Genomic DNA, 57,671 nt, shown 5'->3' with positions numbered 1-57,671 from the left:
TTTTCGGATACTACTGGAAATCCTGCTTCAATTTGTTTAATTCCCAATTCATCTAATTTCCTAGCAATTTCTAGTTTTTCTTCTTTGGAAAAACACACACCTGGTGTTTGTTCTCCATCTCTTAATGTTGTATCATACAGATAAATGTCTTTTAATTTTAATTTTGGGTTATAAGGTGATACTGCTTTCCAATCCATAATAATACCTCTATTGATGATTTAACAATATATATTGGATTTATTAGTTGGTATCAACTATTAGTCGTTAACGATTTAATAAATATCATCTGAAACTAGGATGGATAAATATGGTGTAATTTCGTTGACGACTGCGACCACACGTGATCTAAATAAGTACAATTATCATAATTTATTACCATAATTTAATATGATTTGAGATTAATCCTTAACTTCCAGTATGTATAGGGTATCCCCACTTTTGATCTTTTTGAGAACATCTGAATTTTTTACTATTTTAGCAACAACATTGGTTCCTTCAAAGGATTCACCAGTAGGACCGTATTTGTCACTTTTACTTAGTCTAACTCCTATGTATCCCTTATATTTCTTCACCATGTTTGTTACCGCTATGTAACCTCCGTCCAATGTATCTTGAGGGGTGTTTTCGGGTAACAATCCCTTTGCATATTCCAGATTTCTTTCAAACATTGCCATATCCTTGTGACTTAGATATACCTTTAGTTTTCCTATTCTCTTTGTGGTTAATCCTGTAGTTTTTCTAAAGTACCATGCTGTTACAGGGGCGTCTTCATCGAATATTTTAATGTAAAGAATATCATCTGGAGATATTCCTTTTGTGGTTACCTCTCCACTTTTTATAATATCCATTGTATATTCGGGGCTTTGATCTACAACAATCGCATCTTCATCAGCTATTCCGTCTAAATTATGTTTAATATTATGCTTTTTAAACAGTTCTTTAGCTTCTTTTTGGGTTTTACCAATAGCGTTTAATCTCTCGGGTTTAGTCAATACCGTTATTATACCACTATCTGAAAAATCAACTAAATCCATTCCTTTGGTTATTTTACCTACTATCGTATGGGATAACGTGGAAACCCTATTTTCCTTGTAAATATATACCTTCCCTACACCAGTTCCTGTGTTTCTAACAGATATAACTCCTCTATCCCTATCCTCAAAGTTTTCTTCATCAATTAATAAAGTCTGCAATCTACAGTCAGCGACATAAGTATTTGTATGCTCTGTAACTTCGAAATAACCATCTTCCATAATTGCAAGGCTGTGTTCAACGCTTTTTGGTGGTCCATCAAATTCAGCTTCAGAGTAGGTATATATTTTCCAGCCGTCCTGTAGCTTAGTGTTTAAATCATTAGTTACAACGTAATCTATTTCCTCTTTAGACTCCCTTAATGGCTCAATTGATATTATTTTATCTTCAGGTTTTAAATTGGATAAAACCCTTTTTCCACCGATTAATATACCTATTTTTGGATTTTCAAGACCATATACTTCTTCCAGGTCTTTTCTAATAAAAACAAGGTGTCCCTCATTTTTATCAAGTCCAGAAATACTTAAAACAACGTCCCATTTTTTTAATTTTTTCTTGTCGGCACTTACGTTCAAGTCTATTGTTATCGCACCAAATGCTAAATCCGATACTCCTTTCCATCGTAAAGTTTTATTTTCAAAGGATTTGTAGTTTTTATTCCAGAACTCTACAGTTTCGTTATGTTCCGTTATTACAAGAATCATGGGCCCTTTGGTAGTTAATATTCTATATTTTTTTGATTCTTCTTCTACCTTTGTTTTTACCCCTTTGATAATTACAATATTGGCCCCTTCAACATAAGGTTCCCCACTTATGACATCTTTAAGAAGTTTCCCTGACTTTGGTTTATCATTTACAAGTACTTCCATAAATCATCAGCTCCATATCCTAATCAGATCATAATATATAGTAAGATAATGTTAATAATATCATTGTTTTTTAAATTATATTAATTTATCAAAACTATTTTATACTTAAATGAGATATCATATAAGCTAATCGTACCATATCTATATATATTGCATTTTAAATATTTTATAAATTGAACAAACTTTGATTTTTGTCAATTTTATGGTTCTGAGTATGGTGGTGTGTATTATAAAACATACAATAATTAAATGAAATTTCCAATGATTACATTATATTATATGAAATTATGAAATTTATCAAGTATTCAGAAAATATATGGATTTAAGATATTATTTAGTTATTGGACAAAGTTGTCCGATCGAGCTCTGTAACTTTTTCGGTTACAGCGGGTAATAGGAAATCGCACACTGCTATATATTATCTATTTTAGGACAATTAACAATTATGAGTGATATTATGAGTGAAATTACGAAAGATAAAAGAGTAACATCAAAAGCCAAGAAGATACTTAGGGCCAAGTCACACGATATAGGGCCTGTAGTATGGGTTGGGAAAGAAGGAGTCGATAAAGTAATTGCTGAAGTTAAAAGGCAACTAAAGGATAAAAGTCTTATAAAAATAAAAATAAGAAAAAGTGCACTGGAAAGTGAAGATAAAAAAGAAATTGCAGAAAAAATTGCCCGTGAAACCAACTCAGAAATAATAAGTTTGGTGGGTAATGTAATAACATTATTTAGGCCAAAAGAAGGCTGGAAAAGTTATTCTACTAGAAAAATTAAGAAAAATAAATACATTCAAGAATTTGAAATGTTTAGATCCAATAGAAATTTAAGAAAATAATGTATTGATAACGTATGATAGAAAATAATATATATGGGGTTACCGAATTATAATAAAGATTGCCCGGTCACGGATATTTTGAGTTACACACATATTTAGTTTTAAATTTCTCTAATTGTCGGAGCTCTACTTCCGAACACGTTCGCAACTTCGTTGTGATATGAAGTGAAGAGCTCTCTCTTTGAAATCTTTTGATTTCATTAATTCCATGGTGTTTTTTTCTTAACTATTAGGATACACTATATAATGGAAAAATAGATAACTAATTCATTAACAGAAATGTAAATAGAGGTGTTGAAATGGTAACTGTTTATGACGTCCCTCCAACAAAATTAATTGAAAAATTAGCAGAAAAGTTAAAAGAAATGGGCATTGAAGAACCAGCTTGGACAAAATTTGTTAAAACAGGAGCTCACAAGGAAAGAAGACCAGAAGATGATGGCTGGTGGTACATAAGATGTGCTTCAGTTCTAAGAAAAATATATACCAATGGTCCTGTTGGTGTTGAAAGATTAAGAACCGCATACGGTGGAAGAAAGAACAGAGGACACGCTCCTGAGAGATTTGTAAAAGGTAGTGGGAACATTATTAGAACTGCATTACAGGCTTTGGAAAGCAAAGAATTAGTTGCAAGAACAGAAAAAGGAAGAATTATCACTGGAAAAGGACAATCATTAGTTGATAATACTGCAAAAGAAATTGCGGAATAGAATAATTTAATTATGATTATTATTAAATAATCTTCTAATTTTCACACGTGTCTTTTTAGACGTATTAATCTTCAGTTGAGGGGGTTATATGGACCCAGAAGAAATAAAAAAACAGAAAATGTTGGAACTACAAAAGAGATATGAAGAAGAACAAAATCTCCAACAGATCCAACAGCAACAACAAATGCAATACGAACTTCAAAAACAAAAAATACTTAGGCAAATTTTGTCCGAAGAAGCCAGATCAAGATTGGCAAGGATAAAACTCGCAAAACCTGAATTTGCCGAACAAGTTGAAGTGCAACTTATTCAGCTCGCCCAGATGGGAAGACTTCCTATTCCAGTTTCAGATGCTCAATTAAAAATGCTGTTAGATAAGATATACGAGGCCAATAAACCTAAAAAAGAAATCAAGATAATGAGAAAATAAAAAATGTTGGTTATCTATGAAAGCCTATGTTTTATTCAGCGGTGGAAAGGATAGCTCTTTATCCGCCATGATTCTGGAAAAGTTGGGCTATGAAATTCAGCTTATAACTGTAAACTTTGGAGTGTTGGATTCCTACAGGCATGCCCAAGAAACTGCAAAAATACTTGGTTATCCACATGAAGTTGAATTCTTAGATAGGGAGTTACTTGAAAAATCGGTAGATATTATTTTAAGTGATGGGTACCCTGCAAATGGGATTCAATACCTTCATAAGTCAGTACTTGAAATTCTCGCCAGCAAATACAAGATTATTGTGGACGGGACAAGAAGGGATGATAGGGTCCCTAAACTGACTCATTCAGAGGTTCAAAGCCTTGAGATGAAATATAAAATTGAGTATATAACTCCACTTATGGGCTTTGGTCACAAAACCTTAAGAAATCTTGTTAACAATTATTTTATAGTATCAGAAAAAGAAAGTGAAGAAATTTTAAAATCTGACTATGAAACTGAAATAAGGGAGGTCATAAGGCAGAGAGGTGAAGACCCTCTGAAGTACTTCCCAAAGCATATTCAGTCAAGAGTGGTAGGACTTATAAATAAACCTTAAGTTCTACAGCTCTCTTAGAAAGAGTATTATTGAGGTGAAATAATGGCAAGCAACAAACCTTTGGGTAAAAAATTAAGACTGGCTAAGGCTTTAAAACAAAATAGAAGAGTACCATTATTTGTAGTTGGAAAAACAAAAGGTAAAGTAAGATCACACCCAAAAATGAGACATTGGAGAAGAAAAAACCTTAAATTATAAGTGGTTTATATTTGATATTGGAAAATCTTATTTTTCATGGATTCTTATTTTATTCAAGGATTAATTAAATCCTAACTATTTTACCATCTTTATACATTCCAACAGTTTTTTGGATATTTTCAGAGGTACAGAATATTAAATCTTCATAGTATCCTAAGTTTTTTAAGTTATTTGCAGAATTTGAATTCATTATCAAACTTTTCCAGTCCATTTTTGTTAAACACCTGGCACTGGTTAGTTCTTCATTATGGTGGCTATTTTCTTCTTTTATAAGTTTTAGAAGATGATCCGTTATTAATCCCGCACCTACAAAGTCTTCAATTGCAAATTTTCCTTTCCTATGACAGGGTATCAATAAAATATCCTTATTATGTTCCTTTGATATTTGGTATGCCTTCTCTGCCACATACTTTGCGTTTGTTATTGAGCCCAATAATATGTGATCACAGGTTATACTCTTTAAAATTCTTGTTCCGTTTGTTGTCGTTAGAACGATATCCTTTCCATTTTTTACTTGGGATAGTATTTTATCCTTATTCCGTCTTATTTCAATAGGGGAGTTTCCGAAATCAAAATTTTCTAGTTTTTTTCCATTTCTCTCTCCAATTTTAATGGCGTTATTATATGTACTGGCTTCCTCTACACTGTCAGTTATATATATGTTATCGCATAATTCCAATAATGTGCATATTGTTGTAGAGGCTCTAAGAACATCTATAACTATGGTGCAGAAGTCTTTAAGGTCGAAAGGTTCTGAATTTTCACACGTTCTTCTCTGAATAAAATCGAATGATATTGACACATTCATTATTTAATCACCGTGATAATTATGGGATTTATGGAATTTACAGGTTATGGAATATTTGAATATCTAGGTATAATTTTTGCCGCCATCCTATTAATAGTATTGCTAATAACAACGGTAGCTCTTACTTTGGGGTATTTCCTTGTTAAAAGGGATAAACTTCTATTTCCCAAGATATTACTTTACATTGCAAATAACTTCTATTCTGCACTTCTAAGGGTATTTCTTCTTGTAGGGACTGAAGATACTTTTTATAAGGCAGGGATAGATTTTTACAACAGATATTACTCAAATAAATTCAAAAAAGCCAGAAATAAAGTTTTGGTACTCCCACACTGTCTTAGGGATTTAAAATGTCCTGGGAAATTGGGCTTAAATGGTGTCGAATGTGTTCACTGCGGTCGGTGTTCTATTGGGGATATAATAAAGGTTGCAGAAAAAAATAACTACAAGGTTTTTATTGTCCCAGGTTCCACATTTCTAAAGAGGGTGCTGAAAGAACATAGGCCAGGCGGGGTTTTCGGTGTAGCCTGCTACAGTGATTTATTTCATGCAATGAACTATCTTTCAAGGAAAGGGGTACCAACTCAAGGACAGCCCCTTATAAAAGATGGATGTGTAAATACGCTAGTGGATGTTGAGGAGCTCATAAGCAGGTTAAGTGAAAATTCTAATTGATAATCAAAGTATATGACCAAATCTTTTAAAAAAGATTTGGGTTGAACAAAAATCACTTTGTGATTTTTGTAGCTCACCTTCGTTTCACTCAGGTGACTTCAAAACCTGATACCTACTCAACTTTGTTGAGTAGGTATATTTTAGTATAATGGATTTAAGTTTTGCTGTGTCAAACACTATAAATCGATATTAAAAACATATAAAAATATGAAGGTACTACTAATGATATTAAACTACCTATCAAAATAAGGATATGGGTACATAGTTTAATACATTTTAACACGTATATTGATTATGGTGATATTATGTTATCAAAAATAAAGAACTCATTGAAGGGACTTACAAAACAGAAATTGGAAAAGGAAAACGGTACAAAGTACATAATGTTCGGTGGAAAAGGTGGTGTTGGTAAAACTACAATGAGTGCGGTTACTGGGATTTTCTGTGCAGAACAAGGTTTAAAAACAGTTATTGTTTCTACAGACCCTGCCCACTCTTTGAGAGATAGCTTTGAACAAGAATTCGGCCACGAACCTACAAAAGTTAATGGTATGGACAACCTCTATGTTGTTGAAATTGACCCTCAAAAAGCCATGGAAGAGTATAAGGATAAATTGAAAAGTCAGGTGGATGAAAATCCTATGCTCGGTGGAATGTTAGAAGAACAGTTAGAAATGGCTTCATTATCCCCAGGTACTGACGAAAGTGCGGCATTTGATGTATTCCTAAGGTACATGGATAGCAATGAGTTTGATGTAGTTGTATTTGATACAGCTCCTACAGGACACACCTTAAGATTTTTAGGACTTCCTGAAATTATGGATAAGTACATGACAAAAATGATCAAGTTGAAGAAACAGATGAGCGGCTTCATGAAGATGATGAAAAAAATGATGCCATTTGGTGGTAAAGGGGAAGATATAGATTACGACAAGGCATTGGAAGAAATGGAAGCTATGAAGGAAAAAATAACAAGGGCAAGAAACATTTTAGCCGACCCTGAAAGAACCTCATTTAGATTAGTTGTTATCCCTGAAGAAATGAGTATTTTAGAAAGCGAAAGGGCAATGAGAGCTCTAGAAAAATACAAGATTCCAATAGATGCTGTAATAGTTAACCAGGTAATCCCTGAAGATGTCGAATGTGACTTCTGTAGGGCAAGAAGAGGACTCCAGCAAAAAAGATTGGAGACCATAAAAGAGAAATTTGGAGAAAAAGTCATAGCTCATGTTCCTCTGTTGAGAACTGAAGCTAAGGGATTGGATGCATTAAAAGAAATCTCAAAAGTACTCTATGGAAACAAAGAGTAATTAATTAAATTATAAAAAAGCTTTTTTACTTTTCTTTTATTTTTAATGGCTTTATGCATTAGTAAAAATTATAAAAAAATAAAATTTTTAGATTCTTTATTGTTATTTATTTTAACAGTTTAACTCTTTTCCCTGAGCTCTGTCCAGTACTACTTCTACTATTCTATCATCTGCGCCCATGGGCTCCCTGTATATTATTTCCACATCTTCTGGAACTTCCAGTTTTTCATGGTCATGGTGGTGATGATGGTGACCATGATGATGGTGGTCGTGGTCATCATCATCTTCTCCATCATAAACCCCTAAAATTTTTGGAATGTCTCTTTTAGTATGGTTTCCATGGGCTAAGAAAACAGGAACAACAATAACTTTTTTAGCACCTTTTTCAATAACTTTCTTTACAGCTTGAGGTATTGTAGGCTCATTAAACTCCATCATACCTACTTCTACAATTGGATAGGTCCCTTTTTCCTTTATTTTTTCTGCAATTGCATAAACGGTCTCTTTTGAGTATGGTAGCCTACTACCATGGCCAACTAAAACTAATGCTTCCATAATGTGCCTCCGTTGTGTAATATTTTTACAATGGTTTTTCATACAATAATATATATAGCTTTCTATATGCTACTTCTAAATTAAAAACTTCGGAGCTCCGAAGGAATCTTATATATGTTTATTCAGCGAAGTTTTTAGCCCTGGATTTTACTTAATATAAAAACCAATTTATAGTTATTGATGAAATATTAGCACTATACGTTATTACATTAATTTAAAATAACCAATACTAAATAAATAGTTAATATTACGTAATGTACTGGCAATATGTACTTTAATATATTAGGTGAAACGCATGGCCGTATCTTCAACGACCGTATTACTTCTATTTATTGTAATATGGACTATATTGTATTTAATTAATTTAAAAAAAGATAAATTAAATGTCAATTTAAATTTACAGACATATATTGGAATATTTGGAATTTTAAGGACGCAAGTTGGGATGAAAATAATAAAAAAAGTAGGAAAATATCCAATATGGCAAAAACTTGCTATCGCATGTATTCCAATATGTATTCTTATAAGTATATTCACATTTTATTCGTTTATGGATTCTACCTTAAATTTGTTTAACGGAAATATTCCAAAAGAATCTTCAAAGCCGGTTATCTTCCTCTTTGGTAGTTTGATTCCATGGATTCCCGGGGTTATAGCGCTTATAATTGGTATAACGTTCCATGAACTGGCTCACGGTATTGTGGCATATTCGTTTAAACAAAAAATAAAAAGCACAGGACTTCTATTGTTGCTGGGCATCCCATTGGGGGCCTTTGTGGAAATAGGCGACGACTTTAAAAATGCAAGTAAAAAAACAAGGGGAGCAATAGCCTCAGCTGGTCCTATGGCAAATATAATAATATTTTTGATGGTACTTTTAATAACGCCGTACTTTTATGGGATTTCGACACCCTTAACAATAGCCACCATTCTAGATGATTCCCCAGCATATGGAAATCTAATTGAAGGGGATGTAATTTATTCTATTAATGGAAAACAAATAAACTCGTTGCAGGATTTCTATGATGTTGTAAAGGGCATAAAACCTAATGAAAAAGTGAAAATAAGTATTTTGAGAAACGATGAGGTTAATACTCTAGAGTTGGTTACGTCTAATGAAGGTAAAATTGGAATTATTGTAGAACCATCTAAAAGTCTTACGTTTGTCCTTCAGACGCTCTTCTGGACCTCAATGTTAAATATGCTACTAGGTTTCTTTAATTTATTGCCTGCATTACCTTTGGATGGTTACCATGTATGGAATGCTCTTCCTGAATTAATAAGGGATTTGAAGAAGAATAGCAAATTAACGGCAAAAGTTTCCAAGTATATCGAGTATATAATAAACGAGAAAAACCTAAATTCCATTAGCTTACTTGTTTGGATGACTATATTTGTTTCTATGGCTTATTCATTCCTTTAATTATGAATATTCTACTATCAACTTTTTTTAAAGATATCAACATATTTAAGATATAACAATTTATAATGACAAAATTTTAAAGGGAGATCATGATAACAATCGTATGTGCTGAAGGAGGATCTACAATTTATTCGCTAAAGAGGGCAATAGAAGACTCGGGGGAAAAGTGTGACATACTCTTACTTTCAGATGATAAGTTATTAGTTGAGAGGGAATACACCATTAAAACCGATCTTATCCACTCAAGATGTGGAATTGGTGACTATCTAGATAGGCTCACACTTTTTTCATGGCAGGTGTTAAATGCTCTTGAAGCTGAAGGACATTTTTTTATAAATCCACTTAAAACAATATACAACTCTTCCGATAAGTTTAAAACAATTAAAATACTGGATAAGAACAAAATAAAAACTCCAAAAACTGGATTAATCAGGGATTATTATGATGCCAAAAGATTCATGGAAAAAAATAATATTGAATATCCTGTGGTTTTGAAGAATTCATTTTCAAAGTGTGGAACTTCAGTACATATTGCAAAATCAGACGATGATTTGAAAAAACTAACAAAAAAAGCCATATGGGAAGGAAAACTTATTCAGGAGTATATAGATTTTAGAGATAAAGAAAATGGACGATACAAGGATATGAGGATTTTGGTTGTTGATGGGGAGGTTGTAGGTGGTTATAGGAGGGTGAGTGATAATTTTATAACAAATTTATATGGTGGGGGAACAATAGAAAACCTAAACATAGATGATGAAATTGAAGAAATTGCTTTAAAATGTGCGGAATCTATGAACGGATATATTATGGGGGTAGATATACTGCCAAAAGATGGGGAATATTATATAGTAGAAACCAACACTGCACCGGGAACAAAAGGATTTAGAACACTTGGAATTGATGCAGATAAAAAAATAGCAGAATGCCTTATAAGGTATAAAAAGAGATAGTTTTTGATAATGATTAATGATTTAGCGACTTAAATTCAACTAGAGTTGGGGTATATTAAGATATAAAAGGATGATACTGTGTTGGAAACTCTTATATTCTCATTTTCTTTCGTAATTTTAGCACTGATTGTAATATATAAAGAAGAACTGGGGTTTGGGAAGGAAGTTTTAATAGCTGAGATATTGGCATTAGTCCAGCTTATAATTCTAGGGTATGTCATCAACCTTATTTTTAGTTTGGGTATGATTTATGCTATGGCCATGGTCCTTGCAATGATTGTAGTTGCTTCATTTATTGTTAAAAGAAATTTAAATATGGATAAATTAAATCGTGAAATAATTATTAGTTCATTCTTATCAATACTAACAACAGCTACAATATCCCTAGTTATTCTGTTATTCTCAAAAACCATAGCACTTGAGCCCAGGTATATTATACCATTAATGGGCATGGTAGTGGGAAATTCAACAAATGTAATTTCTTTAAGTTTGGATAGGTTGTTGAATGATTTAAAATCAAATAAGGATGTTTTATGGGGATATTTGGCGCTGGGTGCTACGGAAAAACAGGCAGTACAACCGTTTATAAAAAAAGCAATAAGGTCGGCCCTCACCCCACAGTTAAATACAGCAAAAGCCGTTGGAGTTATATTTATTCCAGGTGCAATGGTAGGTATGCTTTTGAGTGGGATAGATCCATTATATGCTTCAAAAATTCAAATTACCATAATGTGGATGGTTATGAGCTCTGCAATAATATCTTCACTAATGGCGTGTTATCTAGTATCTAAAAGTTTTATCTATAAATTGTAGCTAATTTGGATCCAACATTTTTTAAAGGTTGGATGGGATGCTATTTAATAGCCAAGTGTTTTATCTATAAACTGTAGGCTAATAAGATGAACTTCCTTCTGAGTTTATTACCGCGACCGACGTGTGATGATGTAAAGATTATCGTTAACTTTGGATCCAACATTTTTTAAAGGTTGGATGGGATGCTATTTAATAGCCAAGTGTTTTATCTATAAACCGTAAATAAATAATAATTCGAATTTTCGAATTTCATTTAAATGTTATTCAAAACTAAAAAATAATATTTATTAATAAGTTCATATTTAATAATATTTTTAAAAAAATTAGTGATAAGATGATTTTAGTTATAGATGTGAATCATGGTGCACTGGATTTGGCAAAGGAGCTCCTAAATTTAGGTTATGATGTAGATGTTTGGGACATATATGGAAAACTAGAGAAGGATGTTTTAAAAGGTTATTTAGATGTTGTTAAAAAAATAAATTTAATTAAATCAAAAGAAAAACCCGTATTCGAAAATTACGATAAAATTATTGCACCAATACATTGTCCAATAGATTTTCCCTTCGTCCCGTTCCATGATGCAGTTTCAGAGATAATAAAAGAAAAATACGGAAAAATCCATAAAAAATTTATTGAAGTTACCGGAGTTAAAGGTAAAACCACTACAACAGAAATGATAAATTTTATTTTAAAGGATGATTATAATGTATTCTTACATAACAGCAACAAAGGTTCAATAACTCCTGTTATACTATTGAATATTCTTGAGGAAAATGAAAATAACATAGACAATATTGATTACTTTATTTTTGAAGTTTCTCTTGGATTGACTTCCTGTGGATACGGTGCAATAACGAATATAGCCGAAAACTACCCTATAGCAGGGGGTAGAAGAAACGCACTGGTAAAGATGGATTTTCTAAAAAATGCGGATAAGAAATACGTCAATAAATTCATAATAGACGATTTTAATATCCCAATAGATTTAAAAGATTTAAATGATATTAATTTGATAAATTCGGAAGATGTGGAAATTTTGTCTAAATATCCTTTAAAATACAAATATAACAATCTTTTAGTCCAATTTAACAAAAATATATTTGGTAAACACCTTGTAGAAGATTCTATGTTTGCCATTGAAATATCCAAGAATTTTTTAGATTATGAAACCATATTGGAAAGAATAAAAAGATTTAATTTAAAAAACAGAATGAATATTGAGAAAAAAGGTAGCAACTATATAATCAAAAACATAAATCCAGGATTAGACCTTAAAGCTATAGATTATGCAATAAACGATTTCATAGGATCTTTTAATAGTGGCTACATTGTTGTTGGTGGAGATTTTGGATGTACCTGCGAAGAGATAAATATTGAAAGGCTATCAAATGTCATAAAAAAATGGAAAAATAAAAATAAAAACATTAGATTCTTATTTGCTGGAGATGTTGGTAAGAGGTTAAAAGATTATGTTAAACCAACCTTTTTAGAAAACTCTAAGGTTCTATCCAATGTGGACGATATATTCAATCTTGAATTGGGCGACAACGTCCTTATAATATACAGAACTTCGATAATCTAATTAACAGCTACACTATAATCGTATCTAAAAGTCCCCCTAACTTTTACGACTTTTTCATTTACTAACCCACAAAATACCAACTTCTGTAGTTCAGAGAATAGTTCTGATTCAGTGATGCCGTTATCTTTGGCGATTGTAATAAGGTTACCCCTGCCTTTAATTACGTCGTATTCTTTCAATACATTTAAAAGAACACTATCTATTGGTTTTTCTTTTACAAACTCCAAGATGGATTCTTTTTTATTGTCCAATTCTCCAGCCAATTCTTTAGCTTTTTTAGGAGCTGCGTAAATCCTAACGTCCCATGATTTAATATATGCAGATTTTAAACTCTTTGCAAGCGGGGATATTTCGTCCAATCTGTACTTTTTACCGTTCATTATTACCGTAATTCTATTTTCATCCATTTTAGGATATCCTGGAATATCCAAAAATATCTTAGTTTCAAATTTCTCAGATAGTTCATATTCAAATTCTTTTATATTCTCTTCAGTTAGGTTTATGAGTGCCCATCTTTCCTCGGGAGTTAATTCACCATATCTATAGGTCACAATGTTTTTAAATAAGTCCCTTCTATCCAACATCTTGATTAGATTATGCCCCTCGCTATCTTCGGAGCTCCTCAATTTACTGATTAGATCAATATCATCCATTATAGAAAGATCTTTCAGGCTAAATAGGTTTTCATCAATGGCAGTAATTACTGCATTTTTTAACATAGTTTCGGCAATTCTTGATGCAGGATGCATATAAACCGTAGGATACATTTGATATCTTGCAATTAATAGCGATTCTACTGCAGTCATTCCTTTTTCTATTACTCCCAATTTTGGACCAACGTCTTCGAATACTGTGATACATCTCATCAATCTTGCAAGGTCAAATGAACCGTATGCCACCCCGGTATGATAGCTATCCCTAACTAAATAATCCATTCTATCTGCATCAACATCCCCACTTAGTAGTATTCCTTCAAAACCTTTGGGAGATAGTACTTCCAAAATTTCTTTTGGACTATAGTTTTCAAATTCCATTTTTTTTATCTTTTTACGGGTAAAATATTCGTGGCTGTATCCTGAGATTTCTAATGTGTGTGAAAATGGTGGATGACCTATGTCATGTAAGAGTCCTGCAATTCTGGTTAAGTTAGTATCTACATTTTCTAAATTTTCTGATATTTCTCCGGCAATATACATTGTTCCAAGGGAGTGTTCAAATCTTGTATGGTTTGCACTAGGGTAAACAAGACATGTAAGTCCAGTCTGTTTTATATTTCTCAATCTTTGGACCTCTATACTGTCCATTATGTTAATTTCATCACCATGTATGAAAATGTCCTTATGTATGGGGTCCCGTATTATTTTCGTCTTAATCATGTTATAAAATATATTTTAAACAATATATAAATCTTTTATATGATATAAAAAAAGATGTGGGTATTTTTAATTTTAATTTTATTTAATAATAAATGAAATTAATTGAGATAGAAAAAATAGGATAAGAAATATGTTTATTTATCTTATCTGTATATTTCTGGAGTTTCTTCTTTCGTTATAGATGGTTTTACAGATGCATTTCTTCCGTATTCTTTGGCCAACTCTCTATATACTTCCATGTCTTTTTCCCTTACAGATGGAGATATTCTTTTAATAGCTTCTTCAAAGTGTCTCATATCAACTTTTTCTACATTAATGTTTTCCCTAAGTGCGATCATGGCAGCTTCTCTACAAATTGCCTCGATATCTGCTCCAGTGTAGTTTTCAGTCATTTCAACAAGTTTGTTTAAATCGACATCATCTGCAAGAGGCATGTTCTTGGTGTGTACCTTGAATATATCTAACCTTGCATCTTTGTCAGGAACTGGAACTAGAACTATTCTATCCAATCTTCCAGGTCTTAAGAGTGCAGGGTCTAGTATATCAGGTCTGTTTGTGGCAGCAATCACCATAACATCTTTTGGTTCCTCTAAACCATCCAGTTCAGTTAAGAGCTGGTTTACAACTTTTTCTGTTACTCCACTACTTCCGAAATCCATACCTCTTTTTGGAGCTATACTATCTATTTCATCGAAGAATATTACAGTTGGAGCAGCCTGTCTAGCTTTTCTAAATGTCTCCCTTATGGCTTTTTCACTTTCTCCAACCCACTTACTGAATATTTCAGGTCCTTTAACGCTTATGAAATTTGCATCACATTCATTTGCAACAGCCTTTGCAAGTAATGTTTTACCAGTTCCTGGTGGACCGAATAGGAGAACACCTTTAGGAGGTCTTATTCCAAGTCTGTCAAATACTTCCTTATGTTTTAAAGGCCATTCTACAGCTTCTTTTAATTCTTGCTTTACGTCTTCTAATCCACCGATATCATCCCATTTTACATTTGGCACTTCTACGAGTACTTCTCTTAGTGCAGATGGTTCAACTTCCTTCAATGCCTCTTTAAAGTCACTCATTGTAACTTCTATTTTGTCCAATATTTCTTTTGGAATTTCTTCTTTTTCAAGGTCTATGTCGGGCAATAATCTTCTTAAGGTTTTCATTGCAGCTTCTTTACATAGTACTGCTAAATCTGCACCAACGAATCCATGTGTAACATCTGCAAGATATTCTAAGTCGACATCATCTGCAAGAGGCATGTTTCTTGTGTGTATCTGCAGTATTTCTTTTCTACCGCTTCTATCTGGAACTCCAATTACTATTTCTCTGTCAAATCTTCCCGGTCTTCTCAATGCAGGATCTATTGAATCAGGTCTGTTTGTGGCAGCCAAGACAACAACTTGCCCTCTACTTTCGATACCGTCCATTAAAGTTAGTAGCTGAGCTACCATTCTTCTTTCTACTTCTCCACTGGCTTCATCTCTCTTAGGAGCAATTGCGTCAATTTCATCGATGAATATTACTGAAGGTGCATTTTCTTCAGCTTCTTCGAATATCTTTCTTAGGTTTTCTTCAGTTTCACCGACGTATTTACTCATTATTTCAGGACCGTTTATTGTGTAGTAGTTTGCTCCAGCTTCGTTTGCAACAGCCTTTGCAAGTAATGTTTTACCAGTTCCTGGTGGACCTGCTAGTAAAACACCTTTTGGTGGTTCGATACCCAACTTGTCGAATAACTCAGGGTATCTCATTGGGAGCTCTACCATTTCCCTAATTTTCTTAACTTCCTCCTTTAAACCACCGATATCTTCATAAGTTACATTTGGAACTCTACTTTCTTTTATTTCTGTTACTGGTTCTTCTTTTAATTCAATGGTTGTATAGTCTGATATTTTGACAGGACCTTGTGGTGTAGTTCCCACTACAATGAATGGGAATGCAGTTCCAAGAACGCCTATAACAACTCTTGATCCCTTACTAACAACTTGCCCAACTAATCTACTCCTTACGTATTCTTCAAATCCTCCACTGAATCTTACTGCCTGCATAGGTGCTAGTACTATTTTTTTAGCTTCTTTCACGTCTACTTTACTAACTTTAACTTTGTCTCCAATACCTGATTTTGCGTTTTGCCTTAGGATACCATCCATTCTGATAATTCCTTTCCCTTGGTCTTCCAAGTATCCTCTCCATACTGTAGCGTAGGTTTTATCCCTACCTTCAATCTCAACGACATCTCCAGCCTTTAGACCCATTTTTTCCATTGTTAGTGGGTCGATTCTCACAATTCCTTTACCTACATCCCCTTGATATGCTTCAGCAACTATTAATTCAGTCATAGTATTTCACCCCAATTGATTATGAATAATTATGAATTTGATTATTATATTATAATAATATTCCAATACATTATAATATAACATTATTATGCCTTAGAAGTTCTATATAAAGTTTTTGGTTTTGTGCATATTTATACACAACCATATTAATTAGTAGTGATATTATTTCACCCTTATTTCTTTGGAATATCCATCATATGATAACGGTAGTATCTTGTAAAACCGCAGTTTCTACATCTTACATAAAGTCCAGATTCGGTTATTAAAATGTCCTGTAATTCAAGAGCATTACAGTTATAACATTCAACCTTTTTTTCTAAAATCCAGTTGTCATATCTTCTTTTTTTCTTTTTTTCGGTTTCAATTATGTCACTATCTTCAATATCTGCTTTTTTTATAATATAGTATCTAGTGGCCTCACAATTTGAACACTTTACAAAAGCTTGGTTTGAATATATTTCGATTATTTGATCTGCAATTACCCCACAGTTATAACATTTTGTATTGTAGTTTAATCTCCAATTCTCCATACTTCGGCCCTCCCCTTTATATAATATATTTTGTAAAACAGGATATTTAAAAATTACTAAATAAATTAACTGGATGGGCTATGAACATAAAAAATAAAATTAAGAATAAAAAACTTACAACCTTGCTGGTCCAGCATCTTCAAATCCTTGTCTTAATCCTTTACCTGCATTTTTTTGAAGATACTCGGGTTTAAATAACATATAATAAACATTTTCAGCATGTTCTTCTGCCCTTCTTTTTGCAAGCCATTCGAGCTCTTTTTCATCCTTGGCTTCATCTTCATGAACAAAGACTTCTATTATGTGTTTATTTGTCATCAATTGAGCCATCATCAATCCTTGGGACGCTTCATGGGCACAAACTTTATCCTTTTCCTTTCCTCCAGGCATCCCTAGGGCCATGGTTATTTCACAGCCATGTTCTTCGATTAACTTTTTACATGCAACAGGTAGATCCTTCATTCCAGGAACTGTGTATCTTATTATCTTTATTTTTGAAGTCATTTCATTTAACTTTTTAATTGCTGCAGATCCCATATCCACCCTTGCAAATGTGGTATCTGCTATACCGACTTTTACAGTCATAATTTCACCATGGCATAAGCTTGGATTTATTTTTTAAATTATTCCTCTTTCAAATGCTTTTCCAAATAATAGTTAATTAACTCTTCACCATTTAAGTGTATTAGATTATGTTTTTCAGCATACTTTTTGGTTTCATTTTTATTCATTGCATTTCCATCATCGCCCATCATCTCACAGATTGTGGTGATTGGAACCAATCCTGCCATCTCTGCAAGAGCAACCGTCATTTCGGTGTGGCCTTTTCTCCTATTTACAAGACCTTCAGCAGCTCTTAAGAGTACAACATGTCCAGGACTTCTAAATTCATTACCAAAATCATTATACCTTCCTTCTTCACACATTTCTGTAAATTTCTTAATTGTCAGAGCTCTGTCGTTGTCGGTAATTCCAGTGAATGTTTTTCTATGGTTGATCGTTATTGAGAATGATGATTTTTCGTCGTAAGGAATGTCATTAGGGTATAATTCTTTTAGTACCGGGAATTTTTGAGAAGCAACATCTAAAACATCCACCATAAATGGAATTCCAATTTCCTCACAGAATTTTGGATGGATTGCAGTACATATTAAACCGCCGCCATCTTTTCTCATAGTCCTTATATGTGATGGGGTTATATGTTGTGAAGCTACAACCATATCGGTTTCCCCTTCCCTGTCGTCGTCATCGAATATTAATACCATTTTTCCGTTTCTAAGAGCTTCCATTGCTTTCTCAACATTGTTCATTTATTTCCCTCATTATCTACTTTAATAAAGAATTTATTATTTTGTTACAATTTTAACAATATCGCCATTGCTTAAAGACAAGAATTTCCTTAATTTAATAGGGGCTATAATTTCAAGTATGTTTGATGAATGGCAAGTTTTTTTAGGTGCCACTATGGCCCCATCTATAGTATGACCTTCTTTATTAATTATAGTTACTGGTATTACTTTAAGGCCATAAAATTTTTTGTTGTTGTAGTAAAAATCGCCAACTTCCAAAGGATTTAACTTGTCTAAATTTATAGTTTCATTTAATTTAATATTTAATGTTCCTTCATAAGGCTCAAAACCTAAAATTTCTTTAAATTTTTGTTTATACGGGGGCAGACTCATATAGTAACTGCCTTCACCTCTTCCTGGAACTAATCTACCTAAAAATTTCAATATACCACCATATACTATGAAGATTTATAGTGGTGTGCATTACTTACATCTAATGAATGCAGATAATTTATTTAAACATGAATATACCTTGTTAAATTAAATTAAGCTTATTTACTGAAGTTATTTAATTTATAATGTATTAATAGTTCATTTAAAATTGCACACCACTATATATAGTTTTACCGATACCAATATATGGTTCATATGTTTAAGCACATATTGTAATGTTATTGGAAATTGAGTGTCACTTCGGAGCTCCCAAACTTAGATTTTTATTCAATGTAGTTCATGAAGTGTGAGTGGAAAATATATTGCAGAACAACTATAGTCATTCTGCAATTAGATTTCATTTAACATAACTCAAATTTAAATTAGATGTTTGTTATCATACCTTAAATTCATTTGAAGAAATGGGTTATGAAACATATCGCAGAACGACTATATATTAACAATACTACCTAAAATTGGGTGATATGATTGATAGGGATTATTGGAGGAACCGGTGTATCTTCTATCCTAAAAAAAGGGGAAGAGAAAATAGTGCATACTAAATACGGAAAATCAAAGGTTTTAATAGATAAAGATAACGATGTTGTTTTACTGTTTAGGCATGGATTAAAGCATAACACCCCGCCCCATAAAATAAACTATAGGGCAAACATCTATACCTTGAAAAAGTTGGGTGTTGATAGAATCTTAGCTATAAATTCAGTAGGTTCATTAAGAAAAGAAATAAAACCCGGAACTTTTTTTATTCCTAACGATTTTTTAGAGTTTACAAAGATGAGAGAGTGTACATTTTACGATGGTGATGATGGGAAGGTTGTGCATATCGATGTTTCAGAGCCCTACTGCCCTGAATTAACAAAAGTTTTAAAGGATATATTTGAACGCAGGAAATATGAGTATCATGAAGGAGTTTATGTTTGTACCGAAGGGCCAAGATTCGAGACAAAAAAAGAGATAGAAATTTATGGAAATTGGGGACATATTGTTGGAATGACGGGATATCCTGAAGTAGTTCTGGCGAGAGAACTTGAAATGTGTTATGCCTCAGTATGTAATATTTCAAACCACTGTACCGGAATATCGCCTAATAAATTAACTGTAGATGAAGTTTTTGAAACTATAAAGGAAATGGAAGAAAAGATTTTGAAGGTTGTTGAAGAATTTGTGAATTATGATTTTGGGGAAAGAACCTGCGCGTGTAAGGATGCCCTTAAGTGTGCAGTGATTTAATAATTCGTTGAATTGTATGAAAACAAAATTGTGAGATTATGGCTAAAACAATTAGGATAATCGAAAATGAGCTCGAAGAACATATCGAAGAAATTAAAAAAGCTCAAAAAATGATATTGGATGGAAAAGTTGTAATCTGTGGAACCGATACCCTCTATGGTTTATGTGCGAATGCACTGGATTCAAAAGCTGTAATGAAGATATACGATATAAAAAAGAGAGACACAAATAAACCAATTTCTGTAAGTCTTAAGGATAAAAGCGATATTGAAAAATATGTCTATGTAGATAAAAAAGCCCAAAAAATCATTGATAAGTTTTTACCTGGTCCAATTACTTTGATTTTAAAAAAGAAAAATGGTGTAAATGGCATACCTGATGTGGTGGCTAAAGATTACATTGGAATAAGAATTCCTGATAATGCAGTTGTAAGGGAGCTCGCAGTAGTTCCATTAACTTCGACAAGTGCAAATTTAAGTGGGGAAGGAGCTCCAACATCTGTGGATGGTATTAGCAAAGAGTTAATGGAAAAAGTAGATTTAATCATCGATACTGGATCCTGTAAGTACAAAAAACAATCTACCATTGTAAAAATAGGAAAGGATGGAAAATTAGAACTAATAAGAGAAGGTGCAATTCCATTTAATGATATATTAAAAGAAGTAGAAAAATAATAATTTTATCTCTTTCCGAGCTCTTCTACCATAAGTAAAGCACAGTACTTTCCGCAAATACTACATGCTTTTTCATCTGATGAAGGGATTTCTTCTCTCATTTTTTTAGGTTTTTCTTTATCAATGGCTAATTCAAACTGTTTTTCCCAGTCATGGTTTTTTCTGGCATATGCCATTTCTACTTCTTTTTCCCACGCTAATGAGTTTCCTCTAGCAACATCTGCAGCTTGTGCAGCTATTTTTGATGCAACAAGACCTTCTTTAACATCTTCTTCTTTCATTATTCTAACGTGTTCTGACGGGGTAACATAACATAGGAAGTTGGCTCCACTGTATGCAGCAATTGCCCCACCAATTGCAGATGTTATATGGTCGTATCCTGGAGCTAAATCTGATACAATTGGACCTAAAACATAGAATGGTGCATTTTTACAAAGTGTCTTTTGTATTTTCATGTTTGCCTCTATGTTGTTTAATGGGACGTGTCCTGGACCTTCGACCATTACCTGAACTCCAGCTTCCCTACATCTATCTACCAATTCACCTAATACTATAAGCTCATGAATTTGTGGCCTATCTGTGTTGTCGGGTAAACAACCTGGTCTCATTCCATCCCCTAAACTCAATGTAACATCGTGTTCATACAGTATTTCAAGGAGGTAGTCAAAGTTTTCATAGAGCGGGTTTTCCTTTTGATTGTGAAGTATGTAGGCAGTTAAGAATGCCCCTCCCCTACTTACTACTCCCATTATTCTTTTGTCTTTAGTTAGTGACTCAACGCTTTGTTTTGTAATTCCGCAGTGAAGGGTCATGAAGTCTACTCCTTCTTTCGCCTGCCTTTCAATAACTTTGAATATTAGGTCTTCATCCATATCTACTACTTTGCCACCTTTCTTTCCCATTTCAACTCCAACTTCATATATTGGAACAGTACCTATTGGCAGATTTGTGTTTTTCATAATTTTTTTTCTTATTTCTATTAAGTCTCCTCCAGTACTCAAATCCATTATGGCATCTGCACCATATTTTTCAGCAATTTCTACTTTTTTAAGTTCCATATCTATATCAACATAATCTGGGGATGTTCCTATGTTTACGTTAACCTTTGTTCTTAAACCATCACCAATTCCAACAGGTTTTGTGTTTCTGTTTACGTTTTTTGGAATAACAACATGACCTTTAGCTATTAGTTTTTTTAGTTTTTCTATGTCCATTCTTTCTTCGTTTGCTACAAATTCCATCTCTCTTGTAACTATTCCGTTTTTAGCATCACTCATTTGAGTCATAATATCACATCCAAATTAATATCTCGAAAACTGAAAATATTTTCAATCCCTTCTGCTCGCTCGGAGAAAATATAATCATTTGACAATATGTAACATAAATAAATGCCAATTTAATAAAATATTTTACTTTTTAGATTTTTAATGTATTTTTAATATTTAACAATTAATCAACATATTTTATTTGCATGTTTGTATATATAGTGTTTTCATAATAAGATACACTTATCCGTAGTTAAATATGTAAAAAACTGAATATCCATAATTTAAAGTTATAGATGTTAATTAGTTGTTTTGTGAAAACACTATAATTATGGTTATTTAAATAGATAATTGTAACGTGGTAATATGTGGGATTTAGAAACTGAAAGAGTTATAGATGAGATAAAAAACAGAAATGCGAGATTGGTTTTATTTCAAGCACCAGAAGGCTTAAAAAGAGCCGTAGAACAAGAAATCGAAAAAATAAAGAAGCAGGTATCTGCAGAACTTGTCATATGGGGAGAAACATGCTTTGGGGCATGTGATTTATGCGATGAAGAGATAAAAATGTTGGGAGCTGATTTGGTTGTTCACTATGGGCATGAACCTCTACCATATGTTAATCCATCGATTCCAACGGTTTTTGTCCATGCTTACTATAGTAAAGAGGATGAAAACATTGTAAAAAATGTTGAAGAAATATTAAAGGACATGGATGGAGAAGTTATTGTGGCAACTACAATTCAATTTAAGAAAGCCTTGGAGAAGTTTAATCCGGTCGTTATTTTAGGATGTAGGGCAAATATTGAAAATGCAAATGTGGATAATGTCTTATTTGTAGGTACTGGAAGGTTTCATCCTCTGATGATAGCATACAAACTTAAAAAGTCTGTTAAAATATACAATCCATTAACTGGGGCGGTTTCCCAAATAACAGACGAAGAGATAAAAAAACTTATTAAAAAAAGAATTGGGAAAGTTTCAAAACTTTTAATCGATCCTCCAAAAAAAGTTGGAGTTATACTCTCCACTAAAAAAGGTCAATGTAGAATAAGGATATTTGAAAAGGTTGTAGAGCTCCTAAGGGAAAATGATATAAATTATATTCCTATTGTTCTGAACAACATATCTCCCCAGTATCTAATATACAAAGTGGATGCCTATGTGGTATGTGCCTGTCCAAGAATAGTTATGGATGATTATTCTCTTTACGATAAACCATTGATAACTCCAAAAGAGCTCGAAATGTTTATCAATAAAGATTTTGACTATGTGTTCGATGAAATTCTTGAATGGGATTTTTAATAAACTTCAGCTTTACAGAGGGTGTTAAAAAGAAAATATATTATATGGAAATTCTATTGAAAAATTAAATTAAATAAAAATAAGGATATAAATAGCTGATTTTTATTCAAAAATGTCATCAACACTGTCTACAGCATCATCTACAAAATCAGTGACATCTTCAATTACTTCACCAGCATTTTCAAGCATGTCTCCATCAACCATATCTTCAACAGCATCAGCTATTAAGCTACCTGCAGCAACTCCAGCAGTAACCGCTGCAGCAGTACCTAACAAATTAGATCCACTTCCTCCTGAACCAGATGCTCTCCCCCCGGTATGATTTGTATAAACAGTCCCACGACTTGCAACAGATCTGTGGCCTGCCACAGGGTGAGCCACACCTTGATTAACATAAACAACTTCTTTTTTTCTTCCAAATAATATATAACCTAAAATTAAACCTGCTAAAAACACCCCTCCAAGAATAATCCATCCGGTAGTTGCCAAAATATCACCTAACAGTTTATATCAAATTATCTAAATATATCTTATCTATAACGTTTTATTTAATTTTTTAGGTATTATACCCTCAATAATTATTTATTTTTGAACACCAATAACTACTAACACATCTCCTTTTTTTACTACAAAATTACTGTCCGGATTAGTGGTTAGTTTCCCGTCCCTTAAAATTCCAATAATGGTTAAATTTTTCTCATTTTTTAGTTTTACAAAGAGATCAATAAACTTCATATCTTCATTTTCCCACTTAATTTCAAAAATGTCACTACCATATTTGCATGTACTAGTATCTTCAAAAAACATAACTACTGAGCTCTCAAATATGGAGCTTGCCAACAACCTACCGGCAAATCCTTCAGATAAAATAACAAAATCAGCTCCAGAATGTCTTAACAGATCAAAATTATCATCCTTTATGCATTTTACTATTATTGTAGCTTTTGGATTTAACTGTCTCGTAACTAAAGTAATTAAAATACTCTTAGAATCATCATTTGTAGAAATTATTACATACTTGGCCTTATCAATGCCTGCCTTTTTTAGAATCTCTTTGTCGTCTAATTCACCAACAACATAGTCGTGGTTGTAAATAGGAGATTCTGAAACTATAACTACATCGTCTTTTATATTATTGGCCCTTAATTCAGCTAAACACTCCTTGCTTGCTTCATTCCAACCTATTATAACAATATGGTCTTTCTTTTTCATAGATAGTATCCCCTGAAACTTTGCTATATTCATATCAAAGATGTGATTTATCATCAAACTTGCCAAAGTTGAATACACCCCTATTCCTGTTAAGGCTATTGCCATTGCTAAGAACCTACCATATGTGGTTTTTGGAGTAATGTCTCCATAACCTATAGTAGTCATAGTTATTATGGTCCAATACAAGCTATCTAAAAAACTGACATGTTCTGCTATCGAAAAAGCAATTGAATAAGTTAAAGTTAGAACTGCAAATATCCCCAATATTATTAAAAAATTGTTTTTCATATTTCCACGTAGTATTATATATTTGATCAGTATATCCCTATGTTCAATAACTATGGATATTTTTTTACAAATTATTTCGTATGATTCATAATTTAAACGTAGGTTTTGAATATTGTTAAATAACAATATTATTCGTTGCCAGTATATAGTTTTTTGAGATATGGGGTAATCTGAGATGGGTTTTACCTAGAAACCAACTTTATAGATTTTATTGGAGGTGAAAGTAAAAAAATGTTTATTACTTATAAAGCAATTGGTTAGTAATGAAGCCAATTGTATGATCTACATTTGGTAATATTCACCATATATTTATTTGATAATCTTTTTCAACCGAAAAGTTTATATATTAGTTTTGAATACTTATAGATGCAAGCACCTGAGCAGGGGTCGCCAAGCCTGGTCAAAGGCGCCGGACTTAAGATCCGGTCCCATAGGGGTTCGAGGGTTCAAATCCCTTCCCCTGCACTTTTTATTTTGGGAAAATATATTTATAGATTTAGATATATGGTTAATATTACATAATCATAAGTAATAATATTATAAATATAATATTAATATGGATCATAATTATTTTATATATTGGTGAAATTATGAAGATAATTGGAGTTTTGGGTATTCAAGGAGATATTGAGGAACACGAAGATGCTATAAAAAAAATAGACTGTATTCCTAAAAGAGTTAGAACTGTTGAGGATTTGAAGGATATAGATGCCCTCGTAATACCTGGTGGAGAGAGTACCACCATGGGAAAACTAATGGAGAAGTATGGATTTATCGGAGCTCTAAGAAATTCAAACATTCCAATACTTGGAACTTGTGCAGGAATGGTTTTACTTTCAAAAGGAACAGGTAGGGAACAGCCTTTGTTAAAATTGATGAATATCACTATAAAAAGGAACGCATATGGAAGCCAAAGGGAAAGTTTTGAAAAAGAAATTGAGTTAAATGATTGTGGGGAAAAGGTCCATGCAGTATTTATAAGAGCTCCTCTTGTAGATGAAATATTAAGTGATGATGTTAAAATTATAGCAAAAGATGATGAAAATATAGTGGGTGTTAAAGAAGGTAAATATATGGCAATAGCTTTCCACCCTGAACTTTCAGAAGATGGATATAAAGTATATAAGTATTTTTTAGAAGAGATAGTAAAAAAATAATATATATCTGTATTATAATTTATTCTTTTATTTTTTGCAGCATGTTGTTAATCTCATATTTTATATATGGATTTTCATGGTTTTTAAGTTCTACGAGCTCTTCCAATATAATTTTATCTACCTTTTGAATAATGTCATCTTTTTTAAAGTATCTTATTAGATATAGTTTTGAGTCATCGTCTAAAGTACTATTTTTTAAATATGTTATTATACCTTCAGCCACTTTATTAATAACTTCCACAGAACATGTATGTGAACACTCGTAAAGTAATCCCATAACTTTCCTAAGGATGATCCATCTTTCATCTTTTTTTATCAATCCTAAAATTTTTTCTGCAAGGTCTAGATCCATTTTATATTCTCTATTTTTTAAAAGATATTGTAATGCATCAAGTGTTTCCATTTGTATGTATATATTTCCATAGTCAAATAACTTCTTAATTAACGGTAAATAATCTATATCATCTGGGCCATCAATAATTGATTTAATGAGCCAATGTTCTCTTTTTATCATGATCGTCATCAATAATTTCAAGGCTTTAGTTGACATGAGGTGGTATTCATTGAATAATATCAATTTAAGAAGTGTGTTGAATACAAACCTTCGTTTTTCATCTATTATTTTTAGAATATGCTTATCCTCATGATTTATTTTGTCGATTATTATGTCCATCATAACTATGTTTAGTATAATATGCTGTTTAGATTCAAGAAATTTTGCCAAATCAGTTGCTCGGGTTTCAGGATTGATATTAAAGTCTAAAAGATCTTTTGATGATAAGTAAGTAATGGAGTAGTACACGTTTTTCCAATCGGGATCGTTTATATCGTCCGTTTCTTTTATGTCTGATGATCTATTTTTCAGATATTCTTCTAACTCTTTTTTCTCTTTTAAAATGGCTCTGCTTTCAATATCATCTACTTTTTCCAATATTTTTAAGGATAAATCTAATATTCTCTGATTAACTGTGGTATATATTGCTAATTCTTTTACAATATCGATTATTTCATCACTTACTATAAATCCTTCTTTTATATGGCTTAATAATTCCCTAAGTCCATATATTCTCATTACAACAATAAGTTCGTTTAATGCTATTTTTAGTACTTTTTCTTTTACTTTTGGCAATTTTGGATATTTCTCTTTGATACTTTGAACTAGTTTTTTAGCCAATTCATTATTTTTTTCTTTCAATATTATTAATTCTTCAAGAATATAGAACGATTTTAAATATGGCACATCCTCCAAATACATGTTTCGTTCTAAGAAGTTTAAAATATTCTCTATCTTTTCTGTATCGTTCTTATTAATTGCTTTTCTCAGTAGTTTTTTTAACCTTATAAAAGCTGCCTTTCTTAGTATTGGATTTTTTATGGCATTTTCAAGAATCTCAAATCTTTCAAAAATGCCTTCATCGAAATAACTCTGCAAATCCTTTGATTCTGGGAAATACTCCAATAATTCTTTACAAATTTTTCTTATGGTGCTTTTTCTATCGGTTAAATATTTAGTAGCTATGACGGATAATAATTTTTCCCTTATTTCCTTATCTTCTAAGATTTCAGGATATTTTTTAAGTAAATCATAGTATAATAAACCGTATTCAAGTCTAATTTCCCAGTACCAGTCGTCACAATAGTGCGCTGTATTTATAATAATGTTTTTGGGGGGTTTGTATCCTCTGTGAACTATTATTCTTAAGATCCAAACCCCGACGTTTCTTACCAAATATACACTATCTTTAATTAATTTTTTTATTAATTCATAGTTGGATTTTATGTATGAAGGGAGCGAATATAACGAGTTTCCTAACTCTTTTGCCCCTTTATATCTATTCAACCAATCGTTACTCATTATAAGGGCGTTTGCAGCTCTTAGAATCTTGGAGTGTTCAAAGATATCTAGATTCTGAAAGTACTCCATGACATTTTTTCTTAAGTAGGGATGATGTACTGGAGATAGGCATTCATATCTCTTCAGTTCAAGTATTAGGGGCATTCCTTTGTAGTAACATAGATGATGTTCCCTTATTATTTTTGCCAAGTCTATTCTATTGACAATATTTTTTACTTCGTTTTTGAATTCTTGATTTGAAATGTAGATATTATACAATACCTTGAGGGCGTAAGCTCTTGCAATGTAGTTGTCATTAAGGTTTTTTGTAATTGAGTCAAATAACTTTTTAACATACTTACGGTCTATATGTATTAATGGTCCCAACTCAAGAATAAAGTTTTTGAACAAGAATATTGACGCAGCTCTTAATGACCAACCATCACTTTCGAGATTTTTAATAACCTTGTCCATAAGTTCTATAACTATTTCGGGACTTTCACTGTATATCTCCTTAAGTATGTCACAGTGCCTTCCAATGGTTAGTATGGACATGACTTTAATTAATTTATCCCCATGATCTATGTTCTTTATAAGTTCTATTATCTCTTCTTTTTTAATGGATTTTTTAAAGTACAGGAATACTACGGATTTAGACATTTCCTCGGCATTTTTGGTATTAAATATATCGGATATATTGCTTTCACTAGGCCTTTTTACTAAAAAGTACAATTTTCTTAATACTTGTGCATTTATATTTTTAAATTCTTCAAGTATCTCAATGGCAATTAGTTCTAAAAGTTCATACTCATCCTTCATGGAGATCATTACTATTTCAGGTAGCGAATTTTTTAAATAATCTGGGGTAAATAATGAGATGGAAGCCAATCCTATAAGTCCATGAGCTCTCTCAAAGGGATCTCTTGAATATAGTTTGTTTGTAAGATCTATTACACATCTGTTTATTATTTCAGGATTTAATGAGTCAATTATACGCTTTGCAAATTCTGATATTGATCTATTGGTTGAATGGCACTCTAAATAAATTAAGATCAGTAGATCTATTGTTACCACAAGATATTTTGTAATAATAGTTTTTAATGAAGTTAGTAAATTCAATTTAACTGCTAAGTTGTTATCTTCAGATAACTTTAGGATATCATCACTTATTTCGTGGATTTTTTGTCCGTTTTTGATATAACTTATCATTTTTGCAGCTTCTGCTCTATGTTTCCAGTTTTCAGATACCAAATATCTCCTAAAAAGTTCAATTAACTCATCTTCAGACATGTTTTTATACATAATACTCCCTATTAAAGCTATGATATCAAATAATTATGAGACTGTTCCAACCTATACATCAATATACAGTATGCTACTAACATTGTTGTTATCATTAAAATACATATCTCTTTATAAATGTATGTGATATTATTTTTAGTGGGTGGTAATTTGACCAAGATCATAGCTATAAGTGGAAAAGGCGGAACTGGAAAAACGATGTTCTCAACCCTGCTAATAAAGGCATTATCGAAAAAGACAAATAGTATATTGGTTATTGATGCAGATCCTGACTCAAATCTTCCTGAAACATTAGGTGTTGAAGTCGAAAAGACAATAGGAGATATAAGAGAAGAGCTAAAAAAACTTGTGGAAGAGGATAAATTATCCCCTGGAATTTCAAAACAAGATTATTTACTAGGAAAAGTCTATGAAATAATAGTTGAAACAGAAAACTATGATTTATTGGTTATGGGAAGACCAGAGGGAAGTGGTTGTTACTGTAGTGTAAATAACTGGTTAAGGCAGATAATTGATAGTCTTGCAAAATCTTACGAGTATGTGGTTATAGATACTGAGGCTGGATTGGAACATCTCAGTAGAAGAACCACTCAAAATGTAGATAAAATGGTAGTGGTCACTGATGCGTCTAAAAGAGGACTGGGAACTGCAAAGAGGATAAAAAAACTTGCAGATGAACTCGACATAAAATTTAAAGACATATACGTGGTTGCAAACAAGGTTAATGAAGAAAATGAAAATATAGTTGAAGAAAACGCCACAGTGTTGGGACTCAATTTGGTTGGAAAGCTACCATACAACGAAGAAATATCAAAGTATGATCTAGTAGGAAAGCCATTATTTGAACTGCCTGACGACAATGAAGTATTCAAAAAAGTTATGAAAATTGTAGAGAAATTTTAAATATTAATATTAAATTGGTTCATAACCTTCATAACGCTTAGGGCCACGCCTTCAACCTCAATACCGCCTTTTCCTTTGACACCATCACCAACTAGATATAATCTATCGTTTACAATAGGGTCCAAGTCAGTTCCATTTGATGCATGATTGACAGGCCAGTTGTCCATATAGCTTTGAATATGTAAAATTTCATAATCAATTTCATTAAATAGGTCCTCAATATCATCCAGCACAATATCAATTTCTTTTTTAGTGTTGTTTCTTAGCTGGGTGGCATGTACCATAACTAAATGATATCCTTCTTTTGCTAAACTTCTATCCACGTTTGAAGGCTGGTTTAAACCATTTACTCGTTCACTATCTACAGTAAATAAAACTCCATTGTGCTCTATAATTCCTTTTTTACTTCCAATGCTTACCTTAATACCTTTTGACGGTTTTGGTTCTTTTTTCATAAAATTAATGTTGCTAATTTCCTGAGTTAGTTTTGGAGATAAGTTGCTGATTACAACGTCAAACTCGTTTTCTGAGTTTATGTATCCTTTATCGTCATCCAATTCTATCCTATCAACGGTATAGTTTGTTACTATCTTTCCGCCATTTTTATTGATCACTTCTATAAGACTGTCAATAACCCCTTTACAACCGCCTATTGGTATTCCAGGACCTCCAAACTTATAGTAATTTTTTGCAATTTCTAAAATTTCATCCATTGGAGTATCGTATGCATTTAAACTCAGGGCCCAACCAGTAAATGAGTTTCCAACTTTAATGGCTAAATCTATATCCTCTAAAAACTCCCCGAAGGACATTTGTTTATCAATTCTACCCAATTTTAAATTAGCCACCATTTTTAAGCCTTTTAATTTATCCTTCATTCCAACGGTATTAAAGAGCTCGTTGAATAAATAATTTCTTCCGTTTACCCTAAACATTCCATCCGGATTTGAATTAATAATTTTAACATTGCAGCCGGCTTTTCTAAGTAATTGGGCTAAATAGCCATCGTTTCCATGGGGTATCATGTGCAGAGCTCCTGTTGTAAGCTGATAATCTTTATAACATATGTTTGTAAATCTCCCACCTGGAAACGGTAGTTTTTCATAGATGGTAACATCGTGATATTTTGATAACAGTGCACCAGATAACAAACCGCCTAACCCGGCCCCAACAATTCCGATTTTCATTATATCGCCTTTTTAGGTAAATTTAACATAATAAAATAATACGTATATAATTAAAAGAATTAAAAAAGAGATTATTTAAATTTATATGTTGCATTTATCCATACATTACAGATAAATGTGGAGTGGTCATGTTTATTTTACCTGTTTTACCAGTTACCTTTTCTATGGCCCTTTCGAAGTCCTGCATTGTTACATAGTCTCTTTCTTCCCTTATTGCAAACATACCGGCTTCTGTACATATTGCCTTTAAGTCTGCACCAACACAACCTTCGGTCAATTTGGCGACATCACTTAAGTCCATATCTTTTAAGTTCATCCTTTCAGTGTGTATCTTTAATATTTCTAATCTACCTTTTTCATCAGGTGCAGGAATATCTATGATTCTGTCAAATCTTCCAGGCCTTAATATCGCTGGATCCAATATATCCAATCTGTTAGTTGCTGCAATGACTTTTACATCCCCTCTTGCATCGAATCCATCCATTTCAGCAAGTAGTTGCATTAATGTTCTCTGTACTTCTCTATCTCCGCCGGTTAATGACTCTGTTCTTTTGCTTGCCACTGCGTCTATTTCATCGATGAATACGATACATGGAGCTTTTTCCTTAGCCAATTTAAATACATCTCTTACTAATTTGGCACCTTCACCAATGAATTTTTTAACGAGCTCTGAACCTACAACCTTTATAAATGCTGCGTTGGTTTCATGTGCTACAGCCTTTGCAAGTAAGGTTTTACCGGTTCCTGGAGGTCCGTATAATAAAATACCTTTTGGAGGGTCAATACCTACTTTTTCAAACAATTCAGGTTTTTTCAGTGGTAACTCAACAACTTCCTTAACTTCCTGGATTTGTTCTTTTAAGCCCCCAATATCTTCAAATGTTACGTCTGGCTTCTCATCAACTTCCATGGCCAGAGCTCTGTAATCTTTTTCTTTAGGTAACACATCAACTACCGCTAAAGTCTGCTGATTTAAACAGATCCTTGTTCCCGGAACTATATCATCAGGGTTTACAAACTGTGATACGTTAACTAAGAAATTAGGTCCTGTTGAACTTTTTACAACGACCTTTCTGTCGCTTATTTTATCGATAACTGTTCCAAGTATTAATGGTGGAATTCTTAATTTATCGAGCTCTCGTTTCAGTATTTCGTTTTCTTTTTTCAACTGTGTATTTTCTCTGCTTAAGTCCTTATTTTCAAGCTCTAACCTAAGTAATTTACTCTCCAATTCAGCTATGTAGGTTTTTTCTTTAAAATTCTCTAATTCATTTAAGTCCATTTCCTTTTTCTCATTTACATCGTCGTATTCGTCAGGGTAGTTCATAAATAATACCTCCATAATAGGTACGATAGGATGATGATAATTAATTATAATATATAAAGTACATAATATATCTCTAATTATATATATTTAATTAGGTTATTACAAATACTAATTTAATAGATATTATTAAGTAAGTGTAGTAATTAAAGTTTCAATAAATATATGTTTTAATATAATATTTTTATAATCTAATGGTAATAGGTGGATTTATGTTATGTGAGCTCTGTGGAAAGGAAGTTAAAAACTTATTACACGTAAGAATTGAAGGAGCAGAAATGCAGGTTTGCGAAGAATGTGCGAAATTTGGAATTGCTCCAAAAAGTTACTCGAGAAAACCTAGGGCTGTAGGAACTAAAATGCCCCAAAATAATAAAAAGACCGTAAGAAGAAGGCCTACAAGAGATATATTCGATAATTTGAAAATCATTGTTGAAGATTACGGCACTATTATAAAGGAAGCTAGAGAGAAAAAAGGAATGAAATTGGAAGATTTAGCTAGAAAAATAGGCATTAAAGAATCTACACTCCATAAAATTGAGAGAAATGAACTTGAACCAGAAGAAAAATATGTAAAACGTCTTGAAAAAGAGTTAAACATCAACCTCTACGAAGAAGGTGAGCAGGAATATAGTGCAGGCTCTTCAGAACAGGAATTTACTTTAGGGGATTTTGTAAAGGTAAAGAAAAGAAAATAATTTTTTAATTTTTTAGCCAGTTAGTTAATGAAATTAGTTAATGAATGTGCCTTTAACTCTTTTCAGAAGGGCATCATATATATTTCCTTTTTTGTTTCCATTGAATATTACGGTTTTTATGCCCAGGTTATAGGATTCCATAACTTTTAAGTACATTCCGCCGGTTACATCGTTTTTATCAGATGGTTTTAGAAACTTTAAAACTTCGTTGATGTTTTCTGAGTTTATTCTTTCAATAACCTTTAAATTTGAATCAAGTACTCCATCTACATCTGAGGCGTGAAGACTTAAATCAGGGTTTAATTTTTTTGTTAAGTATGGCAAAGCATGATCTCCTGAAAATATTTTGAAATTTTCGTTATTTTCATCAATTACAATATCTCCATGGATTACTGGGACTAAACCTCTTTTTAACATACCTTCAATTGCAAAAGTGTCAAAGTGTAGGTTAGAATCGTCGGTACTGTTGAAAGCTATAAATGATGAAGGCTGTATTGAAACTGCAGGGACCTCGTAGTCTTGAAGTGTGTCAATTACTATGTTGTTGAATCTCCTCATTGATTTTTGAATTTCCCAGAATCCATGGTCCATGTTTTCGAATCCATGTTCTTTTTTATATTTTTTTGCCACAGGATGTCCAAAAGAACCGCCCCCATGGATGATAATAAGTTTTAAATCTTTTCCATTTTCTTTGTAGTGTTCCATTGCATTTTTGATTTCCATTGAAATTCTTTCTAAATTATCCCATTTTATAGAAAAAGGCATGTTTTTATCGCATAAAATACTACCGCCGAGTTTTAAAACTGCAAACAAATTTTCACCTCATATAAAATCACAGTGATGAATAAAAAAACAGATATTGATATTGGTGTATATATGGAAAGAAAAGATTAATTATAATTTATTCGGGGCGGTCTTTGAAATAGGGTAAATTGTTATTAGTGGTTACTAAAATAGGTTTGTCTACTTCTTTCATTCTTTCTAAAATTAGTTCTTTTCCAGTTTGGGTTAATGCAAATATCGGCACCGAGCTCCCAGCCTGAGCTCTAACATGTTCTTTAATACCTTCAGCTACTTCCTTGGATGCACAGGCAGTAATCAAATCAAAATATTTCAAGTATTTCTTAACTTCAGAGCTCTCACTCCCGGTAGTGTGTACTCCAAAAACAACTATTTTCACATGTTCATTTTCTAGTTCTTTAATTTTTTCTGATTCTTCTAAGTTGGATATGGTCACACCGATTCTTTTGTATCCTAGCTCTATGGCCCTTTTAGCCCCTTCGTATTGATTGATTTCAGCAGTTTCTTTGTTAAGCACGACTCCTCCGGCATTTTCTATTTTTTCAATAACCTTGGGGATTGGTGTGGTTTTAACTATTCCTGAAATTCTCCCACAGAGCCCTTGAACCAGTTTTGGATTGTTCGTTATTACAGTTCCAGCACAATCTGATACTACTACAACGGCATCAAGTAATTTATTTTTAAGGGACGTCATAAATATTTCTGAAGTTCCAAATCCCACTATGCAATCTTCAACTTCAACTACTCTGTTTTCAGTAAATAACCCAAAATCCTTTATCCTAAATTCTATGTTCTTTTTGATGCTTTCTTTAGTTATTTCCGTTATTCCTCTATGCTTTGCAAACAATGGGCAGTATTTTATTACAGGCTCTCCAACTTCAACAACTTCACCGTTTTTCACGACAACCCTTGTTTTACCAAGAGCTTCCATTATGTGAATATCTTCATTTTTATCCATTGAAAATCCCTGTTTTTATTGATTAAACTTTTTTTCGAATCTATCATTATTTAATTTCAGTATTGTGTTTTGAAGGAATCTTTTTTACTTTTTCATCTTCCTTAACTAATTTTTCAATTACTGTGTTATTTGGGACCACCATTATCTTGTTGTCACACAATCTAACTATTTTTCCGCCATTTGTTGCGACTTTATTTTTTAAACATGTAAGTATCTTCACATAATCATCGTCTAGATCTCTTTCCAAGTTTATGGTGTTTGCAATAACCAAATACCCTGCTTCTAACATTATTGCTATGTCTGTGACATCCCTGAGGTCTTCAAGATCGCAGACTTTTATTTTTATTGTATTGGTATCGTCATAGACTTTTACAGGAATTTCAACGTATTCTTCAATAGGTACCGGACCACTAGTTTTTAGTGAGTCCTTACCTCCAAAAATCTTTTTTATCTTATTTAACACCCTAATCACCTTTTTATTATATCTAAAATAGCATTGATTAGTATATCCACTCCCTCGTAGGTGGTAGCGGATGTTAAAAATACCCTATTTTGCAACCTACTTTCAACATATTTCTTTAGGGATTCTCTATTTATATCGTCAATTAAGTCACATTTGTTGATAACTACTATAATAAATTTTCGATATCGGTATTTCAATAGGTGATGCAGTTTTTCAAAGCTTTTTGATAGTCCCTTTTCCCCGTCTATTATATGTATTATCATATCAGCGTCTTCTATTTCTTCATAGGTTTTCTGAAGTACGCTGCCAACCATAATTGGGGATTTTTTTTCGTCAGAGGAGTATAAACCGCCTAAATCTACAAAAACAACGTCTGCAAATTGTGGTTCTTTTTTCTGCCGACCTATTTTTATTTTTCCCCAAAATTTTTTTATTGGCCTCTTCGTCGTACCTCCAATTTCTGAAACTTCTGAAATGTATTTTCCAAAAATTAAGTTTATCAATGAGGATTTGCCCGAGTTCTCAGGCCCAATAATTGCTATTTTTAATTGTTTATTACTCATGATATCACCTGAACGTCGAAGCAAATCCTTCGGATTTGTCTCGACCTCGAGAAGCTATGAAATCGAAATCTATAATTTCGAGTTATAAAAATCTTGTATAGATTTTTATTCAAATCCGAAGGATTTTCATTCAATCACCTAATGAAGTGTAAGGTGGGATGTAAAATCGTTAGATTTTCATTTAATTAATAATGTAGAACGCTATATATTTAGTAAAACACCATATATAATACTTAGAAAGATCCAATTTGAGGGGTATTATGAAAGTTGCAGCTGTGTTTGACTCATCAGGAACCCTTATTAGTATTAGGAGAATAATAAAAGATATAAATTCTCAAAAATTCATATGTAACTGTCAGACCGTGGATATTGTAGATGAGAAAAAAGGAAGAGCTCTGATTATTATAAAAGAAGGTCTTCCTGAAATTATAGAAAATCAGGACCCTGATACGTTAATATCGGATTTTTTGAGTAAAGTAGATTGGGGAGTGTCTTACTGTAACCCTCCAATAGATAGAAACGGAGTATTCAAGGATAAAACTACAAAAATAAAAGAGCTCCAAGATCCACTAAATGTGATGAAAAGATTTGAGATACAAACCGGATATGGTTCTGCAGTGATAGCAGATACTTTAAATGGGCAGGTAGAATATACCGTAGCTACAGGAGGTTGTATATTCCCAGAGGTCCCAGAAACCGTTAGAAGATTAAAAGAAATGGGCGTCAAAGTCTTTGTTGCCTCAGGAGATAGTAAAAACTTTATTGAGAGAATAAGTGAATTGGTGGGGATTAATAAAAAATATATAATGCCTGAGGCACATCACGAATTAAAAAAGGATCTAGTTCTGAACTTAAAAAAGGAAGGCTATAAGGTTGTAATGATAGGGGATGCTTCGAATGATGTCCCTGCAATGGTTGAAAGTGATCTTTCAATAGTTACTCTTCAAAATGGAAATGTATCAAAAAAAGCCCTTGAAGTAGCAGATATTAAAGTAGATAATATACTAGAGGTAGTCGATATTGTGGATAAATTCATAAAAAACGAAAAAAGAAAAGAATAAAAGAAAAGAATAAATAAATCTAAAAAATGTATCAAATAATTAGAAGGTGGTTACCTTACCTTCCATTATCATTTCAGTTACTTTTCCTATATTGTTGAGCCAGTTTTGAGCTATTTCTTTTGCTTTTGGTTCGATATCCTTTATATCATATCCTTCTTCTGTGATTAGTTCAATGTCAAGGATTTTTGGCTGGTCTATAGGTTTACCTATCTGGCTTAGTATTCTAATATAGCATTCTTTAACTCCTTCTAATTCAGCAACATCGTTTGCAATGAAGTTTGCCAATATATTGTATATTTTACCAATGTGATTTATTGGGTTTTTACCGCTTGTAGCTTCCATACTCATAGGTCTAAATGGTGTAATTAATCCATTTGCCCTGTTTCCTCTTCCTACGGAACCATCGTCTCCCATTTCAGCTGAAGTTCCTGTAACGGTTAAGAATATGGATTCTTCATCATCTGCTGTGTTTACGCATACTTCAACTTCATAGCCATCTACAATTTTATTTGCAAGTTCTTCAACTTTTTTCTTAGCCTTTTCTTTTACTTCTTCATATTCTTCATAGGAGTTTACATATTTCCCTACTACTGCCAGAGCTATTGTTAATGTTATTTTTTTACCTTCTCTTAAACCCATAACTTTAATATCTTCTCCTACGGCAGGAATTTCTTTTTTTAACTCTGGGCTGTTTAACAATCTTTCAGTTTCTAAAACCAATCTTTCAGTTGTACTAAGCGGTGCGTAACCTACACCAAATGAAGTGTCGTTTGCGAGAGGTATTGCTTCTTTCTGCCTGTCAAATACTTCTACTAAGTCAACGGAACCTTGCCCTATTCTACAGTCAACTATTATATCCTTATCTAAGTCCGCATTCCTCAAGATTTTTTTCAAGTACTCTCTTGCAGCATTTACTGCAGTTGTGCCAACTGGTAACTTTATTACCCTATCGTTTTCTTTGTCCACAACTTCCATTGTGGCCCTTCCAGAGAGTAATATATAAATCGGACTTACAAGGTGTCCTCCACCTAACTCTGGGTATGCATAGCCTCCAACAAGTTCAACTTGGTCTGTGTTGTGATGCAGAACTACCCCCATTTTTTCCTTGTACATTTCACATAATGCAACACTTACACTTTCAGCTATACCATCACAAATGCTGTCTGGATGTCCCAACCCTTTCCTTTCTACAATTTCGACTGGAGCTTCTTCTACAGGTATTTTGTCCAATTTTTTTACGAATATATTTGCCAATAAAACCACCTTATAAGTTGTATATTAAATAGTACCATACTATAAGGAGTAAATATAATTAATATACTTTAGCTTAATTTCAATGAAGCTAAACTATGAATTATCTCGCCTTGCGGACGGGGTTGAAGGCAAACCATTTATTGGTTTGTTCTTTTTTATAATTACGCCTTTAACCTTTCCTTTGATATTCCTGTGTAGTTTTATAGGAATTCTCCGTTTTAGATAGTATGGGTCTTTATTTTCGTAATCAATCTTAAAGGCAGATTGATTGTATTCTAATGTTTTGTGGTGGTTCTTGATGATTTGAACCTTAATTTACCTACCTTATAACCGTTCTTTTTTAATACACCTAATGCTTTGAGGTTCCTAAAGCTTGTTATTCACCATTTGAAGGACTTTGGAATGGACTTTTTTAAGTTCAGGATTTTCTTTTTTATTGGGTTATCAGTTTTTGAGCGTCCATTTTGTTTAGTTTTGGATTTTTCCTTATGGCATCCAAAAGATAATGCAGATATATCTACAAATTTTCAGGTGCTCCACTATTATATGTTTCTTGGATACTCTTGGAAGGGTATCGAAGAAAATCCTTCGGATTTTCTGACCCACAAAACTCTTCGAGTTTTGTCGGGAATCCTGAACTTATAAGTCTCCATCATCATCGCATCACGATTTGATTACTTATAAATAGTATCTTATCACCCACTATTTATAAATATTTGCCTGCATTTCCGAGCAATCGAAGCGAATCCAAAGGATTCGCTGTCGAAGCAAATCAAAGATTTTTGCCGATTCATAAATTATTAGTTGGTGATTTTACAAATTCGAAAGATTTGTAGAACGGAAGGGACTTCTTGCGGAATATGTTAAAAATGAATGTTTTCAAAAGTAAAACAAGGAAAATGTAAGATCAAGGCTTTATACATAAAGATTAAGCACATACGGGATTTAAAATCCGCTATTAGTTAGTATGTATTCTTCTATTTTTTGTACCTTTTTAATTACATCTACTGCATCGTATCCAAGTACTCTTATCATAGGTTCTTTTCCATCCCCTCCCCTATCATATACTATGTCCAACTTTACTTCTTCTTTGGCAGGATCTAAATCGTTGTTTAGAATATAGTTGGTAAACGCTGTTTTAGTACCCCACTCCATTGATGAAACCATTGGTGGTTCATCTTTTCGATTAAATGAAGATACTTTAAACCCGAGCTCCCCTTCTTCCAATTTTTTTACAAGTACATCATCATATTTTATGTTCATACAGGCCCTTATTTTTGGATTAAACTGGTTAGCTGCCAATATTATCTTTGCAATATGTTCAGAAGCCCCAAATTCAACATCTCCAACTATATAAAAACCTCCTAACTTGTTCCTTATTATTCTACCGGTTAATGCAGCTACATCATGGTAGTTGTCAGGTAAAACCAAGCTTTCGGCAATATTGGATCCAACTTCTGGAACAAGTGAAAAATCCATCTTTTTTAATAAATATACTGCATAGTTGATATTGTCTATTACTTTTTTCTTGTTTATATAGGTTGGATTTGAGTTGTATCCATATTTGGTCTTTTCTGCATAAATAACAGAAGATAAAACCAATTTTTTGGCTTCTTTAATTGAATCTGTAAGAGTACATCCTTTTGAAAGAAAAGAAGCAATAGCTGAAGAAAAAACACAGCCAGTTCCATGGACTTCCTTTTCTATCTTTTTAGCTTGGATAGCAAATATCTCTTTACCATCGAATTTTTGGAGCCTGTCCTTTACCCCAGTAACTAGAACATGAGTTTCTTTAAAATCATTTAGATCCTTATCTTTAATAAATTTCATTATATATTCATATTCTTCTTTGTTTGGAGTTATTAAATACGATTTTTTGAATAATTCTAAATATTTATCCATTAATTCATTATCTACAAATTCATAGTTTGTAGTTGATTTAATAACTGGATCACATACTACCTTGAAACCATATTTTTTTTGAAATTCTAAAATCAAATCAATGGAATCTTTGGTTAATACTCCAGTTTTTACAATAGAAACTTCAAAATCTTCAAAAATGGCATCCAACTGATTCTTAATTTCGTCCCTTGGCAGGTCTGTTTTATTGTATACTTTTAAACTGTTTTGAGGAATGATGGAGGTAATGATGGTTAGTGGATTGCATTCAAGAACTTTTATTGTTTTTGCATCTGCAACTATTCCAGCACCTCCAGTTGGATCGTATCCACCTATTGCAAGAACGTTAGTCATACAATCACCAAATATTTTTTAAAATCACCGAGGTTCTTAAATGTCATTTAAAGTTTCTTAAAACTTCAAAGGATGGTATTCTCTTTTTATGATAGGAATATCTGAAAAACAATCTGAGGTTATTGAGTTTAATATAAATCCATCCATATTTTTTAGATAAACCAACAAACATCCTTTTATTGTAACATTCATATTAGGGGCGTTCTTTTTTATTTCATCCACCAGAAGCAAAAGATCCTTGATGCGCCCGGTTTTTTCAAGATTCCCTATATTTTTTAAATTTTCAAGGTTTTTCTCATGTACGACAAGTTGGTGTATCATCATTTCTTTAACTCCAAAATCATTTAAGATTTTTCCAAGATTTATAAGTTCTTCTTCGTTGAAATTTGGTATGTATATACTTCTTACAATGGTGTGAAAGTATTTTGACGATAATTTGATGTTTTCAAGAACTTTATCAAAGGTATCTGAACCTGTTAATTTTTCATGGGTTTCAGGTTTTGAAGCACTTAAACTTATCATGATTAAATCAAGACCAAGTTCTTTAAACTCTTTTAATAAATCTTCATTAAGATTTACTCCATTTGTCTGTAAATCACATCTTAATCCTAAAGATTTAACATATTTTATGGCTTTTTTTACTTTTTCTGCATACAACAAAGGCTCTCCATACTGGCTTATTGTAACTGCCCTGTATTTACTTAAGTCGCCATATATTCCGGGTTTTACATTTGTTAATTTGGAATAGCAAAATATACAGTCGTGGTTACACTCTTGAGTTAATTCTATTGTGGGATGATGGTGGGGATCTTTATTATTTAGATCTAATCCTTCACATCCTATACAGTGCTTAATAACCTTTAGGTCCTTTACAATATTTTCTAATCTATCGCAGATATCATTCCTCAAGACTATCTTTGAGCCTGGCGGAGAACTACCTTCAAACTCTAAATTCTGCTCAATTTTCAAGTTATCACCCAAAAAAATATATCGAAAGCTATTTATTCATGCATTTTAATAAATTATAGTACATATAATGGTATTGTCAGAATGGTATTGTCAAAGGGGGTGTGTAGTCTATATACACAAATAGAAAGATTTATATAGTTGATGGTTGCTTATAATTGTGTATTGACAATACACACACGCACACTAACTAATATCCCAGGAGACTATATATGATTATATAATTGAGGTGGTAAAATGGATGTACAAAATATAAAAGAATATGGTGCAAAATTACAGGAGCTCTTAGGTTTAGAGTATCCTGCTACAGCAGTAAAATTAGTAAAATCAAAAGATGAAATTCCTGAAGGATATGCAGAAATTGATGAAGCAAAAAGGCACTGTGAAATGATACAAATTGCGAGAAAAGAAGGTAAAAAATTCTATGCTTCACTGGATAAACAGGCATGTAAAGGGGGAGCTTACGCAATAGGAGTTCTCCAGGATGCTCCAGAACCACTTAAAACAGGTAAATTATACCATAAATTAGGAAACTTTGCTACAGAAGAAGGGGCTGTAAAGACAGTAGGAGCTATTCCAAGAGTTAAAGAAGCTATGTATGCTAGTGTATATGCACCATTAAATGATGCAGATTTTGAACCAGATTCAATTGTACTTACCTGTACTCCAAAACAAGGGTTAAGATTAACTCAGGCTTTATTGTACAAGGATGGTGGAAGATTCCAGGCAGACTTTTCAGGAATTCAGTCCTTATGTGCAGATGCAGTAGCTGCAGTTAAAACTAGAGGGGTTGCAAATGCTACACTGGGCTGTAACGGTTCAAGAAAGTATGCGGAAATAAAGGATGGAGAATTGGTATTTGCGTTCCCATTAAGCGATTTAGAAAATGTTATTGAAGCTTTAGAACACTTCAAAGAAATTTGGGGATAAATATAGTAGTTCGCGTTATAAGTTAATGAAAACTACAATTAAATTAAGGGAGAATAATTACTATTTGAAATTTCATAAAGGATTATCAATATTGCAAAAAATTCGCGAACAACTATACAATTTACAAATATATTTTAATTTTTATGGCGGGTGATAAAAATGGTTAAAGTAGAAGTATTTACATCTCCAATGTGCCCACATTGTCCTGCTGCAAAGAGGGTTGTTGAAGAGGTTGCAGGTGAAGTTGAAGGGGTTGAAGTTGAACATGTAAATGTAATGGAAAATCCAGAAAAGGCTGCAAAATATGGAATAATGGCGGTACCTACAATAGTAATTGATGGGGAAGTTAAATTCGTAGGAGCTCCAACAAAAGAAGCTTTAAAAGAAGAACTTATGAAATAATAATTGAATATACCTACCTATGCTTGGGGGGATAAATTGATAAGAGAAATATCCGTAAAATCTCTAAGAAGCCCATCTCTATTAGTTGAGAGGGTTTTGGAGAAAATGAAAGATGGTCTTTTAATTGTTGAAACCGACGGTGAAGAACAAATAAAAGATCTGGAAAACCTAATAAAGAAAATGGGATATAAAATGGAAGTTGAAGGCAACAATGTAAAAGTCCATGTTGGCGAAATATCCGCAAGTAAATCTATCAACGTAGTTGGTGCTACATGTCCAGGACCTATTATGATGGTTACTGAGGTTCTGGATGGCATGGAAGTTGGGGAAATTTTGGAAATAACTGCAGGGAAAAACGCATTAACTGATTTAACAGAAGGATTAAAAAGTACAGGACATGATGTTCTGTCTGTTGAAGACCTTGGAAATGGGAGCTATAAAATATTGATTAAAAAAGGCGAGAAAAAAGAAGAAGGGGCAGTATCTGTAAATATTGATGAGATATTTATAATAAACACCACAGGAACTGGAAATGCAGAGAAGGCATATTCCACATTTATGATGGCAGATGTTGCAAGTAAGATGAAGTTAAAACCAACTATATTCTTGATGCTTGATGGTGCAAGCTTGGCTATGAAGGGAGAATGCAGCAAAGTTAAACATCCTGACTTTCCAAAATTATCCGATCTGGTAAAAATGGCCCTAAATAATGGCATAAAGGTTTATGTCTGTGAATTGAGTGCTAAATTCAGAGGAATATCTGAGAAAAATCTTGAAGAAGGCTTTGAAATTGCAGGAGCTCCAACTTTCTTCAACTATTTATCAAAACCAAACGTAAGGCCAGTATGGCTTTAAATTTTAAATTTTTATTATTCTTAATCGGTGGTAGCTATGAATGAAATTATAACTCTTATTTCACTCTCGGTAATTTTTGGGAGTATGCTCTCGGGATTTGCCACATTTAGAATGACTGGAATGAGATTGATGCCCCACTTTGCAACTCTTATGCTGGCTTTCTTATTTACACTGGCTTCTTTGTATATGGACAGCAGTATTATATTTTATGCGGCAATTGCACTTCAAATAATAACGCCATTAACGATATGTGGAACTATATGTAATATACTAAAAACTCAGTTCCAAAATACTGGAATATATTCGGCACATCTGGGATTTATGGGTATTTTAATCGTACTGGCGTTAGGAAATCTTCTCATGTAGGTCTTTTTAGTGTTTAGTGTTTTGAGCATATAGTTAAATATTTAATTTCTTTTTGAATTCTAATAAGTTTGTGACTGTTAAGTATCTATAAAAATTTAAAAGTATAAGATTATTTTATTATCAAAGCACTATTTTTGGTGATTAAATGGTATTGGAAACGGTCATGCAGGCAGATATCAGTTTATTTTATTTAATAAACTCAGGATTCAACAGTAATTTTTTTAACGATTTTATGGTATTTATTTCTGAAACAACGTATCTTGTAGTTTTTTTAACAATTGGGGCACTTTTTCTAAAAAATAGGGAGCTCTTTTATAAAGCTGTAATTTCTATTTTTCTTCTATCTCTGATAGTTTATGCTTTAAAATATGGTATAAACGAACCTAGGCCCTATTATGTCCTCAACAACCTTACTGTATTAGTTCCTATGGAAAATGAGCCTTCCTTTCCAAGTGGGCATACGTCGCTAGCGTTTGGACTTTGGACAATATTAAACATGAGTTTTAAAAAAGTAAATATTGAAAAAAAATACCAATACATGATTTCAATTATTTTTCTATTATGGGCATTTACCGTAGCATTTAGTAGGATTTATGTTGGAGCTCACTACCCACACGATGTTTTAGGTGGCATCTTCACTGGTGTTTTTTTCGGCATAGTGTTCTATAAAATCGCAGATAGGATATATGACCGTTCTGTGAATTCAAGAGCTCGAAAATAAAAAAGAATAAATTATTTAATATTTTTAATTGTTTTATTGTTGAGGAATTTTGAATTACTTCTCTCGATAAATAATTCACACACTTCTTCAGGAGCTCCCTGTGCAATTATTTTCCCTTCGTCAATCAATACCGCCCTATCGCTTATCTCCTTAATCAATTCTACATGGTGACTTATTAAAACAATGGTAGTTCCTAACTCATCGTTTATTTTTTTAAGGTAGTTTGAAACATCCCTTAAGGTTACAGGGTCCAAGTCTCCAAATGGCTCATCCAATAAAAGAATTTTTGGTTTTGATACCAGCTGTAAAGCAATTGCGGCTCTTACTTTTTCTCCGCCACTTAGTTCTCTTGGTGTTTTTTTCAGAACGCTTTCATCTAAATCCAGTGCACTCAATATCTCTTTTGAGTTCAATTCTTCAGCAACTGCAGGGAATAAATACTTAATAACGTCCTCACTAACTCCCAATTTTTCCAGCTTGTTTTTCATCTCAGGTTCTGGTAGGTCTATTAACTGGTAGAGTCCATCTACAACTTTTGGAGACAGTCCTAACTCTTTGGATTTTAATTTTGCATTTGCCAATGCCTTTTCACCTTTTATTCCCAACCTATACTTTAAAATTTCCTCAAGTGTTAAATAAGGAGTTAACGAAAATTCCTGATGCATTACACCTATCTTTCTTCTTAAATTTATCCTTTCCCAGCCGTAATCACTTAAATCGATTCCTTCTATTTTTACAGCACCACTATCTGGGAGCTCAACTCCTGCAAGAAGTCTTAAAAGGACGGATTTACCTGTACCGCTAGGACCAATAATTGATAAAATCTCCTTTTCTTTAACATCGAATGATACATTCTTCATATTGAGTGTTTCTCCACCTCGAACAACAAAGTATCTCTTTGAAACATCCTTTACTTCAATTATACTGTTGTCAGATGGTGTTGTTTTTCTAAAGTACGGTTCTTTTAAATCTTTTAAGAATTCATTTACAACTTCTTCAGGAGCTCCTTCCATCTTTATTTTTCCATCTTCTATAAGGATGCACCTATGGCACAGGTATTTGTGAATTTCAGGAAGATGGGATGTTATTATTATTGTTATGTTTAATTTTTCGTTAATGTTCTTTAAAACATCTAAGAGCGCTTGTTTTGAAGCAGGACATGACATTGTAGCAGGTTCGTCCAACAATAAAACTCCTTCTCCAGTCTCGTACATTTTGGCTATTTGCCTTCCCAATATCAACCTCTGTTTTTCTCCACCACTGAGTATATTTGAAAATGCATTCTTCTTATGTTCCAATCCAACTAATTTTAAAATTTCCAGGGCAGTTTTTTCGTATTCTTCCCATTCGTATTCCATTGGTAAGCTTTCATCAGAGTTGTTTCTTACCGCATAGATTTTCCTTATTATATTATATATTGCAGGCTCAGCCCATAGTGCAAAGTTTCTTTGTAAATGTATGGCTGTTATTCCCCTAAAATTACCTGTTTTACCGAATATTTCAACTTCTCCATCGTAGGATTTTTCGGACCCTCTGAGTATATTAATCAATGTGGATTTACCTGCACCAGACCTCCCAATTATTCCTAAAATCTCGCCTTTTTTTACTTCAAAACTTAAATTGTCCAATACGGTTTTTTCTCCGTATTTTTTTGTTAGATTTTTAACTATAACGGTCATAATCTCACCTAAACCTGCTAATTGTTGAAGTTTTCTCAAAACACATTAAATTACGCTTATTTTTCAGTTTTGAGGTAGTTCTATTGATACCATAATCTTTAAATACAAAGTTTCTTAAACCTATTTATCATTATAATTAATGATAGATTATTGAGGACCATTTTGATTTTAAGTTATTACTTACATCCTTGGTGATATAAATGGATTTACAAATGGCTTCATTTATAACTGCTGGGCTTCTAATGGTGGTTGGGTTGTATGGAACTTTCTTTGTTGACAATGTTATTAAAAAAATTATCGCCTTATCTGCATTGGGAAATGGTGTAAATTTAACACTAATTGCGATAGGATATACTGGAGGAATAGTTCCAATAAAATCTCCTGAAATGGCATTTTCCCTATTTTCTGTTGTAAGTACATACCCACTTCCCCAGGCCCTGGTGTTAACAAACATAGTTATTGAAGCATCAATGCTGGCTATAATGCTTGCACTTTCAATAGTATTCTACCGAAAATATAAAACACTTAAGTCTTCTGTAATTTTGAAAGAGGATTAAATGGATTTAAAATACCAACGGTGAGAATGATGAATTTACTTCCTCTGATTGTAGTGTTCCCACTTATGATGGCTATAGTATTTAACTATATATACGGCAAAAATAAGTTGATCAAGTTTATAACATTTTTAATGGCAGGTTTGCTTTTGATACTTCCTTTTATTGGAAGCTATGGGTATTACTATTTTGGGGGACATGGATTAGAAAGCGGACTGATTTCTGGAATTTCGTACTTGTACACTCCTGTAAAACAGATCATAATCCTTACTTTGATGTTGATAGGTTCTCTAGTTCTTATTACTGGAATGGGTGAAAAGAAAGTAAATGGTTTATTTGTAGCTTTAACTTTAATGGGTTTAGCCAGCGTTTCAGCGGTAGTTTTAGCAGACGATTTATTCAATATCTATGTGTTTTATGAGATTGTAGCAATAGCCCAGACTGGACTTGTTATAGCCTCAGGAACTGAAAACGCATACAGGGCTGCATTTAGGTATCTTTTAACTGGGACTTTTGCAGGATCTTTGTTACTGTTAGGTGTGGCATTTTTACTGGCTTCAACTGGAACTCTAAATATTTCCGATATGCACAATTATCTTCTAAATAATCCTGCATCTCCCACCATATATGGCGGGCTTTTGATGCTTGTTATTGGGCTTTGTTATGGTAGTGGTTTCCCTCCGTTCCATACAGTTAAAGCAGATTTGTATGCAAGGGCCAAACCTTTCATGGCATCAGTACTTCAAACATTCTCCAAGTTTATCCTTGTAGCAATGATGATAGTGATTTTCAAACTGTTCTATGGGCTCCCATTCTTTAACTCAGCTCATGGAGCTCTAATCGCACTTTCAGTATTTGGGATGGTATTTGGAGTTGTAATGGCATTACTACAGAGTGATTATAGGAAGCTTCTTTCATACCATGCCATAAGTCAAGGGGGATACGTTGCGGCAGGTCTTGCACTTGGAACACCTCTAGGAATCGTGGCAGGTATATTCCATGCAATAAATCACGTTATCTATAAGAGTGCCTTATTCTTGGGGGCAAATATCGTAGGTAAGAAAAAATCAAACAATCTGGAAAAATTGGGAGGACTCTTGCCTGTAATTCCAACTGCTGCATTTATGGTTTTATGTGCAAAGCTTGCAATAAGTGGGGTTCCGCTTTTCAACGGATTTCAAAGTAAACTTTTACTTGTAGAGGCTGCTATGAATGCAAATTTACCTGAGTTGGCAATTATAATGATTTTAGTTAGTATAGGTACGTTTGTTTCAATGATGAAGGCGTTCTACCTGATTTACTTAAAACCATGTAGTGAGGAACAGCTTGAAGAGTACAAGAAAGTCAAGATCTCAAGGTACGAAATATTTTCCCTTGCAGTGCTTACATTCCTATGTATATTGCTTGGAATCTATCCAAACCTTGTAACCGACTACATATACCCATTTGCGAATGAAATTGGAAGAGTTTGGAGTTTGTAATATATGAAATGTAATAACTTAACTTAATTTAACTGTAGCTAGCTAATTAAAACAGTTTTATCTTTCTTTTAGTTTTTTGGTGAAATTATGGCATACGATAAGTTTCAAAAGGAAATGAGTGATAAAAAACATGGAGACGGCATATCTGTTGGAGCAGGATATACTGGGGAATTTACCCTTTACGGATCTTTGGTAATTTCAGTTTTCCTACTTGCCAGGGTATTTAATGATGTATTGTTTGCACTCATAGGAGCTTCCATACTTGGAATAGCACTATCATGGAGACCTCTAATATTCAAATTTCAAAAGGAAAATTCAAACGAAATTGGTAATCAAATGTTTTGGATTTCCATGTTTTGCGGAGCTCTGTCTTTGGTTATTTACTTTACCAGATAGTTCTTAGTTGCTCATTCGTTGAGGTGAAAAATATGACGATAAGTCGGGAAGTTGCAGTTTCTTTATCATATGTTATATTTGGTTCGGCAATTTTGTATTCTACATTAAACATAAATGTGGTTGAAGGGGTTAATTATATCTACACTCATGGATACATAGTTCCAAACCTTGTAACCGCGGTTTTGTTTGATTGGAGGAGCTTTGATACTCTTGGGGAATGTTTAATTTTAGTTAATTCTGTTCTAGTTACTGGAATGGTATTTGGAAGAGGATTATTTGGTCATGATTTTCTCAAAGAAGTTTATGGAAACAGCGGTGTAAGCCATGATGAAGTATCAGACGGATTTACCCCAATAATAAAAGTTTTAGCAATGCCTATGAGCATCGTTTTAATGGCTTTAGGGCTTGTTATAATTCTTGGGGGTCATATAACTCCAGGGGGAGGATTTCAAGGGGGTTCTTTAATAGCGGCTGCATATATCCTCGGTATAGTGGCATTTGGGTCAGAAAGTCCTTTGGAATTTAAACATGGATTTTTAGAATTCCTTGAGAGTTTTGGGGCATTATTATTTATGATACTTGGTCTCTTGGGAATTGTGGTTTCAGGATATTATCTATTTAACTTCAACAGCTTCTTTGGCATGCCGGTATTTTTATCGCCAGCTGGCTTGGAAAATACTGGGATAATTCCTTATCTAAACATTGCGGTAGGATTAAAGGTTTTAGCGGGTTTATCTACACTTACATTCTTGCTAACTAGTGAAAAAGTTATCAAAGAACATATCAATAAAATCTAGATTGTAGTCACTATGTAATGGTGGTATTATGTATGGCATGGCCTTTAATGGATTATTTAGTATTAACACGATGTTTCTTTCAATGGTTGGGATTGTCCTCGGCGTTTTATTGGGCGTAAATATTAAACAATATAATAGTTTATTGTTTTGGCTGATTACGGCCCTATTTATATCTTATTTAATTGGCCCTCTTCCGTATTACGGCAATTTACCAATTTCGTACGTGTTCTTCTTTTCAACTATAGGTATCTTACTTGGGAATTTTATAAGAAGCCTACTTAGGGGATAAAATGATTGTAACCGACGTAAAAAAATGTAAACTATGTAAAGATGAAGAAGTAGCTCCCGAATGCATTAAAGTATGTCCCACAAATGCAGTTAAGGTAGTGGCAGATAAGGCTTTTTCATGTATAACCTGCGGAACCTGTGCAAGGGAATGTCCAACAAAGGCGATAAAAAAGAACGAATACGGCGGATATTACGTAGATAGAAAAAAATGTACTGGCTGTGGAATTTGTGCAAATGTATGCCCTATAAGCATAATTGAGATAATAGATGATGAAAAAATTGGGAAAAAGCATCCAATGGGAATCTGCGTAATGTGCGGTTTATGTGCTGAAGCCTGCCCAAATCATGCGAGAATGTGCCTCAATGTAAGCGAAATGAAGAGTATGAAAAATAAGGTGCTTCTTGACAGGTATTTAATGATATTTAAGACGCATGGAAATATCAAGGAACATATTCAGGAAGAAAAACCTGCTAAAATAATAAAAGAAAAGGATAAAAGGAAAATAAGGACTTCAATAGATATAGATATAGGCGGCAAATGTGTTGAGTGCGGTAGATGCATTTACCTATGTCCAAAAAACACGATATTGGAAAAAGAGGAAGTTGATGGCTGTACAGGATGTAATATTTGTGAGTTAGTCTGTCCAAATGAAGCTATTGAATATGGGGTTGTAGACGAAGAGAAATGTGTTTTATGTGGAAACTGCATAGAAAAATGTCCAAAAGAAGCCCTGGAAATAAAGAACTTCAAGATAGTTAAAACTAAAGAGGATGAAAAGGCCACTCCATTGAAACATTGTATAAACTGCGGCTTATGTGTTGATAGATGTCCTTCTGAAGCTTTAAGGATTGAAAATAGTAAAATTCTTTACGACCCATCAATATGTAGTTTATGTAATACTTGTGTTAAAATCTGCCCTCAAGGAGTTAGAGTCAACAAAGGAGATCGGAGCGAAGCGAAGAGTGTAAAATCACAAAGTGATTTTAACTTCGAACCTTCGGTTCGATGCAACGAAATGCGAAGCATTTCGTCTAATTATGTGGATGGTGGCTGTGTCTTATGCAATATCTGTGTTAAAAACTGCCCTGAAGATGCCATACAGATAAAAGAAGTTGAAAAGTTCGAAATAATAAAGGATGTTAACTGTATAGGTTGCGGCACCTGTTCAAATGTCTGTCCAAACGATGCTATAACTGTAAAAATTACCAAATTTTCTCCAAAAGTTTCAAGCGAAGTTATATTTGACGATAACTGCGTAATGTGTGAAAACTGTGCTATACACTGTCCAAGGGACGTTATTCCAAATACAACAGGCCATAAAAAAGTTGTAGATAGGGAAAACTCATACATTAGGACTGATATGGATTACTGTATAGAATGCGGTCTCTGTAACAAAATATGTCCTAATGAAGCTATAGATAAAGGTAAAATAGATTGGGATAACTGTGAGCTCTGCTCTGCCTGTGTGAATATATGTCCTACGCATGCGGTTAATATTTACAGAACATGGGTTGAGAGACCGTAAAAGGACTGTAGGCTTTTTCCACAATACGTGGATTTTTATTCAATCCAACACCTTTTCTAAATGGGTTGGGATAAAAATGATAAAAAGGGATAATATGGATTTAAAAAACCTTGCCAGAGTTTTTATTTCAGGATTTTACGAAAACCTTGAAAGAATAGTTTTTGGAACCGACAGGTACACCTCAACTGAAATGAGAAACAAAATATTGGCTGGAATAGAGCTCCCTAAATCAGTATTTGATGAGCTCTGTATTGGGTGCGGTGGATGTGCAAATACCTGTCCAACGAAAGCTATTGAGATGATTCCAGTAGAACCTGTGAATCTAACTGAAAATTATGTAAAAGATGCAGTTCCAAAAATAAACGATGAAAAATGTATTTACTGCCTTTACTGCCATGATTTCTGCCCGGTATTTGCGTTATTCAATGAGGTATCTCCAATACATCCAAGACATGTTGGAGATGAACACATTGAGATAGATTTATCAAAATTGCTTGAAAAGCCTGTGGAGATTCCAGAGGAACAGATAAAGAAAATAGCCAATATTCTTTCCATAAATATTTCAAAAATTATTCAGGATGAAAAAAAGCAAAGGCAAAAAATAGATCTTAAAGATAGGATTAATTAAGAGTTTTAAAGGTGGGCATATGTTAAAGGAACTTTCAAGAAAGAAGTGTATTCACATAATGCTGGTTTACACTGGAGGATGCAACGGTTGCGATATTGAGGTTGTAAACTGTGTACTTTCCCCATATTATGATGTAGAACAGTATAATGTATTTTTAACTTGGAATCCAAGGGAAGCTGATATTTTAGTTGTTACCGGATGCGTTACAAAGGCTGTTTCAGAATCACTTAAGAAAATATACGATGAAATTCCTGAACCTAAGGCAGTTGTTTCAGTTGGGGCCTGTGCATTAATGGGTGGGGTTTATAACAACATAGGCGGAGATTTAGGAACTTCGAATTTTATAGATGGTCCTGTTGATAATATAATTCCCGTAGATATTAAAGTTCCAGGATGTCCACCAAGACCTGAGGATGTAATAGATGGTGTAATAAAAGCCCTACCTAAGATTTTAGAGGATTCGGAGTGAAGCGAAGAGCAGCGAAAACCGAAGGTTTTCGTCTAATGATAGGAGGTCATATATTATGTTTGATGAGGTTTTATCAGTTTTAGGAATCCCCCTTATGGCATTTGCCGTTTCCACATGGATTCCAGGAATACAGAGGAAAATTCAGGCAAGAATACAGCAGAGAGTAGGTCCCTCTATAGCAGCTCCCGGATATTGGGCATTGTTTAAGTTTTTATACAAGAGTTTAAAAGAACCAGTGGCGAGAGCTCCTAAGTTATATAAGATTCTACCTGCCGTGAGCTTTATAGTTATTTGGACTATTCTGGCCATGACGTCACTTACTCACTTCCACATACTTTCAAATGGGCTCGGACTTATAGGGCTTTTAAAAATCGAGGAGATGGTCTATATAATTATGGGCTCCCTTTCATCGTCGGTAATGGGGACTAGAATGCCATTTATCGACGAATGCAAAGGAAGTAGCTTTTTAAAAACTGTTAAAATGACGTTGGAACAATTAGGTGCAGTTAGGGCATTTAAATTAATTACTGTAGGTTCATTTCCATTTTATGTGGCTACTTTAATTCCATTCATACCACACAAGACCATATACTTAAAAGAAATCATTGGAAGTGAATTTTTGTTTACTTTAGGCGGTCTTTTTGGAGCAATAGCCTATATGATAGGGTATATTATAATGGTAAAGGATTATCCGTTCTCAATAATGCACACAAAGGCTGACGTTATAGAAGGACCTACAATGGAGTATTCTGCAAAGTATAGGGCATTATATTTGAGTGTTAAAGAGTTACTTATGATAACTCTTGGAAGTCTATTTGCAACACTATACCTTGGAATTGCACCGGATATTACCAATCCAATAACAATTATAGAGAACTTTACGATAGCCCTCGTATTTCCAATAATAACCTCCATTGTAAGTGCCTACACCCCAGTATTTACATTTAGACAGTTATATCCAGTTTCATTATTTACTACTGTAATTGCATTTATTGGAGTCATATTTGCTTTATTGGGAATCTAATAAAATATTTCATCTGTGAAAAAGAAAAAAATTAAAACAAATAAACATCCACCAATTCTCCTTTCTCGTATCCTTCAACATTTTCATCTATTATTACATATCCGTCTGCTGCAGTCATAGATGATATAACTCCACTTCCAGTTATTCTAAGTGGTTCTACACAGGATTTGTTTTCTTCTTCAACAATTTTGATCCTAACAATATCGGTTCTTCCCAGTGTGGAAGCAAGGTTTCTTTTTAAAGGTAATTTTATAGATTTTCTAGGTTTGAAGTAGTTTCTAACAAATAGTTCATATTGAACAGCTGAAGCTACAGGATAACCTGAAAGTACAAAAATAAGTTTTTTATCTGGACCATATTTGGCAAATCCAATTGGTTTTCCAGGTCGTATTTGAACTCCATGGAATATGAACTCTCCCAATTCTTTAATTGATTCTATGGTGTAATCCCTGTCCCCTACAGAAGTTCCGCCAGTTGTTATAACTACGTCGTTCTCTTCAAGTGCTTTTTCCAAGGTTTCTTTTATTTTTTTCTTGCTATCACCCACTCCTTTGTAAATTTTTGGGGTCAATCCAGTTTCTTTTATTAAAGAATGAAGCATAAATGAGTTTGAATTTATAATCCTACCTTCTTTTTCAAGGTCTTCTATCTTATTAAAATCATCTAAATCAATTAATTCGTCACCAGTTGATATTATTCCCACGCTTAGATTGTAACACTTAACTTTCTTAATACCGAGGGAAGAGAGTATTGCAATGTGGTAGGCTGTAATAACTTCGCCCTTTTTAAGAATCAAATCTCCTCTTTTAACATCCTCCCCAATTCTTGCCACGTTTTCATTTGGATGAACTCCGCTGTAAATTTCAACAAAATCATCTTCTTCGTTGCAGTATTCTTTCATAACAACGGCATTAGCCCCTTCAGGAATTTTCATTCCAGTTGATATTTTAACGCATTCATTTTCATCAATTGAATCTCCTTCGACCAAATTTAAAATTATTACGTTGTTCTCTGAAGCTCCAAATGTATCTTCTGCCCTAACTGCATACCCGTCCATGGCAGCTTTGTTAAACATGGGAAGGTCTGCTGGAGAATAAACATCTTCAAAAGAAACTTTACCCAATGAATTCAATAGATCTTCTTCCTTGAACTTGTTCTTTAAAAATTCATCCCACTTTTTAAATACTATTTCCTTAGCTGTGTTATATTTGATTAATTCTTTTACAAATTTCATTCAATCACCTGAACCGACGTAAGAATATTATCATATCTTATACCATAAAACTATAACTTAACCATATCATATCTAATTGGTGGTGTGCAGTTTTATTAAACATGTACATACATAAAATTAAACTAAATATTTTGTTTAATTAAAAATATGAACAATTAAAGTAAATTTCAGTTATTATCTATTATTTTATGTAATGCATACCAATATAAATACATCTTATAGTTATGATGACATATCAATCAAGATTGGATTTATAGCTGGATGGTGAGTATATGGAAAAGAAAAATGACTTAAAACCAATAGTATGGGATGATGAAAAGAACCAGTTGATATTAATCGATCAAAGGAAGCTCCCACATAAATTGGAGTATTTTATTTGTAAAGATTATAAGGACGTATGTTTTGCCATTAAAGATATGGTTGTAAGGGGAGCTCCTGCAATAGGTGTAGCTGCAGCCTATGGAATGGCACTTTCTGAGATAAACAACGACAATATTGAAAAATCCTATGAAGAATTAAAAAGTACCAGACCTACTGCAGTAAATCTATTCTGGGCTTTGGATAGAGTTATTAAAGCTTATCATAATGGAAATTCCATACTTGATGAGGCTAAAAAAATTCATGAGGAAGACATAGAGCTCTGCAGAAAAATAGGTGAAATTGGGGAGAAATTAATTGATGATGGAGATACTGTTTTAACCCACTGTAACGCAGGAGCTCTTGCAACTTCTGCCTATGGGACCGCTTTAAGTGTAATCAGATTTGCCCATTATAACGGCAAGAATATCAAAGTTATTGCCGATGAAACAAGACCAAGATTACAAGGGGCAAAACTAACGTGTTTTGAACTTAATTACGAAGGGATTCCTGTTAAAGTAATTCCCGACAACATGGCTGGCCTTATAATGAGTAAAGGAATGGTTGACAAGATCGTTGTTGGAGCAGATAGAATTTTAGGGGATTATCATGTATTCAACAAGATAGGAACGTATTCCCTTGCAATACTTGCAAAGTACCACAACATTCCTTTTTACGTGGCTGCCCCGTATTCCACCTTTGATTTTAAAAACAAAGTTGAAGACGTGATTATTGAAGAAAGGGATGAAAGAGAAGTTTTATTTATCGATGGTGTTAGAATAGCCCCTGAAGGAGTTTCTGCATACAACTATGCATTTGATTGCACTCCGCCGGAGTTGATAACAGGAATAATAACTGAAAAAGAGGTAATTTATCCAAATAAGAAATAAATTAAAAATTAATTTTTTTACTTAAGTTTTAAGTTATATTGACCTAATTTCAAAAAATTATTTAAACAACTAACATCATTACATTGAGTATCGATGACTTTATTTTGTACAATAGTTTTGTAATACGTACTATGATGATTGATACGATTAAACACAATTAAGATTAGGATAAGGTGAAATAATGTTTTTATTAGGCGATTGGAGAAGAACAAATTATTCAAATGAAGTAAAACCAGAAATGGATGGGGAAGAAGTTATATTGATGGGATGGGTTCACTCAATAAGAGCATTAGGTAAGCTGGCATTCATAATTTTGAGGGATAGAGAAGGAACCATCCAAATAGTAGTTCCAAAACAAAAGGTATCTGAAGAAACATTCGCAACCGCAAAAAAAATAGGAAAAGAAGACGTTATTGCAGTAAAAGGTAAAGTCGTTGCAAATGAAAAGGCACCTAACGGATTTGAAGTTATACCTACTGAAATCAGAATATTGAATAAGGCAGAAACACCACTTCCATTGGATCCATCTGAAAAAGTACCTGCAGATATTGATACAAGACTTGATAAAAGATTCTTAGATTTAAGAAGACCAAAAATACAGGCTTTATTCAGAATAAGGTCTGAAATGTTGAAATCAGTTAGAAACACATTCTACGAAGAAGGATTTATTGAAGTAAACACTCCAAAATTGGTTGCAAGTGCAACAGAAGGGGGAACAGAACTATTCCCGATTTCATACTTTGAAAAAGAGGCATTTTTAGGTCAAAGTCCACAGCTCTATAAACAGATGATGATGGCAAGTGGTTTTGACAAGGTATTTGAAATTGGACCAATATTCAGGGCAGAAGAACACAACACAAGAAGGCACTTAAACGAGGCAATATCCATAGATACAGAAATGTCATTCTCAGATGATAGAGATGCTATGGATGTGCTTGAAAAAGTAGTTTATAACACATTTGTAGATATTTACGAAAACAGGGAAAAAGAAATTGAGTTATTGGGAATCGACTTCAAACTCCCTGAGAAAAAATTCGATAGAATAACCTACGATGAGGCTGTTGATATTGCAAACTCAAAAGGTGTAGAAATCGAATGGGGAGAAGACCTTTCAAGAGCTGCTGAAAAGGCTATTGGAGATGAAATGGGCGATTTGTACTTTATAACAGATTGGCCATCTAAAACCAGACCGTTCTATACATTACACGATGAGAAAAATCCTGAAATATGTAAGGCATTTGACCTAATGTACAAAGAGCTCGAGCTCTCATCAGGAGCTCAGAGGGTTCATAAATACGATCTACTTGTGGAAAACATAAAAAGCATGGGAATGAATCCTGAAGGATTTGGAACATACTTAGAAGCGTTTAAGTATGGAATGCCACCACATGCAGGCTGGGGATTAGGTGCAGATAGATTTATGATGATTCTGACCTGCCAAGAAAACATTAGGGAATGTGTATTATTCCCAAGAGACAGGCAGAGATTAACACCATAACAACACTTTTAAAGGGTTTAAGAAGAAATATTATATTTTGGAATCCAAACCTTTTTTTAAAAGGTTTGGAGATTAACAC

The 57,671-nt window shown here is 33.1% G+C and carries 59 protein-coding genes and 1 tRNA gene (1 of these 60 running past the window's edge); 35 read left to right on the top strand and 25 right to left on the bottom strand.

Annotated elements, in window-relative coordinates; translation table 11 throughout:
* Positions 1–197 carry the 5' end (the start) of a homocitrate synthase family protein gene (locus F555_RS0106350; RefSeq protein ID WP_018154389.1) on the bottom strand. Its footprint begins 970 nt before the window's first position, so only the first 197 of its 1,167 coding nucleotides appear in the window; the start codon lies at positions 195–197; its stop codon lies beyond the left edge, outside the window.
* A gap of 201 nt (positions 198–398) precedes the next feature.
* Positions 399–1,901 carry a methyl-coenzyme M reductase-associated protein Mmp3 gene (mmp3, locus tag F555_RS0106345; RefSeq protein WP_018154388.1) on the bottom strand — a complete coding sequence of 501 codons (1,503 nt, stop codon included), beginning with the start codon at positions 1,899–1,901 and terminating at the stop codon, positions 399–401.
* Between the two features lie 457 nt (positions 1,902–2,358).
* Here mmp3 and yhbY point away from each other — a divergent pair, with 457 nt between their 5' ends.
* The 5 genes from yhbY to F555_RS0106320 all read left to right on the top strand — a co-directional run bounded on the left by yhbY (position 2,359) and on the right by F555_RS0106320 (position 4,690).
* Positions 2,359–2,742 carry a ribosome assembly RNA-binding protein YhbY gene (gene yhbY, locus F555_RS0106340; protein ID WP_018154387.1) on the top strand — a complete coding sequence of 128 codons (384 nt, stop codon included), beginning with the start codon at positions 2,359–2,361 and terminating at the stop codon, positions 2,740–2,742.
* 299 nt (positions 2,743–3,041) lie between these two features.
* Positions 3,042–3,452 carry a 30S ribosomal protein S19e gene (locus tag F555_RS0106335; protein WP_018154386.1) on the top strand — a complete coding sequence of 137 codons (411 nt, stop codon included), beginning with the start codon at positions 3,042–3,044 and terminating at the stop codon, positions 3,450–3,452.
* 88 nt (positions 3,453–3,540) lie between these two features.
* A complete protein-coding gene (locus F555_RS0106330; RefSeq protein ID WP_018154385.1) occupies positions 3,541–3,882 on the top strand; it encodes a DNA-binding protein in 342 nt (113 codons plus the stop codon).
* A gap of 16 nt (positions 3,883–3,898) precedes the next feature.
* The gene (locus tag F555_RS0106325) at positions 3,899–4,492 is read left to right on the top strand and encodes a DUF7411 family protein (RefSeq protein ID WP_018154384.1); all 594 of its coding nucleotides are present in this window, start codon (positions 3,899–3,901) and stop codon (positions 4,490–4,492) included.
* A gap of 42 nt (positions 4,493–4,534) precedes the next feature.
* Positions 4,535–4,690 (top strand): 50S ribosomal protein L39e, encoded by a 156-nt coding sequence (locus F555_RS0106320; protein WP_018154383.1) that lies wholly within the window; start codon positions 4,535–4,537, stop codon positions 4,688–4,690.
* A 64-nt stretch (positions 4,691–4,754) separates the two neighbouring features.
* Here the strand turns inward: F555_RS0106320 and comB are convergent, their stop codons facing one another.
* Entirely contained in the window at positions 4,755–5,498 is a 744-nt protein-coding gene (gene comB, locus F555_RS0106315; protein ID WP_018154382.1) for a 2-phosphosulfolactate phosphatase, read from the bottom strand.
* A 30-nt stretch (positions 5,499–5,528) separates the two neighbouring features.
* On the opposite strand from comB, the gene F555_RS0106310 reads away from it, so the two are divergent.
* Both F555_RS0106310 and F555_RS0106305 read left to right on the top strand, forming a co-directional pair.
* Complete coding sequence (locus F555_RS0106310; RefSeq protein ID WP_026182991.1) at positions 5,529–6,173, top strand: DUF116 domain-containing protein; 645 nt, start codon at positions 5,529–5,531, stop codon at positions 6,171–6,173.
* Positions 6,174–6,478: 305 nt separating this feature from the next.
* On the top strand, positions 6,479–7,483 hold the full coding sequence (locus tag F555_RS0106305) for a TRC40/GET3/ArsA family transport-energizing ATPase (RefSeq protein WP_018154380.1): 1,005 nt from the start codon (positions 6,479–6,481) through the stop codon (positions 7,481–7,483).
* A 111-nt stretch (positions 7,484–7,594) separates the two neighbouring features.
* Here the strand turns inward: F555_RS0106305 and cfbA are convergent, their stop codons facing one another.
* Positions 7,595–8,080, bottom strand: coding sequence for a sirohydrochlorin nickelochelatase (cfbA, locus tag F555_RS0106300; RefSeq protein ID WP_083876335.1), 486 nt, complete (start codon positions 8,078–8,080; stop codon positions 7,595–7,597).
* A gap of 253 nt (positions 8,081–8,333) precedes the next feature.
* Here cfbA and F555_RS0106295 point away from each other — a divergent pair, with 253 nt between their 5' ends.
* The 4 genes from F555_RS0106295 to cfbE all read left to right on the top strand — a co-directional run bounded on the left by F555_RS0106295 (position 8,334) and on the right by cfbE (position 12,812).
* Positions 8,334–9,461, top strand: a complete 1,128-nt coding sequence (locus F555_RS0106295) for a site-2 protease family protein (RefSeq protein WP_018154378.1) — start codon at positions 8,334–8,336, stop codon at positions 9,459–9,461.
* An 89-nt stretch (positions 9,462–9,550) separates the two neighbouring features.
* Positions 9,551–10,414 carry a coenzyme gamma-F420-2:alpha-L-glutamate ligase gene (gene cofF, locus F555_RS0106290; protein ID WP_018154377.1) on the top strand — a complete coding sequence of 288 codons (864 nt, stop codon included), beginning with the start codon at positions 9,551–9,553 and terminating at the stop codon, positions 10,412–10,414.
* A 78-nt stretch (positions 10,415–10,492) separates the two neighbouring features.
* Positions 10,493–11,227 (top strand): ABC transporter permease, encoded by a 735-nt coding sequence (locus tag F555_RS0106285; RefSeq protein WP_018154376.1) that lies wholly within the window; start codon positions 10,493–10,495, stop codon positions 11,225–11,227.
* A 334-nt stretch (positions 11,228–11,561) separates the two neighbouring features.
* Positions 11,562–12,812: a coenzyme F430 synthase gene (gene cfbE, locus F555_RS0106280; RefSeq protein ID WP_018154375.1), complete on the top strand. Its 1,251-nt coding sequence runs from the start codon at positions 11,562–11,564 to the stop codon at positions 12,810–12,812.
* Here cfbE and F555_RS0106275 read toward each other — a convergent pair.
* The 6 genes from F555_RS0106275 to ribK form a co-directional block, all read right to left on the bottom strand.
* Positions 12,809–14,188 carry an HD domain-containing protein gene (locus F555_RS0106275; protein ID WP_026182990.1) on the bottom strand — a complete coding sequence of 460 codons (1,380 nt, stop codon included), beginning with the start codon at positions 14,186–14,188 and terminating at the stop codon, positions 12,809–12,811. The two genes, cfbE and F555_RS0106275, sit on opposite strands and share 4 nt — an antisense overlap.
* 143 nt (positions 14,189–14,331) lie before the next feature.
* On the bottom strand, positions 14,332–16,527 hold the full coding sequence (locus F555_RS09095; RefSeq protein ID WP_018154373.1) for a CDC48 family AAA ATPase: 2,196 nt from the start codon (positions 16,525–16,527) through the stop codon (positions 14,332–14,334).
* Between the two features lie 173 nt (positions 16,528–16,700).
* On the bottom strand, positions 16,701–17,057 hold the full coding sequence (locus tag F555_RS0106265; RefSeq protein WP_018154372.1) for a hypothetical protein: 357 nt from the start codon (positions 17,055–17,057) through the stop codon (positions 16,701–16,703).
* 114 nt (positions 17,058–17,171) lie between these two features.
* Entirely contained in the window at positions 17,172–17,642 is a 471-nt protein-coding gene (ribC, locus tag F555_RS0106260) for a riboflavin synthase (protein ID WP_018154371.1), read from the bottom strand.
* 38 nt (positions 17,643–17,680) lie between these two features.
* Positions 17,681–18,367: a 3,4-dihydroxy-2-butanone-4-phosphate synthase gene (gene ribB / locus F555_RS0106255; RefSeq protein WP_018154370.1), complete on the bottom strand. Its 687-nt coding sequence runs from the start codon at positions 18,365–18,367 to the stop codon at positions 17,681–17,683.
* Between the two features lie 36 nt (positions 18,368–18,403).
* Positions 18,404–18,790 carry a CTP-dependent riboflavin kinase gene (gene ribK, locus F555_RS0106250; RefSeq protein WP_018154369.1) on the bottom strand — a complete coding sequence of 129 codons (387 nt, stop codon included), beginning with the start codon at positions 18,788–18,790 and terminating at the stop codon, positions 18,404–18,406.
* A gap of 477 nt (positions 18,791–19,267) precedes the next feature.
* Here ribK and F555_RS0106245 point away from each other — a divergent pair, with 477 nt between their 5' ends.
* Both F555_RS0106245 and F555_RS0106240 read left to right on the top strand, forming a co-directional pair.
* On the top strand, positions 19,268–20,029 hold the full coding sequence (locus F555_RS0106245; RefSeq protein ID WP_018154368.1) for an MTAP family purine nucleoside phosphorylase: 762 nt from the start codon (positions 19,268–19,270) through the stop codon (positions 20,027–20,029).
* Positions 20,030–20,067: 38 nt separating this feature from the next.
* Complete coding sequence (locus tag F555_RS0106240; protein WP_018154367.1) at positions 20,068–20,703, top strand: L-threonylcarbamoyladenylate synthase; 636 nt, start codon at positions 20,068–20,070, stop codon at positions 20,701–20,703.
* A 5-nt stretch (positions 20,704–20,708) separates the two neighbouring features.
* On the opposite strand, the gene thiC is transcribed toward F555_RS0106240, so the two are convergent.
* Positions 20,709–21,989 carry a phosphomethylpyrimidine synthase gene (thiC, locus tag F555_RS0106235; RefSeq protein WP_018154366.1) on the bottom strand — a complete coding sequence of 427 codons (1,281 nt, stop codon included), beginning with the start codon at positions 21,987–21,989 and terminating at the stop codon, positions 20,709–20,711.
* A gap of 345 nt (positions 21,990–22,334) precedes the next feature.
* Between thiC and dph2 the strand changes: the two genes are divergently transcribed.
* On the top strand, positions 22,335–23,273 hold the full coding sequence (gene dph2 / locus F555_RS0106230) for a diphthamide biosynthesis enzyme Dph2 (RefSeq protein WP_018154365.1): 939 nt from the start codon (positions 22,335–22,337) through the stop codon (positions 23,271–23,273).
* Positions 23,274–23,375: 102 nt separating this feature from the next.
* On the opposite strand, the gene F555_RS0106225 is transcribed toward dph2, so the two are convergent.
* Complete coding sequence (locus F555_RS0106225; RefSeq protein ID WP_018154364.1) at positions 23,376–23,762, bottom strand: hypothetical protein; 387 nt, start codon at positions 23,760–23,762, stop codon at positions 23,376–23,378.
* A 93-nt stretch (positions 23,763–23,855) separates the two neighbouring features.
* On the bottom strand, positions 23,856–24,773 hold the full coding sequence (locus F555_RS0106220; protein WP_018154363.1) for a potassium channel family protein: 918 nt from the start codon (positions 24,771–24,773) through the stop codon (positions 23,856–23,858).
* A gap of 380 nt (positions 24,774–25,153) precedes the next feature.
* On the opposite strand from F555_RS0106220, the gene F555_RS0106215 reads away from it, so the two are divergent.
* Positions 25,154–25,238, top strand: a tRNA-Leu gene (locus F555_RS0106215).
* Between the two features lie 125 nt (positions 25,239–25,363).
* Positions 25,364–25,930: a pyridoxal 5'-phosphate synthase glutaminase subunit PdxT gene (gene pdxT / locus F555_RS0106210; RefSeq protein WP_018154362.1), complete on the top strand. Its 567-nt coding sequence runs from the start codon at positions 25,364–25,366 to the stop codon at positions 25,928–25,930.
* Between the two features lie 19 nt (positions 25,931–25,949).
* On the opposite strand, the gene F555_RS0106205 is transcribed toward pdxT, so the two are convergent.
* Entirely contained in the window at positions 25,950–29,066 is a 3,117-nt protein-coding gene (locus F555_RS0106205) for a hypothetical protein (protein WP_018154361.1), read from the bottom strand.
* Positions 29,067–29,216: 150 nt separating this feature from the next.
* On the opposite strand from F555_RS0106205, the gene F555_RS0106200 reads away from it, so the two are divergent.
* A complete protein-coding gene (locus tag F555_RS0106200; RefSeq protein ID WP_018154360.1) occupies positions 29,217–29,969 on the top strand; it encodes an ATP-binding protein in 753 nt (250 codons plus the stop codon).
* On the opposite strand, the gene F555_RS0106195 is transcribed toward F555_RS0106200, so the two are convergent.
* Positions 29,966–31,156 (bottom strand): NAD(P)-binding protein, encoded by a 1,191-nt coding sequence (locus F555_RS0106195; RefSeq protein ID WP_018154359.1) that lies wholly within the window; start codon positions 31,154–31,156, stop codon positions 29,966–29,968. The genes F555_RS0106200 and F555_RS0106195 overlap by 4 nt on opposite strands.
* 94 nt (positions 31,157–31,250) lie before the next feature.
* Positions 31,251–32,483, bottom strand: a complete 1,233-nt coding sequence (locus F555_RS0106190) for a proteasome-activating nucleotidase (protein ID WP_018154358.1) — start codon at positions 32,481–32,483, stop codon at positions 31,251–31,253.
* A gap of 209 nt (positions 32,484–32,692) precedes the next feature.
* On the opposite strand from F555_RS0106190, the gene F555_RS0106185 reads away from it, so the two are divergent.
* Positions 32,693–33,178: a multiprotein bridging factor aMBF1 gene (locus F555_RS0106185; RefSeq protein WP_018154357.1), complete on the top strand. Its 486-nt coding sequence runs from the start codon at positions 32,693–32,695 to the stop codon at positions 33,176–33,178.
* 33 nt (positions 33,179–33,211) lie between these two features.
* Here the strand turns inward: F555_RS0106185 and F555_RS0106180 are convergent, their stop codons facing one another.
* The 4 genes from F555_RS0106180 to F555_RS0106165 form a co-directional block, all read right to left on the bottom strand.
* Positions 33,212–33,991, bottom strand: a complete 780-nt coding sequence (locus tag F555_RS0106180) for an isopentenyl phosphate kinase (RefSeq protein WP_018154356.1) — start codon at positions 33,989–33,991, stop codon at positions 33,212–33,214.
* Between the two features lie 88 nt (positions 33,992–34,079).
* The gene (locus tag F555_RS0106175) at positions 34,080–34,937 is read right to left on the bottom strand and encodes a methanogenesis marker 8 protein (protein ID WP_018154355.1); all 858 of its coding nucleotides are present in this window, start codon (positions 34,935–34,937) and stop codon (positions 34,080–34,082) included.
* 46 nt (positions 34,938–34,983) lie between these two features.
* Positions 34,984–35,400 carry a cell division protein SepF gene (locus F555_RS0106170; RefSeq protein WP_018154354.1) on the bottom strand — a complete coding sequence of 139 codons (417 nt, stop codon included), beginning with the start codon at positions 35,398–35,400 and terminating at the stop codon, positions 34,984–34,986.
* Between the two features lie 5 nt (positions 35,401–35,405).
* Positions 35,406–35,963, bottom strand: coding sequence for an Era-like GTP-binding protein (locus tag F555_RS0106165; protein ID WP_018154353.1), 558 nt, complete (start codon positions 35,961–35,963; stop codon positions 35,406–35,408).
* Positions 35,964–36,223: 260 nt separating this feature from the next.
* Between F555_RS0106165 and F555_RS0106160 the strand changes: the two genes are divergently transcribed.
* The gene (locus tag F555_RS0106160; RefSeq protein WP_018154352.1) at positions 36,224–37,024 is read left to right on the top strand and encodes an HAD family hydrolase; all 801 of its coding nucleotides are present in this window, start codon (positions 36,224–36,226) and stop codon (positions 37,022–37,024) included.
* 39 nt (positions 37,025–37,063) lie between these two features.
* Here F555_RS0106160 and F555_RS0106155 read toward each other — a convergent pair whose 3' ends face one another.
* The 3 genes from F555_RS0106155 to F555_RS0106145 form a co-directional block, all read right to left on the bottom strand.
* Positions 37,064–38,278, bottom strand: a complete 1,215-nt coding sequence (locus tag F555_RS0106155; protein ID WP_018154351.1) for a methionine adenosyltransferase — start codon at positions 38,276–38,278, stop codon at positions 37,064–37,066.
* 945 nt (positions 38,279–39,223) lie between these two features.
* On the bottom strand, positions 39,224–40,531 hold the full coding sequence (locus F555_RS0106150; RefSeq protein ID WP_018154350.1) for a bifunctional hydroxymethylpyrimidine kinase/phosphomethylpyrimidine kinase: 1,308 nt from the start codon (positions 40,529–40,531) through the stop codon (positions 39,224–39,226).
* Positions 40,532–40,588: 57 nt separating this feature from the next.
* Positions 40,589–41,500: a radical SAM protein gene (locus F555_RS0106145; protein ID WP_018154349.1), complete on the bottom strand. Its 912-nt coding sequence runs from the start codon at positions 41,498–41,500 to the stop codon at positions 40,589–40,591.
* Positions 41,501–41,734: 234 nt separating this feature from the next.
* Between F555_RS0106145 and F555_RS0106140 the strand changes: the two genes are divergently transcribed.
* The 5 genes from F555_RS0106140 to F555_RS0106120 all read left to right on the top strand — a co-directional run bounded on the left by F555_RS0106140 (position 41,735) and on the right by F555_RS0106120 (position 44,771).
* Positions 41,735–42,427, top strand: coding sequence for a DUF169 domain-containing protein (locus tag F555_RS0106140; protein WP_018154348.1), 693 nt, complete (start codon positions 41,735–41,737; stop codon positions 42,425–42,427).
* A 159-nt stretch (positions 42,428–42,586) separates the two neighbouring features.
* Entirely contained in the window at positions 42,587–42,829 is a 243-nt protein-coding gene (locus F555_RS0106135) for an MJ0307 family thioredoxin (protein WP_018154347.1), read from the top strand.
* 36 nt (positions 42,830–42,865) lie between these two features.
* Positions 42,866–43,684: a sulfurtransferase TusA family protein gene (locus tag F555_RS0106130; protein ID WP_018154346.1), complete on the top strand. Its 819-nt coding sequence runs from the start codon at positions 42,866–42,868 to the stop codon at positions 43,682–43,684.
* A 36-nt stretch (positions 43,685–43,720) separates the two neighbouring features.
* Positions 43,721–44,050, top strand: a complete 330-nt coding sequence (locus F555_RS0106125) for a DUF5400 domain-containing protein (RefSeq protein WP_018154345.1) — start codon at positions 43,721–43,723, stop codon at positions 44,048–44,050.
* A gap of 145 nt (positions 44,051–44,195) precedes the next feature.
* On the top strand, positions 44,196–44,771 hold the full coding sequence (locus F555_RS0106120; protein ID WP_018154344.1) for a phosphatase PAP2 family protein: 576 nt from the start codon (positions 44,196–44,198) through the stop codon (positions 44,769–44,771).
* A gap of 11 nt (positions 44,772–44,782) precedes the next feature.
* Here F555_RS0106120 and F555_RS0106115 read toward each other — a convergent pair whose 3' ends face one another.
* Entirely contained in the window at positions 44,783–46,450 is a 1,668-nt protein-coding gene (locus tag F555_RS0106115) for an ATP-binding cassette domain-containing protein (RefSeq protein ID WP_018154343.1), read from the bottom strand.
* Positions 46,451–46,650: 200 nt separating this feature from the next.
* On the opposite strand from F555_RS0106115, the gene F555_RS0106110 reads away from it, so the two are divergent.
* From F555_RS0106110 to F555_RS0106070, 9 genes are all read left to right on the top strand, one after another.
* Entirely contained in the window at positions 46,651–47,007 is a 357-nt protein-coding gene (locus tag F555_RS0106110) for a cation:proton antiporter subunit C (protein WP_018154342.1), read from the top strand.
* Positions 47,008–47,036: 29 nt separating this feature from the next.
* Positions 47,037–48,485, top strand: coding sequence for an energy conserving hydrogenase EhbF (gene ehbF, locus F555_RS0106105; RefSeq protein ID WP_018154341.1), 1,449 nt, complete (start codon positions 47,037–47,039; stop codon positions 48,483–48,485).
* An 87-nt stretch (positions 48,486–48,572) separates the two neighbouring features.
* Positions 48,573–48,881: a hypothetical protein gene (locus F555_RS0106100; protein WP_018154340.1), complete on the top strand. Its 309-nt coding sequence runs from the start codon at positions 48,573–48,575 to the stop codon at positions 48,879–48,881.
* A gap of 32 nt (positions 48,882–48,913) precedes the next feature.
* Positions 48,914–49,678, top strand: coding sequence for a Na(+)/H(+) antiporter subunit B (locus F555_RS0106095; protein WP_018154339.1), 765 nt, complete (start codon positions 48,914–48,916; stop codon positions 49,676–49,678).
* A gap of 28 nt (positions 49,679–49,706) precedes the next feature.
* Positions 49,707–49,967, top strand: coding sequence for a hypothetical protein (locus F555_RS0106090; protein ID WP_018154338.1), 261 nt, complete (start codon positions 49,707–49,709; stop codon positions 49,965–49,967).
* Position 49,968: 1 nt separating this feature from the next.
* The gene (locus tag F555_RS0106085; RefSeq protein ID WP_018154337.1) at positions 49,969–51,492 is read left to right on the top strand and encodes a 4Fe-4S binding protein; all 1,524 of its coding nucleotides are present in this window, start codon (positions 49,969–49,971) and stop codon (positions 51,490–51,492) included.
* Positions 51,493–51,586: 94 nt separating this feature from the next.
* Entirely contained in the window at positions 51,587–52,120 is a 534-nt protein-coding gene (locus F555_RS0106080) for a 4Fe-4S binding protein (protein ID WP_026182987.1), read from the top strand.
* A gap of 19 nt (positions 52,121–52,139) precedes the next feature.
* Entirely contained in the window at positions 52,140–52,589 is a 450-nt protein-coding gene (locus tag F555_RS0106075) for an NADH-quinone oxidoreductase subunit B family protein (protein WP_018154335.1), read from the top strand.
* Positions 52,590–52,644: 55 nt separating this feature from the next.
* On the top strand, positions 52,645–53,613 hold the full coding sequence (locus F555_RS0106070; protein ID WP_018154334.1) for a respiratory chain complex I subunit 1 family protein: 969 nt from the start codon (positions 52,645–52,647) through the stop codon (positions 53,611–53,613).
* A 31-nt stretch (positions 53,614–53,644) separates the two neighbouring features.
* On the opposite strand, the gene F555_RS0106065 is transcribed toward F555_RS0106070, so the two are convergent.
* A complete protein-coding gene (locus F555_RS0106065; RefSeq protein ID WP_018154333.1) occupies positions 53,645–54,847 on the bottom strand; it encodes a molybdopterin molybdotransferase MoeA in 1,203 nt (400 codons plus the stop codon).
* 272 nt (positions 54,848–55,119) lie between these two features.
* On the opposite strand from F555_RS0106065, the gene mtnA reads away from it, so the two are divergent.
* Positions 55,120–56,094: an S-methyl-5-thioribose-1-phosphate isomerase gene (gene mtnA / locus F555_RS0106060; RefSeq protein WP_018154332.1), complete on the top strand. Its 975-nt coding sequence runs from the start codon at positions 55,120–55,122 to the stop codon at positions 56,092–56,094.
* Positions 56,095–56,275: 181 nt separating this feature from the next.
* Complete coding sequence (gene aspS / locus F555_RS0106055; RefSeq protein ID WP_018154331.1) at positions 56,276–57,592, top strand: aspartate--tRNA(Asn) ligase; 1,317 nt, start codon at positions 56,276–56,278, stop codon at positions 57,590–57,592.
* The last annotated feature ends 79 nt before the right edge of the window (positions 57,593–57,671 follow it).

Origin of the sequence: Methanothermococcus thermolithotrophicus DSM 2095 (assembly GCF_000376965.1) — an archaeon.
In the GTDB taxonomy this organism is placed as follows: domain Archaea; phylum AGJL01; class Methanococci; order Methanococcales; family Methanococcaceae; genus Methanothermococcus; species Methanothermococcus thermolithotrophicus.
The sequence above is the reverse complement of the archived record's forward strand: the minus strand, read 5'-3'. Positions and strand labels throughout refer to the sequence as shown.

Coding starts and splice junctions, on each gene's coding strand:
- F555_RS0106075 (WP_018154335.1), top strand. CDS start 52,140: ATGTTAAAGGAACTTTCAAGAAAGAAGTGTATTCACATAATGCTGGTT.
- aspS (WP_018154331.1), top strand. CDS start 56,276: ATGTTTTTATTAGGCGATTGGAGAAGAACAAATTATTCAAATGAAGTA.
- F555_RS0106095 (WP_018154339.1), top strand. CDS start 48,914: ATGACGATAAGTCGGGAAGTTGCAGTTTCTTTATCATATGTTATATTT.
- F555_RS0106090 (WP_018154338.1), top strand. CDS start 49,707: ATGTATGGCATGGCCTTTAATGGATTATTTAGTATTAACACGATGTTT.
- F555_RS0106100 (WP_018154340.1), top strand. CDS start 48,573: ATGGCATACGATAAGTTTCAAAAGGAAATGAGTGATAAAAAACATGGA.
- mmp3 (WP_018154388.1), bottom strand. CDS start 1,901: ATGGAAGTACTTGTAAATGATAAACCAAAGTCAGGGAAACTTCTTAAA.
- F555_RS0106320 (WP_018154383.1), top strand. CDS start 4,535: ATGGCAAGCAACAAACCTTTGGGTAAAAAATTAAGACTGGCTAAGGCT.
- F555_RS0106125 (WP_018154345.1), top strand. CDS start 43,721: ATGAATGAAATTATAACTCTTATTTCACTCTCGGTAATTTTTGGGAGT.
- F555_RS0106325 (WP_018154384.1), top strand. CDS start 3,899: ATGAAAGCCTATGTTTTATTCAGCGGTGGAAAGGATAGCTCTTTATCC.
- comB (WP_018154382.1), bottom strand. CDS start 5,498: ATGAATGTGTCAATATCATTCGATTTTATTCAGAGAAGAACGTGTGAA.
- F555_RS0106140 (WP_018154348.1), top strand. CDS start 41,735: ATGGATGTACAAAATATAAAAGAATATGGTGCAAAATTACAGGAGCTC.
- ribB (WP_018154370.1), bottom strand. CDS start 18,367: ATGAACAATGTTGAGAAAGCAATGGAAGCTCTTAGAAACGGAAAAATG.
- cfbE (WP_018154375.1), top strand. CDS start 11,562: ATGATTTTAGTTATAGATGTGAATCATGGTGCACTGGATTTGGCAAAG.
- thiC (WP_018154366.1), bottom strand. CDS start 21,989: ATGACTCAAATGAGTGATGCTAAAAACGGAATAGTTACAAGAGAGATG.
- F555_RS0106065 (WP_018154333.1), bottom strand. CDS start 54,847: ATGAAATTTGTAAAAGAATTAATCAAATATAACACAGCTAAGGAAATA.
- F555_RS0106335 (WP_018154386.1), top strand. CDS start 3,042: ATGGTAACTGTTTATGACGTCCCTCCAACAAAATTAATTGAAAAATTA.
- F555_RS0106185 (WP_018154357.1), top strand. CDS start 32,693: ATGTTATGTGAGCTCTGTGGAAAGGAAGTTAAAAACTTATTACACGTA.
- F555_RS0106110 (WP_018154342.1), top strand. CDS start 46,651: ATGGATTTACAAATGGCTTCATTTATAACTGCTGGGCTTCTAATGGTG.
- F555_RS0106190 (WP_018154358.1), bottom strand. CDS start 32,483: ATGAACTACCCTGACGAATACGACGATGTAAATGAGAAAAAGGAAATG.
- cofF (WP_018154377.1), top strand. CDS start 9,551: ATGATAACAATCGTATGTGCTGAAGGAGGATCTACAATTTATTCGCTA.
- F555_RS0106135 (WP_018154347.1), top strand. CDS start 42,587: ATGGTTAAAGTAGAAGTATTTACATCTCCAATGTGCCCACATTGTCCT.
- mtnA (WP_018154332.1), top strand. CDS start 55,120: ATGGAAAAGAAAAATGACTTAAAACCAATAGTATGGGATGATGAAAAG.
- F555_RS0106265 (WP_018154372.1), bottom strand. CDS start 17,057: ATGGAGAATTGGAGATTAAACTACAATACAAAATGTTATAACTGTGGG.
- F555_RS0106080 (WP_026182987.1), top strand. CDS start 51,587: ATGGATTTAAAAAACCTTGCCAGAGTTTTTATTTCAGGATTTTACGAA.
- dph2 (WP_018154365.1), top strand. CDS start 22,335: ATGTGGGATTTAGAAACTGAAAGAGTTATAGATGAGATAAAAAACAGA.
- F555_RS0106115 (WP_018154343.1), bottom strand. CDS start 46,450: ATGACCGTTATAGTTAAAAATCTAACAAAAAAATACGGAGAAAAAACC.
- F555_RS09095 (WP_018154373.1), bottom strand. CDS start 16,527: ATGACTGAATTAATAGTTGCTGAAGCATATCAAGGGGATGTAGGTAAA.
- F555_RS0106070 (WP_018154334.1), top strand. CDS start 52,645: ATGTTTGATGAGGTTTTATCAGTTTTAGGAATCCCCCTTATGGCATTT.
- yhbY (WP_018154387.1), top strand. CDS start 2,359: ATGAGTGAAATTACGAAAGATAAAAGAGTAACATCAAAAGCCAAGAAG.
- F555_RS0106195 (WP_018154359.1), bottom strand. CDS start 31,156: ATGAAAATCGGAATTGTTGGGGCCGGGTTAGGCGGTTTGTTATCTGGT.
- F555_RS0106330 (WP_018154385.1), top strand. CDS start 3,541: ATGGACCCAGAAGAAATAAAAAAACAGAAAATGTTGGAACTACAAAAG.
- F555_RS0106310 (WP_026182991.1), top strand. CDS start 5,529: ATGGAATTTACAGGTTATGGAATATTTGAATATCTAGGTATAATTTTT.
- F555_RS0106220 (WP_018154363.1), bottom strand. CDS start 24,773: ATGAAAAACAATTTTTTAATAATATTGGGGATATTTGCAGTTCTAACT.
- cfbA (WP_083876335.1), bottom strand. CDS start 8,080: ATGAAAAACCATTGTAAAAATATTACACAACGGAGGCACATTATGGAA.
- F555_RS0106120 (WP_018154344.1), top strand. CDS start 44,196: ATGGTATTGGAAACGGTCATGCAGGCAGATATCAGTTTATTTTATTTA.
- F555_RS0106150 (WP_018154350.1), bottom strand. CDS start 40,531: ATGACTAACGTTCTTGCAATAGGTGGATACGATCCAACTGGAGGTGCT.
- F555_RS0106295 (WP_018154378.1), top strand. CDS start 8,334: ATGGCCGTATCTTCAACGACCGTATTACTTCTATTTATTGTAATATGG.
- F555_RS0106175 (WP_018154355.1), bottom strand. CDS start 34,937: ATGGATAAAAATGAAGATATTCACATAATGGAAGCTCTTGGTAAAACA.
- F555_RS0106205 (WP_018154361.1), bottom strand. CDS start 29,066: ATGTATAAAAACATGTCTGAAGATGAGTTAATTGAACTTTTTAGGAGA.
- ehbF (WP_018154341.1), top strand. CDS start 47,037: ATGAATTTACTTCCTCTGATTGTAGTGTTCCCACTTATGATGGCTATA.
- F555_RS0106240 (WP_018154367.1), top strand. CDS start 20,068: ATGGCTAAAACAATTAGGATAATCGAAAATGAGCTCGAAGAACATATC.
- F555_RS0106085 (WP_018154337.1), top strand. CDS start 49,969: ATGATTGTAACCGACGTAAAAAAATGTAAACTATGTAAAGATGAAGAA.
- F555_RS0106160 (WP_018154352.1), top strand. CDS start 36,224: ATGAAAGTTGCAGCTGTGTTTGACTCATCAGGAACCCTTATTAGTATT.
- F555_RS0106275 (WP_026182990.1), bottom strand. CDS start 14,188: ATGATTAAGACGAAAATAATACGGGACCCCATACATAAGGACATTTTC.
- pdxT (WP_018154362.1), top strand. CDS start 25,364: ATGAAGATAATTGGAGTTTTGGGTATTCAAGGAGATATTGAGGAACAC.
- F555_RS0106305 (WP_018154380.1), top strand. CDS start 6,479: ATGTTATCAAAAATAAAGAACTCATTGAAGGGACTTACAAAACAGAAA.
- ribC (WP_018154371.1), bottom strand. CDS start 17,642: ATGACTGTAAAAGTCGGTATAGCAGATACCACATTTGCAAGGGTGGAT.
- F555_RS0106165 (WP_018154353.1), bottom strand. CDS start 35,963: ATGAGTAATAAACAATTAAAAATAGCAATTATTGGGCCTGAGAACTCG.